Annotated in this window: 61 protein-coding genes, 1 tRNA gene and 1 pseudogene (1 of these 63 cut by a window edge); 39 read left to right on the top strand and 24 right to left on the bottom strand. The window is 52.2% G+C overall.

From position 1 onward, the window contains the following. Positions 1–199, bottom strand: the beginning of a protein-coding gene (locus E5987_RS00315) for a PAS domain-containing sensor histidine kinase (protein WP_160334091.1). 2,186 nt of this gene lie to the left of the window's left edge; the window shows 199 of its 2,385 coding nt (coding positions 1–199); its start codon is at positions 197–199; its stop codon lies beyond the left edge, outside the window. 196 nt (positions 200–395) lie between these two features. On the opposite strand from E5987_RS00315, the gene rpiA reads away from it, so the two are divergent. Next, entirely contained in the window at positions 396–1,088 is a 693-nt protein-coding gene (rpiA, locus tag E5987_RS00310; protein ID WP_160334090.1) for a ribose-5-phosphate isomerase RpiA, read from the top strand. Between the two features lie 98 nt (positions 1,089–1,186). Here rpiA and E5987_RS00305 read toward each other — a convergent pair whose 3' ends face one another. Further along, positions 1,187–1,897: an SIMPL domain-containing protein gene (locus E5987_RS00305; protein ID WP_160334089.1), complete on the bottom strand. Its 711-nt coding sequence runs from the start codon at positions 1,895–1,897 to the stop codon at positions 1,187–1,189. Positions 1,898–1,914: 17 nt separating this feature from the next. Beyond that, entirely contained in the window at positions 1,915–2,655 is a 741-nt protein-coding gene (locus E5987_RS00300; RefSeq protein WP_288319288.1) for a type 1 glutamine amidotransferase domain-containing protein, read from the bottom strand. Positions 2,656–3,133: 478 nt separating this feature from the next. Between E5987_RS00300 and E5987_RS00295 the strand changes: the two genes are divergently transcribed. Together E5987_RS00295 and E5987_RS00290 are read left to right on the top strand one after the other, a co-directional pair. Continuing rightward, positions 3,134–3,412 (top strand): hypothetical protein, encoded by a 279-nt coding sequence (locus E5987_RS00295; protein WP_160334087.1) that lies wholly within the window; start codon positions 3,134–3,136, stop codon positions 3,410–3,412. A gap of 378 nt (positions 3,413–3,790) precedes the next feature. Beyond that, the gene (locus E5987_RS00290; protein WP_160334086.1) at positions 3,791–4,978 is read left to right on the top strand and encodes a tyrosine-type recombinase/integrase; all 1,188 of its coding nucleotides are present in this window, start codon (positions 3,791–3,793) and stop codon (positions 4,976–4,978) included. Here E5987_RS00290 and E5987_RS00285 read toward each other — a convergent pair. From E5987_RS00285 to E5987_RS00260, 6 genes are read right to left on the bottom strand one after another with little or no spacing between them, the layout of a single operon-like run. After that, entirely contained in the window at positions 4,904–5,134 is a 231-nt protein-coding gene (locus tag E5987_RS00285) for a helix-turn-helix transcriptional regulator (RefSeq protein ID WP_160334085.1), read from the bottom strand. The two genes, E5987_RS00290 and E5987_RS00285, sit on opposite strands and share 75 nt — an antisense overlap. Then, positions 5,131–5,505: a DUF3310 domain-containing protein gene (locus E5987_RS00280; RefSeq protein WP_160334084.1), complete on the bottom strand. Its 375-nt coding sequence runs from the start codon at positions 5,503–5,505 to the stop codon at positions 5,131–5,133. Before E5987_RS00280 ends, E5987_RS00285 begins: the two co-directional genes overlap by 4 nt. Continuing rightward, positions 5,495–6,088, bottom strand: coding sequence for a hypothetical protein (locus E5987_RS00275; protein WP_160334083.1), 594 nt, complete (start codon positions 6,086–6,088; stop codon positions 5,495–5,497). Before E5987_RS00275 ends, E5987_RS00280 begins: the two co-directional genes overlap by 11 nt. After that, a complete protein-coding gene (locus E5987_RS00270; protein ID WP_160334082.1) occupies positions 6,085–7,476 on the bottom strand; it encodes a DEAD/DEAH box helicase in 1,392 nt (463 codons plus the stop codon). Before E5987_RS00270 ends, E5987_RS00275 begins: the two co-directional genes overlap by 4 nt. Next, positions 7,473–7,784, bottom strand: coding sequence for a VRR-NUC domain-containing protein (locus E5987_RS00265; protein WP_160334081.1), 312 nt, complete (start codon positions 7,782–7,784; stop codon positions 7,473–7,475). The genes E5987_RS00270 and E5987_RS00265 overlap by 4 nt, the downstream gene beginning before the upstream one ends. Further along, positions 7,781–8,026, bottom strand: coding sequence for a hypothetical protein (locus E5987_RS00260; RefSeq protein WP_160334080.1), 246 nt, complete (start codon positions 8,024–8,026; stop codon positions 7,781–7,783). The genes E5987_RS00265 and E5987_RS00260 overlap by 4 nt, the downstream gene beginning before the upstream one ends. Here E5987_RS00260 and E5987_RS00255 point away from each other — a divergent pair. Continuing rightward, positions 8,025–8,621 (top strand): DUF4145 domain-containing protein, encoded by a 597-nt coding sequence (locus tag E5987_RS00255; RefSeq protein WP_160334079.1) that lies wholly within the window; start codon positions 8,025–8,027, stop codon positions 8,619–8,621. The two genes, E5987_RS00260 and E5987_RS00255, sit on opposite strands and share 2 nt — an antisense overlap. A gap of 2 nt (positions 8,622–8,623) precedes the next feature. Here the strand turns inward: E5987_RS00255 and E5987_RS00250 are convergent, their stop codons facing one another. The 12 genes from E5987_RS00250 to E5987_RS00195 form a co-directional block, all read right to left on the bottom strand. Further along, positions 8,624–8,839 carry a hypothetical protein gene (locus E5987_RS00250; protein WP_160334078.1) on the bottom strand — a complete coding sequence of 72 codons (216 nt, stop codon included), beginning with the start codon at positions 8,837–8,839 and terminating at the stop codon, positions 8,624–8,626. An 11-nt stretch (positions 8,840–8,850) separates the two neighbouring features. Further along, positions 8,851–9,153: a hypothetical protein gene (locus E5987_RS00245; protein WP_160334077.1), complete on the bottom strand. Its 303-nt coding sequence runs from the start codon at positions 9,151–9,153 to the stop codon at positions 8,851–8,853. A 2-nt stretch (positions 9,154–9,155) separates the two neighbouring features. Continuing rightward, positions 9,156–11,240 (bottom strand): DNA polymerase, encoded by a 2,085-nt coding sequence (locus tag E5987_RS00240; RefSeq protein ID WP_160334076.1) that lies wholly within the window; start codon positions 11,238–11,240, stop codon positions 9,156–9,158. A gap of 193 nt (positions 11,241–11,433) precedes the next feature. Next, entirely contained in the window at positions 11,434–12,027 is a 594-nt protein-coding gene (locus E5987_RS00235; RefSeq protein ID WP_160334075.1) for an ssDNA-binding protein, read from the bottom strand. A 157-nt stretch (positions 12,028–12,184) separates the two neighbouring features. After that, complete coding sequence (locus E5987_RS00230) at positions 12,185–13,480, bottom strand: DUF2800 domain-containing protein (protein WP_160334074.1); 1,296 nt, start codon at positions 13,478–13,480, stop codon at positions 12,185–12,187. Beyond that, a complete protein-coding gene (locus tag E5987_RS00225; RefSeq protein WP_160334073.1) occupies positions 13,473–14,117 on the bottom strand; it encodes a hypothetical protein in 645 nt (214 codons plus the stop codon). The genes E5987_RS00230 and E5987_RS00225 overlap by 8 nt, the downstream gene beginning before the upstream one ends. A 55-nt stretch (positions 14,118–14,172) precedes the next feature. Next, positions 14,173–14,529, bottom strand: a complete 357-nt coding sequence (locus E5987_RS00220) for a hypothetical protein (protein WP_160334072.1) — start codon at positions 14,527–14,529, stop codon at positions 14,173–14,175. A 163-nt stretch (positions 14,530–14,692) separates the two neighbouring features. Next, positions 14,693–15,232, bottom strand: coding sequence for a hypothetical protein (locus tag E5987_RS00215; RefSeq protein WP_160334071.1), 540 nt, complete (start codon positions 15,230–15,232; stop codon positions 14,693–14,695). Positions 15,233–16,041: 809 nt separating this feature from the next. Next, the gene (locus tag E5987_RS00210; protein ID WP_160334070.1) at positions 16,042–16,224 is read right to left on the bottom strand and encodes a hypothetical protein; all 183 of its coding nucleotides are present in this window, start codon (positions 16,222–16,224) and stop codon (positions 16,042–16,044) included. Beyond that, on the bottom strand, positions 16,221–16,907 hold the full coding sequence (locus E5987_RS00205; protein ID WP_160334069.1) for a hypothetical protein: 687 nt from the start codon (positions 16,905–16,907) through the stop codon (positions 16,221–16,223). Before E5987_RS00205 ends, E5987_RS00210 begins: the two co-directional genes overlap by 4 nt. A gap of 2 nt (positions 16,908–16,909) precedes the next feature. Beyond that, positions 16,910–17,674, bottom strand: coding sequence for a hypothetical protein (locus E5987_RS00200; protein WP_160334068.1), 765 nt, complete (start codon positions 17,672–17,674; stop codon positions 16,910–16,912). Positions 17,675–17,686: 12 nt separating this feature from the next. Then, a complete protein-coding gene (locus tag E5987_RS00195) occupies positions 17,687–17,839 on the bottom strand; it encodes a hypothetical protein (protein WP_160334067.1) in 153 nt (50 codons plus the stop codon). Positions 17,840–18,904: 1,065 nt separating this feature from the next. Here E5987_RS00195 and E5987_RS00190 point away from each other — a divergent pair. Both E5987_RS00190 and E5987_RS00185 read left to right on the top strand, forming a co-directional pair. Continuing rightward, the gene (locus tag E5987_RS00190; protein WP_160334066.1) at positions 18,905–19,168 is read left to right on the top strand and encodes a helix-turn-helix domain-containing protein; all 264 of its coding nucleotides are present in this window, start codon (positions 18,905–18,907) and stop codon (positions 19,166–19,168) included. Continuing rightward, complete coding sequence (locus E5987_RS00185; RefSeq protein WP_160334065.1) at positions 19,137–19,802, top strand: terminase small subunit-like protein; 666 nt, start codon at positions 19,137–19,139, stop codon at positions 19,800–19,802. The genes E5987_RS00190 and E5987_RS00185 overlap by 32 nt, the downstream gene beginning before the upstream one ends. A 3-nt stretch (positions 19,803–19,805) precedes the next feature. Here E5987_RS00185 and E5987_RS00180 read toward each other — a convergent pair whose 3' ends face one another. Beyond that, positions 19,806–20,528, bottom strand: a complete 723-nt coding sequence (locus tag E5987_RS00180) for a helix-turn-helix domain-containing protein (RefSeq protein WP_160334064.1) — start codon at positions 20,526–20,528, stop codon at positions 19,806–19,808. A 21-nt stretch (positions 20,529–20,549) separates the two neighbouring features. Beyond that, entirely contained in the window at positions 20,550–21,245 is a 696-nt protein-coding gene (locus tag E5987_RS00175; RefSeq protein WP_160334063.1) for a helix-turn-helix domain-containing protein, read from the bottom strand. Between the two features lie 203 nt (positions 21,246–21,448). Between E5987_RS00175 and E5987_RS00170 the strand changes: the two genes are divergently transcribed. The 32 genes from E5987_RS00170 (at position 21,449) to E5987_RS00015 (ending at position 54,088) form a co-directional block, all read left to right on the top strand. Next, the gene (locus E5987_RS00170) at positions 21,449–21,703 is read left to right on the top strand and encodes a helix-turn-helix domain-containing protein (protein WP_160334062.1); all 255 of its coding nucleotides are present in this window, start codon (positions 21,449–21,451) and stop codon (positions 21,701–21,703) included. Positions 21,704–21,705: 2 nt separating this feature from the next. Beyond that, positions 21,706–24,036 (top strand): phage/plasmid primase, P4 family, encoded by a 2,331-nt coding sequence (locus E5987_RS00165; protein WP_160334061.1) that lies wholly within the window; start codon positions 21,706–21,708, stop codon positions 24,034–24,036. Beyond that, the gene (locus E5987_RS00160) at positions 24,030–24,338 is read left to right on the top strand and encodes a hypothetical protein (protein WP_160334060.1); all 309 of its coding nucleotides are present in this window, start codon (positions 24,030–24,032) and stop codon (positions 24,336–24,338) included. The genes E5987_RS00165 and E5987_RS00160 overlap by 7 nt, the downstream gene beginning before the upstream one ends. 94 nt (positions 24,339–24,432) lie before the next feature. Then, positions 24,433–24,762 carry a hypothetical protein gene (locus E5987_RS00155; protein ID WP_160334059.1) on the top strand — a complete coding sequence of 110 codons (330 nt, stop codon included), beginning with the start codon at positions 24,433–24,435 and terminating at the stop codon, positions 24,760–24,762. Then, positions 24,755–25,093: a hypothetical protein gene (locus E5987_RS00150; protein WP_160334058.1), complete on the top strand. Its 339-nt coding sequence runs from the start codon at positions 24,755–24,757 to the stop codon at positions 25,091–25,093. The genes E5987_RS00155 and E5987_RS00150 overlap by 8 nt, the downstream gene beginning before the upstream one ends. Next, positions 25,080–25,478 (top strand): hypothetical protein, encoded by a 399-nt coding sequence (locus E5987_RS00145; protein ID WP_160334057.1) that lies wholly within the window; start codon positions 25,080–25,082, stop codon positions 25,476–25,478. The genes E5987_RS00150 and E5987_RS00145 overlap by 14 nt, the downstream gene beginning before the upstream one ends. Before the next feature lie 216 nt (positions 25,479–25,694). Continuing rightward, positions 25,695–27,245: a terminase gene (locus E5987_RS00140; RefSeq protein WP_160334056.1), complete on the top strand. Its 1,551-nt coding sequence runs from the start codon at positions 25,695–25,697 to the stop codon at positions 27,243–27,245. Further along, the gene (locus tag E5987_RS00135) at positions 27,245–27,706 is read left to right on the top strand and encodes a GNAT family N-acetyltransferase (protein ID WP_160334055.1); all 462 of its coding nucleotides are present in this window, start codon (positions 27,245–27,247) and stop codon (positions 27,704–27,706) included. Before E5987_RS00140 ends, E5987_RS00135 begins: the two co-directional genes overlap by 1 nt. Next, positions 27,693–28,145: a hypothetical protein gene (locus E5987_RS00130; RefSeq protein WP_160334054.1), complete on the top strand. Its 453-nt coding sequence runs from the start codon at positions 27,693–27,695 to the stop codon at positions 28,143–28,145. The genes E5987_RS00135 and E5987_RS00130 overlap by 14 nt, the downstream gene beginning before the upstream one ends. Further along, positions 28,115–28,420 (top strand): hypothetical protein, encoded by a 306-nt coding sequence (locus E5987_RS00125; RefSeq protein WP_160334053.1) that lies wholly within the window; start codon positions 28,115–28,117, stop codon positions 28,418–28,420. The genes E5987_RS00130 and E5987_RS00125 overlap by 31 nt, the downstream gene beginning before the upstream one ends. Before the next feature lie 2 nt (positions 28,421–28,422). After that, positions 28,423–30,117, top strand: a complete 1,695-nt coding sequence (locus E5987_RS00120) for a portal protein (RefSeq protein ID WP_160334052.1) — start codon at positions 28,423–28,425, stop codon at positions 30,115–30,117. Between the two features lie 242 nt (positions 30,118–30,359). Next, positions 30,360–30,656 (top strand): Bbp19 family protein, encoded by a 297-nt coding sequence (locus tag E5987_RS00115; protein WP_160334051.1) that lies wholly within the window; start codon positions 30,360–30,362, stop codon positions 30,654–30,656. Beyond that, a complete protein-coding gene (locus E5987_RS00110) occupies positions 30,649–31,347 on the top strand; it encodes a hypothetical protein (protein WP_160334050.1) in 699 nt (232 codons plus the stop codon). Before E5987_RS00115 ends, E5987_RS00110 begins: the two co-directional genes overlap by 8 nt. Positions 31,348–31,364: 17 nt before the next feature. Continuing rightward, positions 31,365–32,414, top strand: a complete 1,050-nt coding sequence (locus E5987_RS00105; protein ID WP_237178658.1) for a major capsid protein — start codon at positions 31,365–31,367, stop codon at positions 32,412–32,414. 10 nt (positions 32,415–32,424) lie between these two features. Next, a complete protein-coding gene (locus E5987_RS00100; protein ID WP_160334049.1) occupies positions 32,425–32,838 on the top strand; it encodes a Bbp16 family capsid cement protein in 414 nt (137 codons plus the stop codon). 68 nt (positions 32,839–32,906) lie between these two features. Then, a complete protein-coding gene (locus E5987_RS00095; RefSeq protein ID WP_160334048.1) occupies positions 32,907–33,539 on the top strand; it encodes a phage connector family protein in 633 nt (210 codons plus the stop codon). 3 nt (positions 33,540–33,542) lie between these two features. Beyond that, positions 33,543–35,624, top strand: coding sequence for a phage tail protein (locus E5987_RS00090; RefSeq protein ID WP_160334047.1), 2,082 nt, complete (start codon positions 33,543–33,545; stop codon positions 35,622–35,624). 7 nt (positions 35,625–35,631) lie between these two features. Beyond that, the gene (locus E5987_RS00085) at positions 35,632–36,402 is read left to right on the top strand and encodes a hypothetical protein (protein WP_160334046.1); all 771 of its coding nucleotides are present in this window, start codon (positions 35,632–35,634) and stop codon (positions 36,400–36,402) included. After that, complete coding sequence (locus tag E5987_RS00080) at positions 36,402–38,960, top strand: hypothetical protein (RefSeq protein ID WP_160334045.1); 2,559 nt, start codon at positions 36,402–36,404, stop codon at positions 38,958–38,960. Before E5987_RS00085 ends, E5987_RS00080 begins: the two co-directional genes overlap by 1 nt. A gap of 1 nt (position 38,961) precedes the next feature. Beyond that, complete coding sequence (locus tag E5987_RS00075; RefSeq protein WP_160334044.1) at positions 38,962–45,390, top strand: hypothetical protein; 6,429 nt, start codon at positions 38,962–38,964, stop codon at positions 45,388–45,390. Positions 45,391–45,453: 63 nt separating this feature from the next. Continuing rightward, a complete protein-coding gene (locus E5987_RS00070; protein WP_160334043.1) occupies positions 45,454–47,691 on the top strand; it encodes a hypothetical protein in 2,238 nt (745 codons plus the stop codon). Continuing rightward, on the top strand, positions 47,691–48,053 hold the full coding sequence (locus E5987_RS00065) for a hyaluronate lyase N-terminal domain-containing protein (protein ID WP_160334042.1): 363 nt from the start codon (positions 47,691–47,693) through the stop codon (positions 48,051–48,053). The genes E5987_RS00070 and E5987_RS00065 overlap by 1 nt, the downstream gene beginning before the upstream one ends. Positions 48,054–48,061: 8 nt before the next feature. Further along, on the top strand, positions 48,062–48,544 hold the full coding sequence (locus tag E5987_RS00060; protein ID WP_160334041.1) for a hyaluronate lyase N-terminal domain-containing protein: 483 nt from the start codon (positions 48,062–48,064) through the stop codon (positions 48,542–48,544). Between the two features lie 12 nt (positions 48,545–48,556). Next, the gene (locus tag E5987_RS00055; protein ID WP_160334040.1) at positions 48,557–49,087 is read left to right on the top strand and encodes a hyaluronate lyase N-terminal domain-containing protein; all 531 of its coding nucleotides are present in this window, start codon (positions 48,557–48,559) and stop codon (positions 49,085–49,087) included. A 49-nt stretch (positions 49,088–49,136) separates the two neighbouring features. Then, positions 49,137–50,015, top strand: coding sequence for a hypothetical protein (locus tag E5987_RS00050; RefSeq protein ID WP_160334039.1), 879 nt, complete (start codon positions 49,137–49,139; stop codon positions 50,013–50,015). Further along, positions 50,008–50,988, top strand: a complete 981-nt coding sequence (locus tag E5987_RS00045) for an SPASM domain-containing protein (RefSeq protein WP_160334038.1) — start codon at positions 50,008–50,010, stop codon at positions 50,986–50,988. Before E5987_RS00050 ends, E5987_RS00045 begins: the two co-directional genes overlap by 8 nt. Then, positions 50,985–52,238 (top strand): radical SAM/SPASM domain-containing protein, encoded by a 1,254-nt coding sequence (locus tag E5987_RS00040; protein WP_160334037.1) that lies wholly within the window; start codon positions 50,985–50,987, stop codon positions 52,236–52,238. Before E5987_RS00045 ends, E5987_RS00040 begins: the two co-directional genes overlap by 4 nt. Then, positions 52,231–52,551 carry a phage holin family protein gene (locus E5987_RS00035; protein ID WP_160334036.1) on the top strand — a complete coding sequence of 107 codons (321 nt, stop codon included), beginning with the start codon at positions 52,231–52,233 and terminating at the stop codon, positions 52,549–52,551. Before E5987_RS00040 ends, E5987_RS00035 begins: the two co-directional genes overlap by 8 nt. Beyond that, positions 52,548–52,763: a hypothetical protein gene (locus tag E5987_RS00030; protein WP_160334035.1), complete on the top strand. Its 216-nt coding sequence runs from the start codon at positions 52,548–52,550 to the stop codon at positions 52,761–52,763. The genes E5987_RS00035 and E5987_RS00030 overlap by 4 nt, the downstream gene beginning before the upstream one ends. Beyond that, positions 52,760–53,206 (top strand): lysozyme, encoded by a 447-nt coding sequence (locus E5987_RS00025; RefSeq protein WP_160334034.1) that lies wholly within the window; start codon positions 52,760–52,762, stop codon positions 53,204–53,206. Before E5987_RS00030 ends, E5987_RS00025 begins: the two co-directional genes overlap by 4 nt. Positions 53,207–53,270: 64 nt before the next feature. Beyond that, on the top strand, positions 53,271–53,726 hold the full coding sequence (locus tag E5987_RS00020; RefSeq protein ID WP_160334033.1) for a hypothetical protein: 456 nt from the start codon (positions 53,271–53,273) through the stop codon (positions 53,724–53,726). Further along, complete coding sequence (locus tag E5987_RS00015) at positions 53,720–54,088, top strand: hypothetical protein (protein ID WP_160334032.1); 369 nt, start codon at positions 53,720–53,722, stop codon at positions 54,086–54,088. Before E5987_RS00020 ends, E5987_RS00015 begins: the two co-directional genes overlap by 7 nt. A gap of 105 nt (positions 54,089–54,193) precedes the next feature. Here E5987_RS00015 and E5987_RS00010 read toward each other — a convergent pair. Beyond that, a tRNA-Arg gene (locus E5987_RS00010) sits at positions 54,194–54,270 on the bottom strand. 1,163 nt (positions 54,271–55,433) lie between these two features. Between E5987_RS00010 and E5987_RS00005 the strand changes: the two are divergent. Beyond that, positions 55,434–55,654: pseudogene (locus E5987_RS00005) on the top strand (IS1634 family transposase); the annotation flags it as partial.

The raw sequence follows: 55,654 nt of genomic DNA, 5'->3' as shown, positions 1-55,654 counted from the left end.
TGGTTCTGAGGATGGCTTCGTTATTGGAGCGGACATTGAGATAAAAAGCCGCGAAGATAACGATCAGAAGAACCGCGATCGCCCAAATAAAAGGGGTAGTTCCGTTCGGTAAGTTTGAATGGCTGCGCAACCCTGCAAAGGAAGCGGTAAAACGCTCTAATAGATCATTGTTCTGAGACAAGTTTTTTTGCTGAGCCATAGTTAGTTAAAACGAACCGTTGGGAAAAGAAAACAGACAAATTATCAATGTCTATTATGACACTGTTCGATGTGCGCAAAGATTGTCCGGTGAATTTGCGTACTCAAACAAAAATAATCTGAGTACAGAATAAGTTGAGTTTGGACCGATACAATAATCAAGTCGAGATGATTGTTAGGTTTTTTAGGATAAGGATATGGACCTGCAGAACGAATTAAAGCAAAAAGCGGCCGCAGCTGCCTTGGAATATGTGAAAGAGGGCGAATACCTCGGAGTGGGCACGGGATCAACGGTTAGCTTTTTCATTACCGAGCTGGCGACTTCCGGTAAACGAGTCAAAGGCTGTGTTTCGAGTTCGGAAGCAACTACCCGACAGCTTTTAGCTTATGGAATTCCGGTTTGTGATTTAAATGACATTGTCGGAACAATTCCTGTCTATGTTGACGGCTGTGATGAAATTGACGGTAATTTCTGCATGATCAAGGGCGGCGGCGGAGCGCTTACCCGCGAAAAGATTTTGGCGGAGGCCTCCGATATGTATGTCTGCATTGCAGACGCTTCGAAAGAGGTTAAACAGCTTGGCAAGTTCCCGCTTCCGCTGGAAGTCATTCCGATGGCAGTGTCTTCTGTCTGCCGTGCGATGGAAGAGCTTGGCGGTCATCCGACGGTTCGCGATATGGTTACCGACAACGGCAATAATATTGTTGATGTTCACGGTCTGCAGATTAAGGAGCCGACTCGTTTGGAGGCTGCGATTAACCAGATTCCGGGCGTTGTGACCTGCGGTATTTTCGGAAAACGCGGTGCGGATGTGCTGCTCATCGGTACACCTGAGGGTGTCCGTACACTGAAACCGAAAAAAGGATTTTTTTCAGGCCGTCAGAAGTAATTTCTGAAAGAAAAAAGCCCGGAATAGTACTGTTTTCGGGCTTTTTCCGTTTTTGAGACCATATAAACGGTCCCGGTTATTCTCTTAGAACTGCCGGATTAATCGTTTAAGAAATATTCGACGGTTGTGACTACGCGGACATTTTTGATAAAGGGCGTGTTTTCGTCTCTGTCCGTGATGGTGAAGACGCCCTGATTCGCCCTGCGGATTTTTCCGAGTTTAGAGCCCGAATCGTCTGCAAACTTTTGGGCTGCCGCCTTAGCGTTCTTCGTCGCTGATTCGATCATTTCCGGTTTAATTTCATTCAGACCGGTAAAACTATAGGCGGTCATGTAGCTGTAATCACTGCTGAGGGCGACGCCTTTTTTCAGCAGTTCGCGCTGCGTCACGGAAAGTTTGCGGATGGTATCTACCTTATCGGTAGAAACCGTGACGACCTGAGTCAGGATATAGCGGTAAGGGCGTGTTCTGCCGTCGTAAGAGTTTGCCAGGGTGTCCTGAACTTTAGGAGACGCGAGTGTGATTTCGCTTTCGTCGATACCGTTGTCCTTAAGAAACTTTAGAACCAGATTTTGTTTTTCTTCAAGCGCATCATAAGCGGCGGCGAGTTCATTTCCCATTTCTGTGAAACTGAGGGGCCAAATAACATGCGTGGCCTTCACTTCTTTTTCGCTCAGGCCTTTGACTGTAACGATTCGATCTTTATTCAGGAAGGCGGTCGCTGCGTCTCCGAGCTGGTTCCCGAGGAGTGCGACACCGCCGATGAAGCCGGCGGCCAAAATAATTGAGGGGATGAATCTGTTGTTCATAAATGAGTTTTCCTCTTTTAGCTGTCTAAAGCGTTTTTGATAGCAGAACCGACAGCGGCTGCAGACATCGGATTCTGACCTGTAATGACTCTGTCATTGACGACGCAGTGGGTTTGGAAATTATCGGATTTTTCAAAATGCGCATGTTGAGCTTTCAGTTTTGTTTCCAAAGAGAAAGGCACGACATTTTTCAGGTTAACAGCTTCCTCTTCGGAATCGGTGAAGCTATTAATCTTTTTGCCATTAATTAAATAGGTACCGTTTGGAAGTTTGATATTGATCAGTCCGGCCGCTCCGTGGCAAACGGAAGCAACCACGCCGCCGTTGGTATAAATTTTTGAAGCGATAGCCGCAAGTTCTTTATTGTCCAGGAAGTCCCACATTGCGCCGTGCCCGCCGGCGTAATAAATCGCAGCATATTCATCGGGTTTAATATCAGAAGGCTTCAAAGTGAAATTAATCTTCTTTTGATAGACCATATCCTGAGAAAACTCCTTGTTCACCGGATCGGACGGGTCGTCGCCCTCAAAAGCGCAAGCGCCGCCCTTCGGACTGACAAAGTCGATTTCATAGCCGACATCTTTAAGAATTTTCCAAGGGTGCGTTACTTCTGAAAGCCAATATCCTGTTTTCTTACCGGTTTTACCCAAATCCGAATGACTTGTAATCACGAAAAGGATTTTCTTATCTCTTTTCGGAGGTTCCTCTGCAGGGGCTAGCGCACCTTTATTTTCCGCCGCAAAGACCGGGCTAGCCACTGCGCCTGCTGCAATTACCGTTAATAGATTTCGTCTCTGCATCATTAGAGCCTGAAAATTAATTGATTTTCCGATTATAGGAATCTCTCAAGCTTTGGGACTTTTAAGGTCCGAAATTGGGACAACACATAGAAGAAAGTTTCATGATTTTGTAACGAATATCTCTAGTTAAAGGCCAAAGTGAGGTTTTAGAGTCTTATCTTCCTTACTTCTTCGTTATTCGCGGGAAGAGTTAGAGTGCATCCTGAATACCCAAAATTCTAGGAGTTATTTTCACAAATAGTCTCATCTTTAATTTAACTAATTGATTTTATGACTATTTTTGGTAATGTAAGGATAGACTTTTTTAACTTCATAGACGATAACTTATTACCTATGAAAGAAACCAATCGCCCTACAAATGTAGATAGTAAAACTCAGGAAAAGCCTTTCAAGAAAACTTGTTAACCCCTATAATTAAAGAAAGGGAGTTCCCGAAATGTCACTTATTGATGATTTTATGAATTCGATTATCGGGAAGATTTGGTGTGCCGGGATGCTCATTGTCGGCGTACCCCTTCTCGGACTGGTCGGGTATGGAACTATTTTGATTGGCTACGAGCTTATACAAGAAATTGAAGATCCTCTGTGGCGCGATTTAACTTATGCCTTGATTTTCGAAAGTTGCGTGATCGTATTTGTTGTCAAAACAACCTATATCAATTGGTTCAGGAAGCATCTTTGGAGGCTTCCTGAATTGAAGGACAAGAACCAATAACTCCTTGTTTAAGTATCTAAAGCCGCCTTTGAGCGGCTTTTTCTTTGGCTAAAACCATGCCGATACCTAAGACCAGAATTTTATCCACATATGACAAAAAACCTCATGCAAGACCGAATGTCCGATGAGGTGTTTCTGTTTTAACTTCACTGAAGCAATTAACTTCAGGAGAGGTTGGCGCGCCAGGCAGGAGTCGAACATATGCAGGAATAAGCCCAGTTCAAAGATAGAGCGTTTTGGATTTATTTTAATAAAAATACTTTAAAAACAAATAGAAATTTACAAAATAAGTGCGTAAAAATTTTCTGATTCGGAGCGTTAAGGAACGCAGAAGGAAGATTTTTGCTATGCTTTATGTGGTGTTTTTGAGGTGTTTTTATGAAAGCGAAAGTCACACTGAAAAATTATCTGACTCTTCCAGACGGTTTCTACACGGCGGCGCCTAATCTGCTTTACGTTGTCAGGGGCAACACGCGACGCTTCGTGTTCCGCTACATGGTGGACGGTAAGAGGCGGGATAAATCCATCGGACCTGTAAGCAAGGTCGATCTCACACAGGCAAAGAGTACCGCCAAAGAGTTTCTTGGGCGACTAGCTAGCGGTCTGCCGCTCACCCAAAGTACGAAGGAGAGACTCGCTGAGGAGTACTCAAGGGCAGAGGTTCCGAGCTTCAAGAGTTTTGCAGAACAAACGATAGAGAAGATCAAAGAGGTGAAACGCTGGAGAAGCAATAAGACGTACGCCAACACGGTCCAGTACTTTAATAGCTACGTGTACCCCGTCATCGGAAATAAACGAATAGATGAAATCAAACGAGCAGATGTCGTGGCGGTTCTCGAGCCGATATGGTCTGCCAAAAATCAGACGGCTTTGAAAATCAGAACTAGGCTTGAAAGCATTCTGGCCTACGCGGTAAACGAGGGGTATCTAGAATTTAATTGCGCGTTGTGGAAAGGGAACCTTGACCAGTATCTTCCGCCGCCGTCAAAAGTCAGAACGGTTAAGCACCACATATCTATGCCTTTGGAGGAACTACAGGAAAAGCTCAAGTGCTTTCTTCCTGCCAACAATCGGACGCGTCAGCTTATTCTCTTCACGATTCTGACGGCATGTAGGGTAGGAGAGACGGCAGGCGCAAAGTGGTCGGAGTTTAATTTTGAAGAGAGAGTGTGGAGTATTCCGCCTGAGCGCCGTAAGGATAGCAAGCCGTACCCTCATAGAGTTCCTTTGAGTGATCAGGTGGTCGAGCTTTTAAATTCTATTGAGCGCAAGGGTGAGTACGTGTTTGCGGTGCGGGATACGCTAGGCAGCAAGTACTCTTTGAGCGTACTTCTTAAACGAATGACGGGGACAACTGCCACAATGCACGGGTTCAGATCAACGTTCCGCGACTGGGCGGCGGAGAATGAGATAAACGACAGCGTTGCAGAGAAGTGTCTGATGCACTCTGTGGGCAACGCTGTCTTTCAGGCATACCAGCGGAGCGACTTATTAGAGTTGAGACGCCCCGTCATGCAGGCGTGGGCTGACACTGTTTTTGCTTTGCAGCCTTTCCGGAAGTTTTGAAAACCAATCGGAAAACTCTTTTTCCGTCCATACCTGGCGCCCCTTCATGTACCGGCCGCCGGGGAAGAACCCTTCACGAATCCAGCGCTCGATTGTCTTAACGTGGCGGCCTGTAAGTTCGGCAATATCGCTCTTCTGTAAAATTTGCTTGTTCATTTCTCATCCTCCAATTCCTTGATTCGGTTGTTCACGTGCGCGGCGAGCTTGACCCAAAACGCCGCATAGTCGCCGCGGGTTGTTGCCATTGCCGATTCACCGATGACTCCCTCGGCTCGACGGAGCCACACGAGAAGCTCGAAAAATCGCTCGCTCACTGTCGCGGCGCCGGGCGACTTTCTGCGGTTCAGATACCACTGAGCCTTTTTCAGGTCCTGCAATTCAGAGGAGCCCTCCTTGTGGCCCGCACGGAAACAATATTTGAGAGCGTTCCCCTCGCAGAACGGCAGGCGCTCGCAGAAATCGATCGGCTCCAGCTTGATTGCCTGCCCCTCATAGTGCTCGGGGTGGTTGATAAGGTCAGTTGTCATTTCGTTTCTCCTTTTTATTGAAATGCTTCTGTCTCATGAGTCTTCCGACTCGGTCTTTGTCTGTTTCTTGGACGCCGTGCGGAATTCCTAGGGCCTCGCGTCTTGCGTGGTCTTCTTCCACGATCTGCTTAGCGGCAAGGAACTCCTTCAGGGTGCGCAGCGGGCTGTGCTCCATGCCCTCTCGCAGTAGCTCAGCGATCTGCCAACAGACATCACGCAGGACGTTGAGCTCCTCAGCGGTGCCCGTATAGCCGTGCGTCTTTCCCTCGCGCTTGCGCTTTACGATACGGCTATAGGCGTGGAGGGCGCAGTAGTGGTCGGCTTGGAACTCTCTCACCTCGGACTCCTGACCAGGCCAACGGCGATCGACCAGCATGAGGCCGCCCCAATTCAGCAAATCTTGGATTTGGTGCATGTGATCGTCCGTTGCGAGTCCTCTTGGCAGAGTGATCTCGACCACGAGCATGATGTCGGTGATGATTTCTTTCACACGGTCGATGTTCTTGCGGGAATAGAACACGCCCGGGTTTTTGACGGTGCGCGGCTTGTATGCCTTTCTTGGCTTCTTGTTCGACGGCATCATTCGTCCCCTAAAATCGCAGTCTTTTTATCGAGCAGAACATCCAGTACTTCACGCTTGGAGGCAAGGCGCTCTTTCACCACCTCGTCCAGTGTCCCCTTGGCCACGATGTAGTGCACGAAGGAGGGGCGCGCGTGTCCTGCCTGAGCCTGACGGACCGCGCCTATGCGCTCGATGATCTGATCGTGAAGCTCAAGGGACCAGCCGCAGGAGAAGAACACCAGAATGTTTCCTCCGTCCTGAAGGTTGAGCCCGTGGCCGCATGATGCGGGGTGCGCAAGCAGTAGCGGGATGCGTCCTGCGTTCCAGTTGCGGATGGTCTGTGGGTCCTTGTCAAGAAGCTTTGCCTGAGGGAACGCTTGCTTGATGCGCTCCACCTCGTGCCTGAAACTATAGGAGCACAGCACAGGCATGCCGTTTGCCTCCTCGATGACGGACCTCAGAGCGTCGATCTTCGCGGAGTGGAATAACTCGAAGCCTTCACCTTCTTCGGAGTACACGGCCCCACTTGCCATCTGAAGCAAGCGCCCCGTTTTAACTGCGGCGTTCGCTGCTGTGATCTCCTCTCCGTTCTCAAGCTCAAGGTACAGCTCGCGAGCGAAGCGGCGGTACTGCTTCATAACAAGAGGAGGGAGCTCAACCACCACGTCATTAGAGATGTTCTGTGCGACATCGAAGTAGTCCTCGGGGTTGACAGTAACTGTGATGTCCTTCAGCTTCTCCTTGATCTTCTCGTCCGACCCTTCAAACGGCCTCCACTCGCACCAATGCTGAGCGGCCCCGCCGTGTGTGACGGGGTAGAAGTACTGCTTTTGGTAGGCAGTGAAGGACTTGCCGAGGCGCGCGCCTTTGTCGAGAAACCACATCTGCCCCCACAAGTCAAGGAGCCCGTTCGGCGCCGGTGTTCCTGTCAGCTCTATGAACCCCTCTGACTGATGGGCGACTCGAGCTAGGAACTTGGCCCTCTGCGTGCCTTGCTTAGAGCGCAGGCCTTTGAGCCGCGTGCTCTCGTCGGCAACAATGAGGTCGAACTTCCAATCGTCTCCGCACCAGTTGACGAGCCAGGGGATGTTCTCATAGTTGATGGTGTAAATGTCCGCGTCTGTCTCGAGAGTCTGGATGCGCTCACGCTGATTGCCGCAAACGACAGAGACCTTGAGGTGCTTGAAATCGTCCCACTTGAGGAGCTCATCGGGCCACGTGCTTTGCGCAACACGGAGCGGCGCAACGATAAGCGCTTTGAGCTTGGGTCTCTTTTCCCTGATGCGGCGAATTGCCTCGAGCGTGGAGGATGTTTTCCCCATACCCATCCCTGCGAACAGCGCAATGCGCTTGCGCTGAAGAATCGCCTGAATCATCCGCTCTTGATAGGGTCTCGGTGTGAATTTCATAAATCCCTCGTCACGTTCACGCCGCCGAAGAGGCCCCAGCAGATGGCTGTCTTGATGCTATCGGTATCGTGGCAGACGAAAACCTCAAACGCTCCTTCGTCCTCGAGGGTGCGAATCATCCTCTGCTGCTGAGGAGACAGGCGCCCCTTTTTGGCCTTGAGTTCGATAAGGATGTGACGCCCGTCACGCATCAGCAACCAGTCGGGGGCTCCAACAGTGCCCTCGAAGCCGAGCTTGAATGCCGTGATGCCGAGCTTCTTGCAGGCTTGTTTTAGAAACAGTGTGTTCTGTCCTTCAGGTGTGGTCATTGGTTCTTCTCCAGCAGAGACTCGATGGTGAAAACAAGAGCTTCATCCAGATGCTTTTTGGCAGAAATAACTAGGGTCGTGATCTCCTTGATATCCACCGAATCGCCGGAGCCTCTTCTAATTGCTAGTTTTTTGATCTTGTTCAAGTCGCCTTCAGCGCATTCGATCGCGTTAAAAAGCGAGGAGAGGTTTAAAGAACGTTCCTTTAGAATTTCAAATAAATCCCTTTTGGAGTCTTTCATGTTTATTCCTTCATCATACGTGTGCCCGCATTGCGGGACTAAAACATTTAGTGATATCCATCCAGTTAAAAGTCAAGAAACCTATGAGACCCATTTTTACGGGGACGACTATCTCTGTATTACAGAGTGTCTGAGCTGTAAGAAGCCTGTGCTTTGGTACAAAGAAGCGATTGTTTGGCCGCTTAAACAAGGAATACTTCCGGTCGAAGAAATGCCGGAGGATGCAAAAGAAATATTCCAAGAGGCTCAAAGCATCCTCAGCCTTTCTCCTCGCGCTGCTTGCGCCCTTCTTAGAATCTCTCTGGAGCTCCTTGTTAATTACGCGGGGAGACTTGAAAATCCGGAAGGGTTCAAAGAAAAGGCTCGTCTTATTGATCGCATTGAGTCCCTTGGTGCCAGCGCCCACATCAAAGAACTTCTTCACGTTTGTAGAGTGATTGGCAATGAATATGCGCATCCGGGTGTTATTAACATGGAAGGATCGGATAACCTTGAAATGGCTCAGATTCTTTCCAGGTTGATAAACCAACTCGTTGAGATTTGGGTGAAGCCCTATCTGGATGCTCAGCGTGCCAAAGAATTGTTGGGTAAGTAGACTCATTTGTTCTCCTCAAGTAGCTTCAGGAAGGCGGAAAACCCTCGCTCTTTGTGCATAACAATCCGTCCCGTTGTGACGTAGTAGATAAAAACCTGCCCGCTCAGATAGACGTTGATCTGTCCGGACTTCTCGAAGGTCTTAACGAGGTAGCCTTTTGCTTCGAGCTCCGCAGTGAGCTTGGGGAGCTCGTGTTTGATAACCTCAGATGCTTTCATCGGTCCTCCAATCAGTGGCGGGTCTCGTTATCAAACGCGTCCAGATATTCTTGGATTGACGCATGCAATTCCTTCAGCCCATGAATCGGGAGCAGGCAGCAGTACCTCTTGCCGTCGGAGTCAACAAACTTCAAGAACGGGGCTTCTGCGTCGCCATTGAATCGACCGAGGCCGAGAGGAAGGATGAGCCTGCCTCTGCCTTGCCCGTCACAGAGGGGTTCAACCTCGCGGAGGGTTTCCGCGGCCTCTTTCGCGGCGTCCTCTGCTTTCTGTTCCAGTTCTTCCGTGGTGTAGTTTTTGAATGTGCTGTACATAATTACTCCTTTCTATATCTGTAAGTTTCAAACCCCGCCGCTACAAGCGGCAGGCCTTCAGCCCATGAGGGCAGTGACGACATGAGTTCCTCCATGTGTCGATGATTTCGGGTTTTGTCATCAGGTATTTCGCATATGTACTCGTCGTGTACAGACAGGACGATCTCGTAGCCCGCCTTCTCAAGTCTCAAGCCTGCTTCAAACAACAAGTCGCATGCGACAGCCTGAGTAATGTTCTCGACAATCTTTCCGCCCCACGTCTTGAGGCGCTCGAATTTTCTGGTCCGCTGGTTGTTTCCCATGTAGGTGGCGTCGCCTCCGTCGGACGCTCTCGGCGCCGGGTAAACAAGGAAGCGACCTGACGGGAGATGCAGCAGAAGCCAGTTTCCATAACGTCGAGCGTATAGGCCGGGGCGAATCGGAAAAGACTTGTTCGGAATCTCAATAGCTGAGCGGACGGCGGTCTCGCACGCTGACCAGAACGCAACGATCTGAGCGTTGGCGTTGCGCCACGATTGTTTCACTGCGTTGCATGCGACCCATACGTCATGTGGCAATTTTGCGGTGATCTTCTTCTCGAGCGCCCATTCCCACATGTTTTCTGAGTCCGCATAGACCTCAGGGTCTGCCGTTTTTCTGACGAGCTCTGACATGTGGGTGAAGTCGATGCCGAATTTGTCTGCGAACTGAGCAAAGGCGCCAGCTCCTCCGCCGTAACCGAGGGCAAGCTCCTCAACTTTGCCGATCTGACGGAGCTCTTTCGTCACCTTCTCAGGGTCCACGCCGAACGTGCGGCCGTACGTCAGCTTGTAGAGGTCGTGACCTTGGCCCGCATCGAACTCTCGGAAGGCTTGCAGTTTCCACTCTTCGCCTGCGAGCCATGCGAGCACTCGGCCCTCCACATTGGAGTAGTCAGCCACGCAGAGGCGCTTGCCGGGTGATGCGACGATAACACCCCTCAGGCACTCAGACAGGAACTCGGACGGGTGCTCGTACGCAAGGTCAAGCGCGTCGGCTTTCATCAGCTCGATAGCGGCCTCGATCTCCTGAGCTCCTTTGGTAGGACGGGGTAGGTTTTGCGGCTGGAACTTAACCCCTGAAACTCGCCCTGTTCTGGAGGCGCCTCGGAATTGGAGGCACCCTTTGAGGCGGCCTTCAACATTGCAGTTTTCAACCACCTTGTATTTAGCTTTACTGGTCTTTGCGCCTCTGAGTCGATCGCGCAGTATGTCCTTGACCGGCTCAGGTATCTCAGGGTCGTCGAGATACCGCTCAATGTCTGTTGATCTGAGGGACTCAAGCTCGATACCATAGGCCTCACGGATATGATCGAGAATGGCCTGTCTTTGGTTGACGGAGGAGACAGCGCCGCCTGTTTTCTCGGCGATCGCATCGTCCATCTCGTCCTTACTTTTATCAGCCAGCTTAATCGCTGCACGCACGAGGTCGAGATCGACACACATGCCTCGGCGGTTGATTGTGACGTCCAGGAGTTGGAATTCTTTTTCCTGAACCGTGTTGTTGAACCCTGGAAAGCGCTTGTAGATTTCACGCATGGAGGAGACGTCACGGCGGCAGTACTCGACGAATCGCTCCCAATCTGCGGGGGTGTCCTCTCGCTTCATGCGGTAGTTCTTAATCCCGTTCTTAAATTTAGGGACGCAGAATTTCTGAATCAGTCGTGAGCCGTCCTTATCCTTAGCGATGTCGGTCGGCAGTTTGAAGATTTTGCACAGCTCTCCGAGGCCGCCCGGCAGCGCATGCTGATAGGCGATGACCCTCACGTCGTCGCACTGGATAAGCGGCAGGTCGATGTCCCGATACTGGAGGAAGACCGTGTCGAACATCACGCCGTTTACCCACACGTGCCGAGCGCCGTACGACTGGATGTCGTGAATGGCGGCCCTGAGATCGTCAGGCATGTTAGGTTCCTGGTCAACGTCCCAAACTTTCACGGGCCCGTCGTTGAGGGCGTATGCCCACAGGAGAATGCGGGCGGATTTGTCGGCCGCATAGGCATGCGTACCGTATTGGATAGGAACCTCGGAGTAGGTCTCGAGGTCCATAAAATAGGTTTTGATTTTCATATGAGCTCCAAAATTTGGAGGCTTGGCGCGCAGGTCCTTCTACGGAAGGCCTTTGGTATCCCGCGGTTAAGGCCATGACAGCCTCAGACGGGGCCGAACATTTCGGTTTTGACGCGCCTTTGCCTTAAAACTGAGCTCGTTTGAAAACAAGCTCAAGTTTAAGGCACCTCCTCATAAAGAGGAGGAGTAGTGCTTACCAAGAAACGTCTTCGTCAGAGTCCTGGTCTAACTCTTCTGTGGCGGTCAGATCATCAAGGTCATCTGTTTCTACAGAGCTTCCACCGAGGCGCGGCCCTTCTTCCACGAACTGGACAGCTCGGATGTAAAACTTGATTCCGGTGCTGCCTTGGTCGTACGCCGCGGGAGCGAGGTAGAGGTTCACGTAACAGCCGGCATAAATTTCGTCAGGTCCGCCGAGTTTTGACGGCTTCTTGTCGTGCGTAAACAGCTGAGGGGGTGGAATGGGGTTGCCGCGACGATCTTCAGTGTTGTTCGATGCAGTGACACGCAAATACGAGGGGCCACCGTTTTTCGGGGTGTGTTCCTTGGCCGCTTTGTTCAGTGTCGGCCATAGGGCTTTGGCTCGGTCCTTCCATTTCTCTTCGGCGACTTTCTTCATCTCGCCTTCGAGGAACTTGAGCTGATCTTCGTTGATTTCACAAGTAATACTGTATTTATCTTTTCCAGAGAAGTCAGGCGCCGGTCGGTAGAGCGCGAAGAATCGAACTCTTACGTGTCGGAGAACAATGACTCCGTGCTTTGTAAACCCATAACTTTGTTGATTCATTTTTCAGTTCCTAAAATATTGAGGAAAGCGTCTTCTGATAATGTCCCGCGCGTCGTCCAGCGCTTTCCGTCGGGCCGCTGACTCTCCTCTAGGGAGCCAGGGCTCAATAGACGCGGCGGTTTTGAGCACCTCCTGCGCCACCCGCGGCAGGGGGTTCTCAAATAGGTACGCTGCCGGGATTTGCTTCAGATGTCGTCTCTTTTGTTCCATCTGCAATTTCCTCGAGGTCGTCCTCAGTCACGAGAGCAAGTGAGATGCTCGGACGTTTGTCGCTCGCAGGCACGAGCTGAGGTTTGCCCGGGTTGCGAGTGATGAGCTCCTGAAGAGTTGCCCACTGGCGCTCACCGATGACGGGCTTGCCGTCCTCACGCTTGACCTTCTTGTGAAGCTCCTCTGCTCGTGTCGGCCCGATGACCTCTTTCTTGTAGGCGAAGTCCTTGGGGATGCGCATGGACTTGAGCACCTCCTCGGCTTCAGCCTTGTTCTTCCAGCGGCGAATGCCTTTGTTGCCTTCCACGATCTTGAAGCCCGGTACCTCGTTTCCGAGGCTGATGCGGTTGAAAACTTCGGCCTCAACGTCGGAGAACCAATCGTTCACCTGTTTTTTAAATTGCAGGAGGGCTCCAAGCTGATCGTCTGTGGCGTCCTTCGGTGTCGGAAGACGCTTCGGGATGCTGAGTGCCTTTGAGACAACCGTTACGAACGCGGGGCAGGAGCTTCTTGCGGGGCAGTAGCGGCAGGCTTGCTCTGTCGGTGTGAAGTCGCCCTCCACGGCGCCTCTTGCCATGATCTCGTTTGCCGCGCCGACTGCTAAAGCGACATCCACGCCAAAGGCCCTTAAGTCCTCTCGTGAGCATGTCCATGTGTTGACGGGGTTCTGGCCGGGCGCTCTCGGCTGCACGATGTGAAGCGTGATAGTGTCAATGTCCTGAGCACCGTCGGCCTGTAATGCGGCCCATGCGTAAATCATGAGCTGTTTGTTCCTTTCAGCCGGAACGGGGATGCCAACGCCGTGCTTGTAGTCAAAGACGTGAAGCTCGTTGCCGCTTGAGAGGATGCAATCTGCGTACCCGTACTGATCGGGCACCCCGTAAATCGGGCTTAGAGGGATGCGGCCTTCGACAATCCATGAGTCGGGCGTGTCAAAATACGAGTCACGAATCTCCTCTAAATATATGCGGGCGCATTCTCTGAGCTCTTGGTCCTCGACCCGCTTGAGGATGGTTTCGATCTCCTCACCGTCACGGAGCATGGCGATCGCGCACTGCTCCATCACGGAATGGGCTCGTGTGCCTTCCTCCGCATCAGGGTTTGTGGTGAATACACCATAGTCGCGGACCATCAGGGGAGAGGCCGTGCAGACCATCCAACGGGAGGCGGCTGACGGAGGGAAAAGCGAGTGGCCGCGGCTTGCGGACTCGTCAGCGACGGGAATGATAGGGGTCTCAGGCATTTTTCTCACCATTTGCATCGTCGATCGCCTTCTGCATATGAGCTATGAAAGCGGCGTGCTGATCGTGCGTGATGTCGTCCACGGTTGTGGGTTTGCCCAGGAATGCGTCACGGACCTCTTCAGTCTTCGAGCGGGCGGCTTTACCATCCATCTGACCCTTAAGCACCCGGAATAGGGTTCCGCAAATGCGAGTTCTCTCGGCTTTTTCAGCGTCCTCGTCCACAACCTCAGGTGCCTGTTTTACTTCAGGTGCCTTTTTCTTGGGCGCAGTCTTAGCGGGTTTTTCCTCGCTCGCAGGCGCGGGCGCGACAGGTTCAGATTTTTCGCCTAGTCCAGCCTCGGTGCCGGCCGACTCGACCGCAGCTCCGGTTTCCCCGCCTTGGTCACAAGTTTCAACCTGCTTTTTCAATTTAATAACCCCTTCTGTTTCGGGGTTTTCGAGGCCCTCTATCCTGCACTCGATAGAAACGATTTGGCTATACGCTTCTGCGATATCGCGATTCAGCCAGGAGAGCGAGCAGGGGGCGGGCTCCGCGTAAGCATTGTTGTTAAACAACTGTTTAATTGTCTCCTCCAGAGCCACGCGGGCGGCCCTGATCGAGTTATGAGCTATACCTAAATTCAGTTTTTTCTGCATTCATTCACTCCATTATTTGAGCACCGATCAGCCCCGGCGCCGGAGGGCTTAAAACCTATACGGCCGGCGCCGGAAGAGCATCAATAGCGCGGGGCGGTCGTCTCCTATCGAGATCGATAAGCCCGGAGAATTTAATTTTTTCGGTCGCTCCGCTATCCAGGCGCCTGGCTGCCACTCTCAACATCTCGCGAATTGAACCGGCTACCAATGCACGGAAAACGAGACCGCGGGCGCTGTCGGTTTCCTGCGCTGTCAGGGGCGCCCCTTGATATCCAGTCTCGAAATAAATGAACGTGACCACAGGCGCCGGCAGCGCCTCAATAGAGAGGCGAGCGACATACCGAGCGGGCGGGGCGGCGCCGTCGATTTCAGCCGCTTTAACGGCCCTTATTTCTATCCTCGTTTTATGCATGTTCACAGGTCCTAAAAACGCAAAAAAGGACGCTCCGGAGTTCGTTCCGGGGCGTCCTTATTTCTGTCTGGCGAGCGTGCCAGAGATCTAACAATTCGATTTGTCTAACTAAAAGCGCCGGGGTTTAATCCGGCGCCTGATCTTTAAAAACTTGTGAATACTTTTATTGGAGGGCTGCTAGCGTAGATTTAACTGATTTAATTGCATAGTCCATTAAATCCGCCTGTTCCTTAAACCACCTCCGGTATGTCTCAAATTGGTTTAACGCAGCCTCCAGCTCATAGCGCGCGTTAATCCAGTCTTCAGAGATAACAGGAGCGGGCGTCGGGGCTTGAGAGTAGGAGGGATAAACCGGCTGCGGCTGAAACATTGAATCAACGTAGGCTATTGCCTGGCTGATCTGACTACTGGGAATCTCCCAATAGTGATTAACTCCCATAGCGTTATTAACCTCTCCAATATAACCAGTCCAGAAATGAAACCGCGGAAGATGCGCAGCGATTGCATCCCGCAGCGCCTTTCTTTCCTCCGGTGTGTTTTGGACAATAGAGGCCGCGCCCGGGTTGCGATACCAACCGGCTGTAACAACATCGCCGGGCATCGCCTTAGCAGTGTTGAATTTAACCGGTGTTACCGGAGCGACTGGAGAGGATAAGCGGGCGGCGTTAACGCCGTTGATTGACGCGTTTAAGTTGATATTCATGATAAATAATCCTGTGTAAATATGTTTATTTATCGCCCCTGTTTAGAGGGCGCCCGGGTGCTAAACACCTATACACAGTTAGGCGAGATTATTTCCCTTACGGGTCTTTTATTCTCTGCACGCCCGGGCATAAAAATAGCCGCTTATCTGTCGGGGCGGTGTTTTCCGCTGTGTACCAGGTTTGTTTAGAACCTGATCGCAGAATACAACCGCCGTTTTACGCTGTCAATATGTGCACTCTTGAGGGCTGTATACTTGCATTAATAAGTCTATGCAACTATATCCCTCGTTATGAAAAATATATTTCTCGTTTTAGCCTGTCTTATCCCTTTAATTAGCGCGGCTGCTCCAAAGGTGACTCCTGATAAATCTTCAATTGACTATGAGACAGAATATCAAATAAATCGAACCCTACTAAATTATTGTATTCATACCTTTGTAGCCACCACTGACGACGGTATATCTGATGTCCAGACCATCGCGAAAGCTGCTAGAGTGAACTGTAAAGAGGATTTTAAAAAAACGTTGATTTATTTTTGTAAATCCACTAAAGGGGTTTACTGTGAGTCTAATAGTTTTCTCAATAACCTTCTTAACAGTGACGAACTTCTATATAGCACTTTCGTTATACCTGTTTTAAAAGAAAGACGAGATAAAAACAAAACAGATAAGCCGTAAAGTATTCACAAGTTTTTAAAGAGCGGGCGGCGGGTTAACGCCGCTTTTAGTTTTATAAACCGACTCTAATAAATCGGCTTATAGAACCCCCGGCCCGGATTTAAGGAGGCGGCCGGAGTCCTCCAGGTGCGTTATTTTCTGAACGCTGCCACAACGTCGCGGCGGCGGGCCGTGACCGGTAATAAACGCGTATCGATCGGGGCGCCGGGTCGGTCGGTTTCACGTGTCCAATAAACACGGTTGCCAACGATTAAACCAGGTGAATAAACCTCACGGCCGCCCGCGGGCGTCTGAATTCTGAAACTAGTAATCATTTCGCGGCCCTCCGTTCCATATAATCCCAGATCGCTATCTGGCTGGATTCATTCAGGTATTCCGTAAAACTCAGATCAGCCGGATAAACGTCCTCGGTACGTTCTAAATAAGATTGCAGCGCGTCTAAAACTAAACTCAACTGGACACCACTCCAGGCGCTGCAATCCTCCCAACGATCGATATCGTTGTCATAGCGCGGGATGAAACCGGAGCGAGGTTTTAGCACTCCATAAACATAGTCAGCAAAATAGTTTTTATCGCGTGATTCCAGCCAGGCGCCACAGCGCAGAACATCGCGGCGGCTGATCTTGCAATACAGATAATCAGTGCGATAGTTGTAATAGGCCGGTGAGTCGAGATGATCGAACGATACGGCGATATCAACGCTGGCGCCGTCGTCAATTTCCGAGGTGTGTTCCTTCAGCCAATCGGGATAAAAACCAGCGTATTTATTTGCGAGATTGATACGGATAGAGGGCCTGAGGTTGAAATCATCTGAATCGAGATTAGCGCCCGTTTCGGTATTTTCATACTCGATAGCTGAGTCGATTTCATCGTCGATAAAACCAGATAAAGCACTCTCGTAGAAACCGCAAAACGGAATCGGTATAGCTACAGTTTCAGCAAGCGCGGCGGCGTCCATAGCTGCAAGCGCGGCGAGGAATGAGAATTTAGCAGTCATGATTATTCCTCCTTCTCAGTGTTACGGGCGGCGGCCGTAATGTTCATAATCTCAGCTAAAACGGTGCTAGCTGCACGCGATTCCTCCCACGGGGTCAATTGATCTAAAACATTCCTCCCCGGAAGTCCGTAGGAGCGCAGCAGAGCGGCAATCTCGGAATATGTCCAGCACTGGCAGAAGCAGACGCATTTAATTAGTGCCAGCTCCAACCAATAGGGGTCAATCACTGAATCTATCGCGCGATTGAGCTCCTCGATAGTTTCGAAACTGTCATAGTCGATATCACCGAGCGCCTCAATCGTTTCACGAGTTAAACCCTTATACAGGGGCGCTAGTCTCAACAGTGCATAGTGGAACAGCGCGGCCGGTCGGTTGTCTCTAATTTCAGTGTCACACTGGCAGTATTGAGCCGCGCGGATGTGGTCATAGAAACTATAAGCGTCAACAGGATATAAACCCTCATTAACAACGCGTTCCATCCATCTGGGGGCGCTGTTGGATTTATACAGCCAAGTGGTGAGATTGTAGTTATAGATATCAACCGCGTTATCTGCAAACTGACTAATTGCGTCGCTGATATACGTATCGGGGGTTGCGTCGCCTAATTCAGCCGCGAAATCGGACAGAGATGTTTCAACACTGCGCGGCTGGAGATTAGCCACCACCTCGAGGGCGTGGGTCAGGTCCAAAACAGTAGCATCGCCGTTATTTTCAGCGGCGGCAATGATAGCGGTTGCGAGAGCGGAGGGGTTTAATTTGTTTGTCATTTTCGGCCCCCCTTAGATGATTGTTGACAGGATGACCGCGAGCGCTGCCACTGTGATAACGAACGGGGCGGCGATTGTGATCGGGGCGGCGATCAATGCCAGAGCAGAGAACGGGACCACCAGAGCGAAGATGATCGCGCGGGAGATTGATTTAGAAAGTGTCATATTTAAACCTTTATAAACTAAATGTAAGTATCGTGATTAACTATCACGATTGCAAATATAACACTTACTTAGTTTTAATGCAATAGATGTAAGTATGAAAAATCAAGTATCTTTGATTTTTTAGGGAAAATACTTAGACGTTTTGTTAGGCGGTGGCCTCGGTAGTGGGTCTATTTATATAGGCGTTGATTTTTGCGGGTTGGATACCCGTTAATTTTTGCGGGTTGGATATCCGTAAATTTATGCAGGTTCAGGCCTGAATACGTTAATTCTTGCGAGTGTGTAAATTTATGCGGGTTCGCTCAGGTGAATATACGAATTATTTTTATATTTTCTCTAAAGTTCGCGTATGTAGAAAAATAAATAGAACAGAGGATAAAGAAACATACATATATAGGAAAAGTTTTTAAAAACCGCCGTTATTTTTCGTATTTTCACCGGCTGCAAAAATACACACCTGGGAGATAGGGCGGCGCCAGTAGATTGGTAGGTCGGTAGGTTGACAGGCTGCACAGGTTGATAGGTTGCACAGGTTGATAGGTTGATAGGTTGCACAGGTTGGCAGGTTGCACAGGTTGATAGGTTGCAAGCGTTTCAGGCTCCCTAACTCCAGCCGAGAAAACGAGAAAAGTAGCGCGCCTGTGAACCCTAAACCCCCGCGGGTGATCGTAATTAACTAATTGAATTTACTCAACATAATAGCGGTTATATTGAATAGCACGGGTTTTTGGCGGGGTGATTCGCGATTCCCGCTTGGATGGGTGATCGGCCGCGCTTTCCGTCAGGTAGGGGTGGGGCCCAATTTGGCTGCCAGTCCGCGGGGAACCTCCTGTGAACTCCGCGGGCTTAGAAAAACCATTTTCAAAAAAAAATTGAAAAATTTCAAAAATCGATTTTGAGACGCTTTTTAAGCTCATCACTGCATTTAAATTTTCAGATAAGGAATTTATCGACCAAAGAATAAAAGTCTCTTAAATCGACGATTTGATGCTTTCCTGTCGATTTTAGAAGTCAATCGTGCTAGACTTCTGTAAAAGGATAAAAAACCTCTCGGAGACCAAGATCATGAAGCTGCACCGCTGGATAGCGTTCAACTCTGCGGGCCGACGAATCGGTCAGGAGCATCCGCGTGCAAAATTCACCGATCGGGATGTTGAGATGGCAATCCAGCTCAGTTACGAGGGTTTTTCTCTATCAGAAATTTCTCGTAAACTCGAGATACCGAAATCAACTATTTGCCGCTGGTTAAGCGGAGAAAGCAGGGGTCAGGCAGTGGCCCGATGGATGCGAGGGGAATATGGCACGAAAAACTGCGCAGGAAACGCTTGAGAGGCTTTACCCAAAGAAGCCCGACCCGAGGTACACGCCGAAGACGGTGAAGCAGGCGGTAAACCACATTGCCGGCGCCAAGAAGCCGCCCAAAGCAAAACGCGCAACCTGGGAGCAGAAAGTCCATATGAGCGAAGCAATCGCCCCCTTATACACAAAACCGATCACAGAGGTGCCGCCCGCCATTGTCGGAGAGAAGTGGTCGCCCGAGCGTGAGGAGCATCTTTTTGCCTTTCTCATGCAGGGTGGAATCATCCGCGTCTGGCTGAACATGGCAGGCCTCAGCTATAACGACATCTACCATCGCAGGAAAAAGGACCCGAGCTTTGCCGCAAGATACGACGAGGCCAGAGCTGTAGGAATGGACGCGTTGGCCGATGAAGCACTTCTGATCGCTTCGAGTCCGATAACGTGTGAAGAGGTTGCGGAGACGGAGCTTGCCGATGGAAAGCGAGTGGTTGTCCGCAAAAGAGGCGACAACACTTACGCCCGCAAACTGGCGTTTTACGCTCGCGTGGAGCTTCTGAAGAAGTGGGCTCCCGAGCGCTACGGGGACAAGATTTCCGTTGACGTCACAGACAAAAGAGCCGCCGGTATTTTGGCGGCTCGCAGACGGCTGCAAGGACTGGATTAGCCTTTATCGTTGAACGGAGAGTCTTGCGACTAGAGCTCCTACTACTTTGACGTCCTGCTTGCCGTTCTCTGAGGAAGAAAGGATTATTTCTTTGTAGTAGGGCCTCATCTGTTCGGACGGTAGAAGAAGTTCTTCATCGCCTTGCAGGAAAAATAACTTTCTTATGCTGAGCGAATAGCCCCCGTCGATATTGCGCTTCAAAGCGGCGACAATATCTTCGCTTCTCACATGATCTTTTGAAGAGGTTTTTCTGAAGTACAGATAGTCTCCCTTGCGGATTTTCGGGCTAAGAGCGTCGTCGGGGGCGACAATGCAGAAGTCAACTAAACCGCTCACCTCCGGATCGGGAAGCCCGGGGAGCCACACAACGTTTGCGCCGGACTGCTTCTCGGCTTCGTCGTCTCGAGAGTCGTCAATCCAGTACGCCGTCTCTGCGGTGATAAGCGGAATACGCTTGTTCGGGATCGCTTTTAGTACGGGGTTCTGAGACATAAGAGCTTTTGCCTTTTTCTCGCCGATAAGGTTGACAATCCTTGTCTCGAGTGTGGCCGCAATCAAGGCCAGAGTAGAAGGTCTCGGGTGAGCCTGGCCGGAAAGGATGCGAGAGATTGTGGACGGCGGCATGTTGCAGGCCTTAGCTAAAGCGTAAGCGGTTAGATTTTTCCTTTCCATTTCTGCTTTGATGCGCTCGGCCACAGACTCTTGAGCTGTTGTTCTTGTAATCACGGATGCCTCCGAATGAAAGCGTTATCGAATGGACCGAGGCTTACCGATAAAACCTACGATAGTACCTATGGTTAAGGGATTCTGATAAACCGTCTGATCTGGATAGTCAGGGTTTATAGGTCTTGCCCAAAAGTCGTTCAGACTGCTCTCGTCAGCGGAGATTCTTCGGATGGCTGCGTACTCGTTCTCTTTGTCTCCTAATAGACACACTGCGACCCTTTCCTCCCCGTTTACCGGGATGTCATCCAGTTCGCTGTACTTTATGAAAACTAAGTCTCCGTCTTCATAAAGCGGGGAAGCGGACAGCCCGCACACCCGAAGGCAAAGCAGTTCTGAGTTCACAATTCCCGCAAAGTCGGAAAGAAGAACGTCGTCGGCGTCTTCGGTGTCTGTAAACGGGTAGGTTATCAGTCTTGTAGGTTCCTGCTGTTTGTCGCCTCGGACGAAGCGAGCAAGTTCTCGGGGAGAGTAGACGGGCACAACCGGACCTCTTTCGACTTTAGTGCCTTCAAGGTTGGTATCTAAGCCGAGTTCGCGTGGAGAAACTCCAAGAAAATCTGCAATCGCGATTAAGGTTTTATCTCTCGGTTTTTCGATCTTGCAGTTAACGATTCTGCTGAGTGTTGCTTGCGTAAGGCCTGTTCCTTTGGCTAACGCGTACATAGAGATGCCTTTCTTGTCGGCGAACTCTTTAATTTTTGCGCCGTTGAATTCCATTTTGACGACCTTTTAGTTAATTGAGTTAGAGGGATTTTTTATAAGTATAAGTAAAGTATAACTAAAATTGCACTAATTTCTCCATAAATATATTGCAAACTTGGAAAATCAATTTTTAAATTTCAGATATACTAAGTAAGTAAAAGTTAAGTACTGTTATTTTTAATATTCAAGTAATGCCGTCGGAGTAAAGGAGTAAAGGAGTGAGACGAGCGGATGCAGGTATCGAGACAAGAAACGAAAGGTCGGTCATCTTAGTTGAGAAGTTGTCAAAACTAGGACGGTCTCCGGCAGAGATTGCTGAGGCGGCAGGAGTTTCTCCTCAGCAGGTGTACAACGTTATGCGGCGCGACAGTGCCTTCAGTTTTAGGACCATAGGGAAACTTCAGTCGTACTATGAAAGCGAGTTGAAACGCGCGGTCAGTCTTGCCGAGATGGAGAGAAAACTAGAGGGCTAGACATGACAACTTCTAATATCAGAGAAATTGGCCCTCAGCTGATCGATCTCGGCTATCACATCTGTGCTATACCTCTCGGAAGTAAAGGTCCACGTAAAAAGGATTGGAACAAACGCTCCCGTACCAAGGAGGAGTGCAGGGCGGCACCAGCCAGTTTTGGAGTCGGTATTTTGTGCGGCGTCGGCTCGGTGCCGGTCCATGCTTTAGACGTGGACTCCTACGACGAAGAGGTAAGTAAAGAGTTTGAATCGTGGGTTGAGGAGCACTTCGGTTTCGAGTACACGCTCTATAAGCGCATCGGCGAGGCGCCAAAGTACGCGCTTCTCTTCCGAATGGAAGAAGCGGGTGCGAAAAAAGAGACTACTCCTAGGTTTATAAAAGACGGCGTCAAGGCTCAGCTTGAGGTTATCGGTGCCGGGGGGCAGTTATGTGCATACCACATCCACCGCGACACTCACAAGCCGTACATTTGGCCGGAGATACCGCTTATCGAGACGCAAGCTGAGGAGCTTCCGCTTTTAACAAGCGAGCAAATACAACAGGCCCTGACCGCCTTCGTGGAAATCGTTGAGCGACGAGGCTTTGAAATTGATACGAAAGAGAAGAGCTTTGACATAAACACGTTCGATGCAGACGATTGGGAACCCGCCCCGCTTGTACTGAGAAAACTTACGATTGAAGAGGCTGAAGAGTACTTGATGGGTTCAGGCCTCAGTAATGTCGACCGCGACAGCTGGTACAAAGCAGGCATGGCACTGCACCACCACTTTGAAGGTTCGGACGAAGCACTCAGACTGTGGGATAAGTGGAGCGCCAGCGCCCCGAACTATAAGGGACTCGATGACTGCGCGAAGACCTGGAACTCTTTTCACGACGACAAGAGTAAACCGGTTACTATCGGCTCGATCATTGCTGCGTATCAGAAGAACAACAAGGGCAACGAGAGGCAGATGTACGTCCTCAACATTGCCAAGCGGCTGATACGCTCTCTCGGCTCGTACCTTAAAAGACGCCGAGGAGACAAAGCAGTCTGCTACTTTTTTGAGAGCCCCCACTGGGTTAAGGCCCCCATTGATGTTGCCGAGTCGGTACTCTCGGAAAGGATTGAGGACGAGTATAAGCGCTTTGTTCAAGACGCCCCGACCCCCGAACAGCTGAAGTCAAGAGCTAAGTTTTACGCGGCATTTGAAAAGAACCCTGTGCGTTATGTGAGAGAGATCACGCAGTCGTTCTTCCTTTTTGGAGGCGAGGGCGCCTTTGTAAGGGACGAGGATTTTGACACAAACACCCGCTACTTTGGCGTGGCAAACGGAGACATTGACCTTGAGACTGGCGAGCTCCTTGCTCCCGACGCATCCCGAATGGTCTCCAAATTCTCCCCTGTAGTGTTTGACCAAAAAGCCAAGTGCCCCCTATGGGAGAAGACACTGCTTGAATGCCTTGTAGATGAAAATGTCGTTGACTATCTCCAGAGGTTTATGGGGTACATAGCGTTAGGGGACCCGAAAGAAAACAAGCTTGCTTTTTTCCACGGGTACGGCAGTAACGGGAAATCAACCCTCACGTCGGTTCTGCTTGAAGTTTTCGGGCCGTACGGTGTTGCCATGCAGCCTGAAACGTTGGTGTCTCTTGGAGACAAAAGATCATCCTCTTCAACAGGTCTTTCGCCTGAGGTGGTGAAGCTTAAGGGCGCCCGCCTCGCCCTAGCCGAGGAGCTGACCGAAGGCGCCAAGGTTAAAAGCGAGATGCTGAAGCGCCTTGCGGGGACTGAGCGAATTGCCGCTCGTGAGATGTACCAATCGCCGATTGAGTTTAATCCTACGCACACCGTCATTGTCTGTACGAACCACCTGCCCGAGATTGCCGATGACAGCGACGGGGCCTGGAGGCGCATTGTTCTGATTGAATTCCCTCGAAGCTTCGACAAGGACCCAAACTATACGAAGGATGAGAATCTCAAGGATAAGCTCCTCAAGGAGGCCCCTGGGATTTTGAATTGGATTTTGGAGGGTGTGCGAAAGTACAAGAAGTATGGCTTGGCCACTCCGGCAGCCCTGAAACAAGCCGTTAATAAGTGGCGCGGCGAGGAGGATGTTGTCGGTACTTGGATTGAAGATTGCCTGGAATCTGCGGAAAAAGACTACAAGGTGCCTATGCGTGAGGTTTATGCCTCGTTCAAGATTTGGGCGGCGGAAAGCGGGCAGACAAAGCAAAGTTCTCAATGGTTAACGAGAAGACTGAAAGAACGAGGGTACACGATAAAAGCTGGGGCGCATCGGTATAGCTATTTGTATGGAGCCAAGTTGATAGAAGATAAGGAGGATTTATGGTAGTTATTTCAACAGAAGATCTTGTCGAGCTGATGGCGTCCCAGCCGCTCGCACTCAGGAAGAAAATTACAGGCACGCTCGGTTACTCGTTCATAGGTGACTACGATGCAGCCAATTGGGTTGACGGAACTGCCGCGTCCCGCAAGGAGGCGGTGCGTAAGCTGATGAAGGAGGCGCTCGCTTCAGAGGCTACAGAGGAGGATGTCTGGCTCAGAATCGAAGGGGTGAGACTTTTGCTCATGTGTCTTGCGGATTTCCTCAAAGACTCCGAGGATGCCTTCCTAGAACTCACCAACGAGCAGTAGCATGAAGCCCCGACCTCGGGGCCTCTAAGTATCCAATGGAGGGACAAAAATAAAATATAATTTATGCAAGCGAATTGATTTTTAGAGACAAGTAATGCAAGTTGAGTACGCAACCGTTTATCTTGAACAATTGTGTACCGACCAAAGAAGAGCTCAAGCTGAACTTGGTCAGCACTGTGCCAGGAAACTCTATACGTATTTGGATTCTCTAAAGGACGCCCCAAGTATGGAAGATGTTCCGCCTCTCGGTCATCTACACGTACTAACAGGAGACAGAGCTGGACAAATGGCGTTTAAATTGGATAAGAAAATGAGATTGGTTTTTTCTGTTCGCCTACCGGAAACGGGCGTTTGTGGACTAAAAGAGCGCGAAAAATTAGTCACTATTATTTGTGTTGAATACATTGGGAACTACCATGATTAATATGGCAACCGGCAAATGGATTACATCCCCTGGTGATGTTGCCAGAGACGCGATAGAAGATGGGATTGTAAAGCGCGAAGAGCTTCGTGATGCGTTAGGCCTCGGCGAGGTGGACTTTACTTCTTTCCTGTCGGGAGAGCTTGCGCTGTCTGATTCTCTTGCTAAAAGATTAGCTGAATCTATCGGAGGCACCCAGATTTTTTGGGAAAATTCGGAGAGGCGGTATCGGAAAGAGAGAAACGAGGAGGCTGAATGTCTTCTTTGTATGCCGGCTAAGGTAAGAAAGATTCCGAGAGTTTATGGGAGTGTAGGTTGCTATGCGTATTCTTAAAGAAGACCCTTTGGTTATCACTTCGCTGTCGTTTAACATTAATCCGACCTTTACGAATTTCGATGGAGTGGAAGGGCGCTCTCTGATCTCGTTTCCTGTTACTACAAAATTTCGAGAAGATGGAAAACAGCTGGTAGTTGAAGGGACCTTAATGGTTAGAGGTGTGAGTTCTGACGATAAGGAAATTTACTCAGCTTCCTGCACTGGACGGGCTGCTTTCTGGTTTATGGAGCCTCTAACAGAAAAGGAAAAAGCAGAGGACTTTGTTTACGGCAATTTTATTAAACCGGTCTACCATATGCTTAGTTTCTACTTGCAGCACAACATCCTGTCTTCGGGGTTAGTGACAAGTTTCCCTATTGTTGAGCCACCGTTCAGAGCTTAGCTTTGGGTGAGGCCAGGAGCGATCGCTGTCTACATAACGCTGTTTTTTACATCAAGATATGCCCATCGTAATCGGTGGGCTTTTCTACGTCCGTAATCCAAGATGATGTGTATCTCGAACTAGCTAAGTGCTATGACGATCCGCCCCGCTCTCGGGGCTTTGTTGCATTGAGAGAAAGCCAATCCGACATACTTCTTCGCAAAAGTCGGAGAAGGCATGAACAAAAGGATTGAAGAAATTTTCAATGAGGAGCTCGCCCGCTGCTATGCGGACCCGCTCCGTTTTGTCCTTTGGGCCTTTCCTTGGGGCGAGACGCCTGAGACGTCGGTGGTTCGGTTGAAAGAGCCGTGGCTCTCTAAGTATCCGAAGTTTCAGTACGGTCCCGACGCATGGGCCTGTCAGCTCTTAGAGGATATCGGCCAAGAGGTTAAGCAAAGAAACTTCGACGGCTCGCATGCCGTGGAGCCTCTGCGCTACGCGATCGCATCCGGACACGGCATCGGAAAGAGCTGTGTCACGGCTTGGCTCGTGTGCTGGATTCTTGCAACGCGTCCCGGTTGTAAGGGCGTCGTGACCGCAAACACGGCAAGCCAGCTTGAGACCAAGACATGGGCGGAAATCAAAAAGTGGCTGAAGCGTTCACTAGTTGCTGACATGTTCGAAGTTAAGGCGGGCTCAATTGAATCCAAAGAGTCACCTGAGTCTTGGCGCGTGGACGCGCTCACCTGCAAAGAAGAGAACGCCGAGTCCTTCGCAGGTCTGCATGCCGCATCCTCTACACCGTTCTACATTTTCGACGAAGCATCCGCTATCCCTGAGGCGGTCTACGAGGTGGCTGAAGGCGGCCTCACCGACGGAGAACCCATGATGTTTCTTTTCGGGAACCCGACCCGATCTTCAGGGACCTTTCACGCCTGCTTCAATAACTACAAGAAGCAGCAGTACTGGAACCTGAGAAATATCGATTCTCGAACAGTTGAGATTACAAACAAAGAGCAGATCGCTAAATGGGCCGACGAGTACGGGGAGGACTCGGACTTCTTCCGAGTGCGTGTCCGAGGAGAGTTCCCGTCCGTTTCCTCAATGCAGTTTATTCCTACGGATGTTGCAGAGCAGGCGGCAAAAACCAGCATCAGTCACAACACTGCGACTTCAGCAATTATCGGAGTGGACGTTGCTCGTTTTGGCGACGACGACTCCGTGATCTACACCCGCATTGGCCGAGGCTATCTTCCGATCAAGCGCTATCACGGACTCTCCACAACTCAGCTCGTGGCAAAGGTGAAGGCGCATTTTGACTCCGTTAAAAAGCTCGGTTTTCCCGCTGACCGCATCTTCATCTTCGTGGATGAGGGCGGCGTGGGCGGCGGCCCGAAAGACATGCTGCGCGATGATGGCTACCCCGTCAGGGGCGTGCAGTTCGGCGAGAAGGCGGACGACCCTCAGACGTACTCCCGTAAACGAGAGGAAATGTGGGGTCGCATGAAGCAGTGGCTCTCTGACGGAGGGACGATACCGGACGATCGCGAGTTGGTTGAGGATTTGATCGCACCCGAGTACGACATTCTTCCGGGCGGTCAGGTAAAGCTTGAAACTAAGAAGGAAATGAAAAAGCGGGGTCTTCGATCACCTGACGCGGCGGACGCTTTGGCGCTCACATTCGCCTTTAAGGTCGAGGAGTACACCCCATTGGGTGAACTCAAGATGCGCTCGCAGGCCAACGGTCGGCGGGGCTTTGACCCGTTCGATTGTCTGAGGAGACGGTAATGGTACAAATTCAGCACACAACCTTTGAGGAGCTTTTTCATGCGGAAGGCTTTTCTGATTTGGTTAACGAGTACACGCAGGAGACAGCGAACAAGGCGATCGGGGACCCGATGGTTCAGTATGAGCGCTATCGCAAGCTCGAGTACACAGGGAATCTCTTTTGCATAGCGGCTTACGACGAAGGAAAGGTTGTAGGGGTTGTCGGGCTCTTGCTTGCGGAGTCTCAGCACTATCCGTTCCCAATCGTTGCGGTGGAGTCGTTCTACCTGCGCAAGGCCTGGCGCAAAGGCGTGACGGGTCTTCGGCTTTTAAAAGAAATCAAGAAGACAGCTTGGACGCTTGGCGCTCCCGGGTGCTCCTTCATGGCGCCTCCGGGCTCCTCGCTTGACAAGCTGTGCGAGCACCTCGGGATGGTGCACACCCACAACGCTTTTTGGTGCAAGTGTGATGACGTCGATTGAACCCATGGGGCCGGTGACGCCTGCTGTGAACGAGTACTTCGAGACGCTCTGCGAGGAGGTCGCTAAGTACCCGGCGCCCCCTCAGGTGCGAACCGAGCACCACCTGCACGCGGGCGTGTACACGAGAACCTTATACGTGCCCGCAGGATGCGTGGCTGTCGGGCTCAAGCTGAAGATTGAGACTCAGCTGATTTGTGCGGGCCATTTTCAGATCACCGACGGAACAACCACCCGCGAGTTCAAGGGGTATCACGTGCTCGAAGGACTCGCGGGGCGAAGGGCCGCCGCATACGCCATAACCGATTCGGCGTTCTCAATGTGTTTTCCCACAAAGGCGAAAACCGTTGAGGAGGCGGAGGCTGAATTTACAGACGAGCCCGAAAGGCTTTTAACAAGGAAGGAGAAGAAATGTCAGGAGCAGCTATCGTTGGAGCTGTAACTGCGGCGGTGGCCGCGGGAGCGTCCATTTACTCCAGCAAAAAACAGAGTAAAGCGACAAAGCGGGCGGCTGACCAGCAGGCGAAGTCCAGCGCTCAGCAGTTGAACCAGCAACAGCAGGAGTTCAACCGAGCCAACCAGAACGAGGTGGACGTGAGCTCCATTCTTGACTCGGCTCAGGAAGGAGACTCCTCAGCGACAATGCTGACCGGCGCCGGCGGCATTGAACGGGACAAGCTCAGCCTTGGCGGGGTTAGCTCCCTCTTAGGAGGCTGATGATGGAAACGAGTCTGCGCAAGCAATGCGCTCGCCGCTGGGAAGCTCTGAAAGAGGAGCGCTCAACCTGGATGCCGCATTGGCAGGAGATATCAGAGGTTCTCATTCCTCGAGCGGGGCGCTTCCTTGTCTCAGACAATAACAAGGGCGACAAGCGCCACAGAGCCATTCTCGACAACTCGGGCACCCGAGCGCTTCGCACGCTATCGGGCGGCATGATGGCAGGGATGACAAGTCCTGCCCGCCCGTGGTTTCGACTGACGACCAAGGACCCGAAGCTGGACGAGAGCTACGCCGTTAAGGAATGGTCGAGCAAAGTCACAACGCTAATGCAGATGGTGTTCAATCAGTCGAACACCTACCGCGCATTACAGATGGCCTACGAGGAGCTCGGAGCTTTCGGCACCACAGCAGTTGTTCTGCTTGATGACTTTGAGTCCGTGATTCACTGCATGCCGCTGACGATCGGGGAGTTCGCGCTCGCAACAGACGCTCGTGGAAACGTCAACACTTTGTACCGAGAGTTCCGACTGACAGTCTCTGCGCTTGTTGCGGAGTTCGGCTATGCGAACGTCTCGCCTGAAGTGCGCAAGCTGTACGACCGAGGTGACTACGACAAATGGGTTGACGTGGTTAACGCCATTGAGCCAAGAGACTATCGAGACCCTTCGCGCAGAGACGCAAAAAACATGCCGTACCGCTCGGTGTATTTCGAGAGCTCCAAAGCCGATAGGACCTACGGCGGTGTGCTTCGTGAGACAGGCTTCTATCAGTTCCCTGTTCTTGCGGCTCGCTGGAACGTCACAGGAGGCGACATATACGGGACAGGCCCGGGCATGGAGGCGTTAGGAGACTTGCGTCAGCTTCAGCAGGAGCAGTTTTATAAGTCCAAGGCAATCGCGTTGCAGGCTGACCCCGCAGTAGTTGCGAGCGCCGACATGCGCAACCAGGAAGCGAATCTGGTACCGGGCGGCGTCGTGTACGCGGACAACATCGCTCAGGTCCAAGCTATACGCTCTGCCTACGAGGTGAACCTGCGGCTTGACTACTTGGTTCAGGACATTCAGGACACTCGGCGCCGAATCGACGAGGCTTTCTACAAGGACATCTTTTTAATGATTACGGGGATGCCCGCTTCTCAGAGAGCGACCGCAACAGAGATTGCCGAGCGCCACGAGGAGAAGATGCTGATGCTGGGGCCTGTTCTTGAGCGCCTGAACGCTGAGCTGAACGATCGTCTGATCTCAATGACGTTTGACCGACTGCTTCGAGTGGGTCTCATCCCACCCGTTCCGCAGGAGCTGGAAGGTGTTGACCTGAACGTTGAGTTTGTGTCGGTTCTTGCTCAGGCGCAAAAGGCCGTGACAACGAACTCGGTGGACCGATTCACTCAGAACCTAGGCGTGTTGGCGAACATGAAGCCCGAGATGCTGGACAAATTCGACGGCGACTATTGGGTTGACTATTACTCGGACGTTCTGGGTATCGACCCGAAACTGATTCTTCCAGGTGAACGAGTTGCGCTTATCCGTCAGCAGAGGGCAGAGGCTCAGGCGCAGGCGCAACAGCTCGCAAACGCCGAGCAGGCTTCGGCAATCATGAAGAACTTAGGAGGGGCGCAAGCAGGCCAACCACTGGATGACAGTCTGAGGTCTGCGGATTCGGGAGAAATCTACTCAGCGTTCAGCGGCTACTAAGTGTTGCATTGAGAGGAAACCGCTTAGGTAGAGTTTCTTCAGGAAATAAAAACGCCGCTGATTGGACCTCAGCGGCGGTGTCGAGAAAAGACTTTAGGAAATTCTCAACATATACCAGAGCGAGTGCTAAGCATTATGGAAAAACTACTGTTCAACGAGAAAGGACAAATGCGCATGTGGACGAGATGCGCACTTTGGATGGTGGTTGTTATCGAAGCTGCATTTGTCTGGAGTCTGATTCGATGAGTACACGAGACGAGCGAATCAAAGCTCAAGCCGGAAGGGACGAGCTCTTCAAGGACGACTTCAGAAAGCTCATGAGTGCACCCTCAGGCAGACGTATCGTCCATTGGCTTCTCGCAAACTCAGGTGTTCTGCGCACGACCTTCGTGGAGGTTAAGGAGCGTGAGCACTACATGGCGCTTGCGATGGCGCACGCTGAAGGGAAAAAGGACATGGGCTACAGGCTCATGGCAAAGATCAGCGAGATTTGTCCCGAAAACTACACACTGATGATGAAGGAGAACGAGCATGGCTGACGAGAGTCAGGAAGTTCAGAACCAAGAAACCGCGCAGACTGCGGCTCCAGATGCGGCAGAACAGGCCGCGCAGGCAACAGAGAACCAGGCTCAGGCTGAGACTCAGGCCGCACCTTCTGGAAGCGAGCAGACAGCTGAGAGCCTGATGGGGGACACCCTGCTTGGAAGCGGAGATCAGGCCGCTGAAGAGGCCGAGCCTCAGACGCAGGAGCAGGAGACAGCTCAGAGTGCTCCTGAGACCTACGAGGCTTTCAGAGATGTGAACGGCAACGAGTACACACCTGAGTCCGTACAGCAGTTTGCAGACGCCGCTAAGTCTGTAGGCCTTTCTCAGGAGAACGCCCAAAAGCTTTTTGAGGCGATGGTGCCGACAGCAAGAGCGCACATGATGAACGATTTACGGTCCAAGGCCGAGCAATGGGCGTTGGATTGTGAAAAGGACCCCGAGATCGGCGGTGCGAATTTCGGGGCGAACAAGGCGGTTGCAATCTCGGGCTATCGAGAATTCGCGACCCCTGAGCTTCGCACCATCCTGAACGCTTCCGGGCTGGGCAACCACCCTGAAGTCGTTCGACACTTTTTCAGACTCGGGAAGACCTTGCAGCAGGACTCGGGTGTTCACGGAAACGCCTCGGCAAACCCGCCGAAGCGCCGTCGCTACCCGAACTCGAACATGGTCGTTGACGATTAATTTAAAGGAGAACGATGATGGCTGAAATTAAGCCGATGCCTCGCAATCCGAACCTTACCGATCTGCTTGACCGCCAGGATAAAAACGGCGATCTGATCGAGATCAAAGAGGTTCTGGACCTCACAAATGAAATGATTCCGGACGCCACATGGGTGGAGTGCAACAACAAGTTTTCTCACAAGACGACAGTCCGTTCCGGTTTGCCGACAGTCGCCTGGAGAATGCTGAACTACGGTGTTCAGCCGTCCAAGTCTCAAGTTAAGTCTGTGTTCGATACATGCGGCATGCTTGAAGCGTTCGCCGTGGTGGACAAGAAGCTTGCCGAGATGAATGGCATGAAGGAGTCGTGGCGCGTTAGCGAAGAGCACCCCTTCATTGAATCCATGAGCCGCGAGTTCCAGCGCACTTTACTGTACGGCGACACATCCAAGAATCCTGAACGGTTCCTCGGTCTGGCTCCGCGTTACTCCACACTGAACCCGAAGAAGGCCGCCAACGCCGTGAACGTGATTGATGCGGGCGGAACGGGTGACGATCTGACCTCCATCTGGCTGATCGGCTGGGGTCCTGACACTGCGCACTGCATCTATCCAGAAGGCTCCCCCGCGGGGCTTCAGAAGAATGACATCGGTGAGGAAGCCGCATACGACGAAGCCGGCGGCGAGTACCGTGTGTTCAAGACTCACTTCTCGTGGGACGTGGGTTTCACATTGCGCGACTGGCGTTACGTCGTCCGTATCGCAAATATCAGCAAGTCGATGCTTCTGTCTCAGCCGCCGATCAACAACGGCGACTCCGTAACAGTAGGCGGTAAGGAAGTGCCGGGCCATAACCTCTACGAGCTTTTAGTTAAAGCCGTGGTTCAGGTCCCGTCTCTCTCCGGAGCTCGCTTCGCGTTCTACTGCAACCGAACGGTCGAGACATACCTCAGACTTCAGCGCACGAACATTCACAACGTCCAGCTTACGCAGGAAGAGGTCGGCGGCCGCACCGTTACCAAATTTGACGGTATCCCGTTCCGCAGAGTGGACGCCTTGGAATTCGGCGAGGCTCAGGTCACAAATTGAGGAGAGAGCGATGATTATTGATTTTCTTGAACTGTTCACAGACAAGGACGGAGATGAGCTCACAGGCGATCAGGCCTCCAAGTTCGCAATCGATTTCGAGCAGGAGTCTCCGACAACAGGCTATGACGAAGGCAGACCGGTTGCGGTTGCGGCGCTTCTTGAAGCCGCCGGAGCTGATGTCACATTCAAACTCCAGGACTCCGACACACTGGACGGTCCTTTCACGGACTGCTCGGGAGCGGTGACGTTGGTTGACGGAGAGGCGGGTGCGCAAGTCGCCATCCCGCTTCCTCTGAGACACAAGCGTTACATGCAGGCTCACTTCAGCGGGGCGAGTGCAGGGAAGGTTAAGGCGTTCATCACCTCGGGCTTCCAGGACAACCCCGCCTTCGAGCAGGCGCCGGAGCTAGGACGCAACTCGTAATTTTTCAGAGATACTCCTTGGGACCTTTGGGGCGCTTTTTGTGCGCCCCTCTTTTTAGGAAGCATTGAATGGCTGATGTCGTTTCTATCTGCAATTTAGCGCTGTCGTACTTGGGTGATGCCGCGAACGTCGTCTCAATTGATGCGCCTGAAAAAAGCACGCAGGCTGAACTCTGCCGACGGCTGTACCCCATGGCGGTACGCGCTTTGCTTGACATGCACGACTGGAGCTTTGCCACAAAGCGCAAGGCGGTTCCCGAGCTTGTTGACGAAGGGGGCTTTGGCTGGAGGAAAGTATTTCAACTGCCGTCTGACTCGCTAAGGGTTATCAGCGTGAAGGAGTACCGCTATCAAAGCGTGCTCCGGCACCCTTTTGCACATGTCTTCCCTGACCACGACCCGACACAGGCGGAGTTCGAGGTGAAGGACGGAAAGATATATTCCAACGTTGAAAACGCCGTCGTGCAGTACGTTTCTTCGAACACAGACGTGAGCCGCTTCACTCCTGATTTCGTCGTGGCCTTAGCGTACTTTTTGGCCCATCAGCTTGTAGGCGCACGGGTGAAGGGCAAAGAGGGTCAGACGCTTGCTCAGGCGTTGTTCAAACAATTCCAAGTGTCTCTGTCGATCGCAAAAACCAAGGATGCGAGCCAAGAGCAGAAGCGCATCCACTTTGTCCCTTCATGGATAAAGGCGAGGTAAGCAATGGGCATTAAAAAGGTTCAGGTTGGTTTTTCGTCGGGCGAGTTTTCTCCCTCGATGTACGGAAGATTTGACGACCCGAAGTATGCGCAGGGATTAGCCCGATGCAGGAATTTCATTGTCCGACCGCAGGGCCCCGTGGAGCTTCGCCCGGGCACTCAGTTTGTGCGTGCTGCAAAGTTCGCAGATCGGCCCTGCCGTCTGATTCCGTTCACGTTCACGGTCGATCAGACGATGGTTCTGGAGTTCGGCGACGGCTATATCCGATTTCATACCATCGGCCAAACTCTAATGGGCTCTAACGGTCAGCCCTATGAGGTAGCAACCCCTTACCGAGCGGCGGACTTGTTCGAACTCCATTACGTCCAAAGCATGGACGTGATGACGATCGTTCATGCGAACTACCCACCGAAGGAGCTGAGGCGCTACGGCGCGACGGATTGGCGGCTTACTGATGTTCAGTTCAGAGCCCCGCTGACACCGCCCACGATCACGTCGGTGGTGTTCACCGTTGAGCCAAGCGACGGGGTGACGCTTACTGAGGGAGAGAAAACCCGCTACACGCTGAAGTACAAAGTGACTGCCGTCCAGGACACGGGAGACGGCATTCAGGAGAGCGAAGCGAGCGCGATAGGCTCCTGCAAAGGCAACCTCTATTTGAATAGTTCGGGTGTGACGATCACATGGTCGGCGGTGGCCGGCGCAAGTCGATACCGCGTGTACAAGAACAAGGGCGGTCTTTACAGTTTCATTGGCGAGACTGAGGAGCTCTCGCTTAACGACGACAACCTGGACGCCGACAGCGGAATTACACCGCCCCGATATGACCAGGTTCTCGGCAACGGACGCAACCCTAGTGCTGTCGCATATTTCGAGCAGAGAAGATGCTTTGCAGGGACGCCGCAAAACCCGCAGACGGTGTGGATGACTCGAAGCGGCACGGAGTCTGACCTCAGCTACACCATCCCGAGCCAATCCGACAATCGCATCCGGTTCACAATCGCGGCTCAGGAGGCGTCTAAGATCATCCACTTGATTCCGCTTTCACAACTAGTAGCCCTTACGAACTCGACGGAGTATCGAATTTCTGCGGGGAGCGGTTCTGGCCTGGCTCCTGATTCGATCGACGCCAAGGTTCAGGCAAACATTGGCTCCTCCATGGTTCAGCCCGTGATCGTGAATTCGACCATGGTTTACGCGGCGGCTCGAGGCAACCACGTACGGGAGCTCGGTTACAACTGGCAGGCCTCGGGCTTCTCGACGGGCGACATCTCCATTCGTTCCGAACATTTCTTCGAGAACAACCCCGTCAAGGACATGGCGCTCTCGAAAGCGCCTGACTCGATCATTTGGTGCGCAATGTCTGACGGCTCCCTGATCGGCTGTACTTATCTGCCCGAGCAAAATATCTGCGGCTGGCACCGTCACGACTTCACGAACGGAGCGGTCGAGTCGGTGACGACGGTAGTAGAGGGCGAAGAGGACGTCGTTTATTTGAGCATGAGACGCACGATCAACGGGGCCGTTGTGCGTTACGTCGAGCGCATGCACGAGCGCTTTTGCGCCCGGCTTGAGGACGCGTTCCACGTGGACTGCGGCGGCATTTATCAAGGCGCCGCAACCAAGACGATCTCGGGCCTTACCTGGCTTGAAGGACAGAAAGTATCGATCTTCGCCAATGGCTGTGTTCTTCCACAGCAGACCGTGGTGAACGGCACAATCACGCTGAGCCAGCCCTCAACAAAGGTGTTCGTGGGCCTTCCGATCACAGCGGATTTCCAGACGCTGCCAGCCTCGGTCCAGCTTCAGGATGGCTCCTACGGTATCGGGCACTCTAAAAACATCAACGACGTGTATCTGCGGGTCGTCAAATCTTCGGGCGTTTTCATCGGCCCCGATTTCGAGAACTTAGTGGAGGCTAAGCAGAGAACGAGCGAGCCTTACGGGTCTCCTCCCGATTGGATGGAGAAAGAGATTTCAATCATGCCGTACTGCGCCTGGAACGATGCGGGGCAGATTTGTGTGCGTCAGGTGGACCCGCTCCCCTTGACGATCGTTTCAGTCGCAGTTGATTTAGCACAATGAGGATAACATGGCACTTAGTCTTTCACTGAGGACGGGGCCGAAATTAGGCTTCAGTCACACAGGGTTCACAACGAGAACGGAACCCTTTGCTGAGGTGACGCAGAAATTTGGCATGCCAAGTCTGTTGGAGACAGCCCCGGTAGGGCCGTCAGGAAGCAGTTTCATTGGCGAAGCGTACGTGGTTCCGGAGTCTCCGAAGATCGATACGGCTCCGAAGACCGATACGGCTTCGAAGAGCGGTTGGTCCGAGGGGCTGAGCAACGGAATGCAGGGCGCCAGCATCGGTCTGGCAATCGGTCAAATGATCGGCTCGGTTTATTCCGCGTACTCGACAGGGAAAACTCTGAAGTACGTCAGCAAGAAGCAGGAAGAGATTGCCGAGAACAACAGACAGATGGCGCAGATGTCAGCCGAGTCGGCGTACCGTCAGGGCGAGAGCCAGATGGCTCAGCTGACCTACAAGGCCGGCCAGGTCAAAGCTCAGCAAAGAGTCGCTATGGGCGCCAACGGCGTGAAGATCGGCTCGGGCTCAACTGCTGAAGTTCTTGCCTCCACTGAGGTCATGAAGCGACTCGATATGAATTCGGTCAAGCTGAATGCGATCAGCTCTGCTTGGGGCTATAAGGCTCAAGGGCTTCAGGCAAGCAACGCGGGTTCAATCGCCCGCATCATGGGTGACTACCGAGCGAGCGAAGGGGTGTCGCAGGCGGCAGGCAGTTTGTTGGAAAAAGGCTCCGTTGTTGCCGATAGGTGGAGCCGCTACTTTGGAGGCTCCTAATGGCTAAGGAAATTTCAGATGTATCCGCGGGCGGCTACGCGCCGAGAAGAGGTTCGGTCAGTGTTCCCAAATATGACGGATTCCACGTCAGAGAGAACCAATGGGGATACAACCCCGTATCGCTTAACATTCCGATCGCTGAGGAGTCAAAGTTTCATGGCCTGTTGGACAAAGCATCCGCTCGGTTCGACCACATGGTAGCAAAGGTGCAGGCCGAGCAGGATGACGCTCGAGTCACCGCGGCGATCACAGATTTAAGGCGTCACGCTACAGACCTTGAAGCAGGCGAGAACGGCTGGAGAAAGCTTTTGCAGGCGAACGCTCTGGAGCCTGACGATCAGGGAAGGGGGCTTGTTGAGCGAGTGGACGCAGATATGCGCTCCTACGGAGACAAGATCGGAGAGAAGCTCACGGGTCGGCAAAGAGCTGCCTTTAACCGCCATGCGATGAACGTCTACCAGTCGGTCTACGGCGGCGTCTCGAGTCACGTCGCAAATCAGGGCATGGAGTATCAGAAGGGCGTCTACACCTCTGCAATCGACTACGAGGTCGAAGCCGCCTCAGTCAACGGCTATAAGCCCGATCTTCTGGCCGATGGGGAAAGCCGCCTCACTGAGAACGTGGACAAGTTGGCATCTCTTCTTGGTATTCCGCAGGACCAGAGGGAAAACTTTAGGCGCAAATACACGTCGAATCTGTACGCCAATGCGATCGACGGTGTGATGTCCAATGCGGGGCCAAACCCGTCAGTCGGTTTTCAGGCGCTTGGCCTTTTGCAAAAACACTCGAGCAAAATGCTGGGCTCGGACGTCAACCGTCTGAGAAGAACCATTGACGTTGCGGTGAAAGAGGCTAAGGCGCAGATCACAGAGGACAAATTCAAAGCGGAGCACAGCGGCTACACCCTGATGCAAAACGGAGGAGAGGTCCGCCGCATCCTCAGCGAGCAGGGCGTCAGCATCCCCGCAAACACAGGAGACGCTGCGGCGCTTGAGGACTTCACCGTGGGCGTCATTCACGGCTTGGGGAAACTTCAGACGGACACGAGCGAAGTTACGCACGACGGCAAGAAATTCTCTGCCCGGTCTCGTTACGGCGCCTCCAACGTTTCGCTCGAGAATGCGTATGAGCTCGACAAAAACGTTGACCCGAAGCGCCTCCTAGACGACAAGGCCTACAACATTGGGATGGGCGTGAAGGTGTACAAGGACCATCTGAGACAATTCGCGGGCGACAAGCAGGCGGCGTTTGCGGCGTATTATTCCAGCCCTCGAGAAGTTAAAGCCGCTCAGAAAGAAGCAGAAGAGGATACCGAGGGCGCAAGCTGGTTTGACCGTCTGCCGAAGAACGTACAGGAAAAAGTCGCACAAAGTATGCACGCCTTAGAGGCTTACTCCTCGACGGGTGCTAAGGGTGCTGACGGCAAGAGCGTGAACTCTTTCACTCCTGCCGCGTTCAGGGCTCAGCCCACGTGGATGACACCGAATCAGATTGAACAATGGCTTTTAGAAAAGGACCCGAGGGCTCGTACGGACCCAAGCTACAGGCATTTCGTGTTTGGTCGCCTCGTTGCCGAGCAGAACCGAGAGCAAGCCGAATTTAAGCAGCGCCAAGAAAATCTTCTTGCGTACGTGACCGACACAATGTATGCGAACGGCGGCGACCCGTCGTCGGTTGACCCGAGAGCGTGGGCGCAGTTAACACGCAAACAGCAAACAGACGCCCTGGCGATCGCTGAAAAACTGCAACGAGGCGAGGACACGACAGACCCCGCGGTCGCATCTCTCTATGCGAACGACGACCAGCTCAGAGCCGTTTCTCTTGACGGGCTGAAAATGTTGCGCCCGCATTACTCGGAGCGTGATTTCGCAGTGCTTCAAACCCGTTGGTTCAAGGTCCAGTCCGAAGGGCGAACCGCTCAGGAAAAACAGGAGCTGGCACGCCGCGCAGGCATCCAGGGGCAGGTCCTGCCTGAATTCGTGCCGGCTTCTTCCAAGGTCAAACAGGCCATGCTGGCGGTTCCCACCCTGGCAAAACTCAAGGATAAAGACAAGGACGGTACGTCTTTCAACAATGCGGCTCAAACGTTTATGAGCGCAATCGCAATTGAGGGGCAGATTTCAGGCACGGCCATCACTGACGAGCTGGGCGTTATGAAGGCAGTCGGTCGAATGACGAACGGCTTGGGGGGCGCAGACCCGGGGAAACTCGTGATGCTCTTCGGTACCAAGGCAAGCACGCTCCCTGACGAAGGGCTTACTGACGTGAGAGACATCAGCAAAACAATCGCTAAGGACAGGTACGGCCACGAGCCTTCAGACCTGGAGATCATGAACGTCGCTCGCGAGATCGTGATGAACCGCTCTCCGAACGTGGACGTAAGCAAAATCGTTTTTGATGAGGCGTTCGCTCAGAAGGTGCGCAAGGACTTCAGAGAGATCAAGGGGAGAGACCCCGTGGGCGCCGAGTTTCTCAGAGCCTATTTCTTGGCTCGTTGTTCGAGCGAAACAGCAGACAGGCAGGAGGGGTTCTCCGTAATTCGAGACGAGGGATATTAATATGGGACTCAAAGAACAGCTTCAATGGGAAGACAAGGTTAAGGCTGAGCAGGGCCTGATGTCGTCGTACCTTATCCAGAAGACACCCGAGCAGTCGGCTATGCTTCTGAACAAGGCAAAAGAGCTTCGCATGACGCCGGAGCAGGCCGCGCTCGTTACGCCCGAAGAGGACGCCGAGCGCCTCACGAACAAGGCGAACATAGCGGGCATTCAGGCCATGGCGCCTGTGCTGGTTGAAAAGATGAGAGAGCCGAACTTTGCGAACGTCGTACGTGAAGACCTCGGCAATATGAGTCTCATGGAGTCCGCAATCTGGAAGCTCTCCACAGCCGCAGGTATTAAGCCGAAAGGGGTAGGGCGATCTGCCGCCAACTCCTGGACGAGAGCGATTCAGGGCCTATTCAGAAACGAGACTGAGGCGATTGATCTGAAAGAGCGGATTGACGAGATCAAAGCCAAGCAGGCGCTCATTGCCAACGGGGCAACTCCTGATGAAGTCTTCGCAGGCAAAAACGAGGAAGAGACGATTATTAATGCCGCGCGCTTTAAAAATGAGCTCGACTCCCTTCCCGAACTGGAAAAGCAGTACGAGACAGCGCTCGAGAAAAAGCGCTACCAAGAGTGGAGCAAAGCTCAATATCCGGTTTCAGACGCGACGCAGAAATTCTTCGCAAACAAAGACGATTGGAAGAAAGCGGCGGACGCTTTTTTCGAGGACCCTGTGCAGATCGCGGCCGATCTTTTTCCTGAATCGGTCGTGCAGTATGCGCCAGCGCTTGCGGGCGCGGCTATCGCTACAGCAGTCGGCGCCCCCGTTGCCGTTTCAGCCGCTTTGGCCGGTATCTATTCAGCCGCTCTGGATTACAAGTCTCAGGTTGACGAGGGCGTCAAAGAAGCGGGCGTGAACTACATGGAGCCGAAGAAGGCCGGTCAGGCGCTGACCTCTGACGTTATCGACGAGGCAAGACGCAAGGCGGGAGCGCACGCGCTCTCCGTCGGTGCGTTCGATGCTCTGTCCTTGGGTGTCGCCTCCAAGGTTCTTCTTCCGAAGGCGCTTGTTGCCCGCTGGGCTGAGGCGCCCGCAAAGAAGCACTTCGCAAATATGGCCGTCCAGGTTCCTCTCGGCGGGGCGCTTGGAGGTGCGGGCGAAGCAGGCGGCCAGCTTCTCGCTGAGGGGAGGATTACCTCGTGGGCGGACATCTACGCCGAGATCGCAGGCGAAGGCTTCATGGCTCCGATTGAGGTGGCGTCCACGTCACTGGAAGCCCGTTCAGAAACTCTGCAAAACAAGGCGCGCGCGGAGCTCAAGGCTCAGGCCGCTCAGAAACTGAATGAAGCGCTAAAGGCATCGTCAGCTGTGAAGATCGACCCGTCAACGGTCGAGTCCCACATGGAGGAGGTTGCGCAAAGATCAGGTTTGACTTCAGTCTCTATCGACGGTACCGCACTGGAAGTTTTGTCTGAGGCCGACTCCAAGGCCCTGTCGCCTGAAGTAAAGGAGCGCATCAAACAGGCTAAGCAGAATGGGACTTCGGTTGAGCTTCCCCTTCCGCAGGCCTTAGCTTTGATGAACGAGAATCCCGAGGTTGCGGGCTACCTATCCTTCAACGGAGAGCCGTCGGTCAATGAGGCGGCTATTCAGGATGAAGAGGTTAAAGCGGCTGCGGCCAGACAGCTTGCGGCCGCACGTTCCGCAACGGCTGAGCTTTTCAACGCTGAGGTTGCCGATGTTGGAAGACTTGTCGGCGAGCAGGTTCTCAAGGCGACAGGAAGCGAGGAGGAAACGCAGGCTCTTCAAGCGATTGTCCAGTCCTTCGTCGCCGCAAACGCCCTTGACCTTGATATGTCTCCGAAGCAGTTCTGGCAGGAGTACGGAGCAAGCATTCTCGGAGAGCCCGACGTCAAGCGAGACGCGAAAGGTAATCTCGTTGAGGTAGAAGGAAAGAATCCGAGCCTGTGGAAGGCTGATGCGTTTAGCCAGTCGTGGGGTAGGCTTGAGAGATTCAAGATTTCCATCATTGATATTAAGGATAAGTTTGTAGGCAACTATAAGGACCTAGCCAAGCATCTGAAGAGCTTATCCGGGAAGGAGCTGAAATTGGGGGTTTCCGGTACCGCCACTTTGAATGGTAGGGGAATCAGGGAGATCGTCAGCCGTCCGGACCCGACCCGTGTAGTTGACGAAAACGTGTTTAAAACTGCGGTATCTAATCTTGAGCAGCTTCTTGCTAATTCGTTTTACGGCTGGTCAGCTCCCGACAGAAAGAACCGTCCTGCAATCGACCACGTGGAGAAACACTTTTCCGGCTTTATCCATAGAGGCAAACCGTACGCTGCAAGAATTACGGTTCGTGTTATTTCCGAACCTAAGGTAGGAAAGAAAGTCTACGAGGTAGATGCTATCGAGATTGAAAGTCTCGATAGTGGTTTAAATTGGGTAAACCAAGCGTACGCGAAAGACAAGGCCTTGACGAAAAACTCCTCTGTAACCGAAGCTACAGAGGAGGGCACACGTAGGCGGGCGAACCCCCTACACGATGTCCAAAGTATAACCCCGATGTCCCCCGATGTTCAAGAGCTTATCGAAGCGCTGTCTCATTTGCGCAACGGTTCTTTCTCCCAAGCTTCTAGGGGCGACTTCTATCCCGAGCTGAAACTTATCGCTCGTTGGAAGAGTGCGGACCGCTCGACGCTTCTGCACGAGACTGGGCACATGTTCCTTGAAGCAAGGATGCAGGCGTACGCGGATATGCTCAAGAGGGGAGGCCCAAAGACGGAAGGAGAGAAGCACTTTGCGGAAAACATGCAGAAGGTGCTCAAGTTTGTCGGCGTGAAAAGCCCTGAGCAGTGGCAGTCCATGTCAACGGACCAAAAGAGAAAGGGGCACGAGAAGTTCGCCCGCTCCTTCGAGGCTTGGCTTATGCTCGGCAAAGCTCCGAGCGAAAACCTTCAGGGCGTGTTCGCTCAGTTTGCTTCCTGGCTTAAAAAGCTATACATGTGTCTCTCGGGAATTCCCGGCGCTCAGTTCGACGAGTCAGTTCAGAATATGTTCTCCAACATGTTCTTAGCTGAAGCTCAGATTAGAGAAGCCACTATCCGCCAGAACGTGGAGGCACTTTTTGCTACTGCTGAGGAAGCGGGTATGACGCCTGAAGAGTTCGAGAGCTACCACCAGAGTGTTAACGACATGATCGCAGAGGCCGAGGCTGAGCAGACTGAACGCAACACACGGCTTTCTGAGAGAGTGAACGCTATGCGCCGCAAAGCGCTCAGAGAACTCCAAGGCGAGGTGAAGGGAGAACTCAAGCGCATCAGGGACGAAGAGCAGAAAGCGTTTGAAGCAACCGACACCTATAAAGCTTGGGACAAAATCCACAACGGCGCAGCGGTTGGCGGCAAGAAAGTTTTCTTCAAGCTCTCGATGGGAGAGCTTCTCGCTCTTGGTTTTACCAAGCGGCAGGTTGAAGAGCTTCACAAGGCTGGGCTTGCGGTGAAGCAGCCGAGAAAGGGCGGACTTCCGATTGATGACCTTGCGGCAGCCCTGAACTATCCTGACGCAAAAACCATGGTTGAAGACTTGCTCAACAATCTCAAGCCGAAGGATGTCATCAACCAGCGGGCCGCCGATCGCTTCGTTCGCGAGAACCCTGAGCTTGCGACGCCTCAGCAGGTTCAGGACGCGGCAGTGGCCGCCATGTTCAATGACGCCAAGATCAAGGTGCTGACCGCTGAACTGAAAGCCTTCCTGCGCATGGCAAGAAAGCAAAACGTCGCAATCAACAACGAACAAATGGCGGTCCTTGCTGAAGAGGCTGTCTCCAAAATGAAGTACTCGGATATCAAACCGTCCAAGTACATCACCGAGGCTAATCGAGCAAAGAGAGAAGCCCGTCAGCTGTGGGCGAAAGGAGACATCGACGGAGCAATCCGAACAAAGCGTAAGGAGCTTGGGTTCGCACTTATGGCAAAGGCGGCAAAACAGGCGCTGACTTACCGCTCAAAGACTCGTCGCTCTTTCGATAAGTTCAAAGCGAAAGTCAAAAAGAGCGTGGACCAGAGACACTGGGAGCTCATCCAGAGAGCGCTTGCCAACATGGGGCTTTTCACGGAAAAACAGCTGTCGCTTAATCCCGAGAGCCAAAGCTTTGAACGAGCCCTTCACAAGCTGGAAGCGGAAACAGGAGCAAACCTCGACCAGTTCCAAGTCATAACTGATGCGATTACTCGAGCGGATACTGCGTTTCTGGAGACGCCTGAGGGGTTCACGCAGTTCAAGGAGTTCACGGCCGCGCTTGAAAAACTCGGGCGAGACGAGAAGCACTTCACGCTTGAAGATAAAAAGATCGAACTCGATCAACTCGAGCAGGACGGAGCAGACAGCATCCGAGCGGTTGCAGACCAGCACGGCCGAGGAGCGAAGCGTCTTCGTGAGCGAAGCGGAAAGTCAGAGCGCTTCAAGAATTGGCTTATTAAGTTCGGCTTATCTCAGGCCCGAGCCTCCGCGCTCATAGCCGTGTTGGACGGGGCTTACGACGGAATACTTACTAAGCTAATCATCCACCCGTACGGCCACTGCGCCAATAAGCAGGCTGAACTCCAGGCAAAATTCTCAAAAGAAGTTGACCGAGCGCTCTCGCCAATCCTTAAAGACCTGAGAAATAGACGGCCCATCGCAAGCAAAACATTTAACGGAGCTGAATTCAGCATTGAAGAGGCCTTCACAATCCTTCTTAACTACGGCAACGAAGGGAATCGCCAGCGAATAGCCGAGACACTGGCCGTTGATGGCATCCACATTCTTGAGGACCACGACCCTAAAGACCCTGCCGCTGTCGCCCAGGCTTGGGCAAAAGCTGACGCAGTGATGGATGCGTTTTTCCAAGAGATGCTCCCTGATGAGCGTTTCTATAAAGCGGCAGAAGCCGTGTGGGACACATTTGAGAAAAGCCGGCAGGAGGTGGATAAGGTCATCAAACGGATGAACGGCCGCACTCCTCTTTGGGTTCAGCCGATGCCTGTTCAGATTGGAAACAGAACCCTTAAGGGCGGTTACTATCCGATTGTTTATGACCGCAAGGCCTCGTTGTCAGGAGCCCGTTTGGCAAGCGTGGACGGGGTCAACAGCATGCAGTCCATCTTCTCTAACCAAGGTGTGGCGGACGGACACTTGAAGGGTCGCTTGACGAAATACAAGAGGCCTGTTCTTCTCACGACCCGAGCGCTTTTTGACGGGCTGAACGAGCAGACGTACTACTGTGCCTTTGCCGAGTTCATGAACGACATGCGAAAACTTCTCAACCCTGACAGCCCGATCGCAAAAGCGATTCACGAGCGCTACGGCTCCGAGTATTACCAAGCGATCATCGATTGGCTCAAAGACGTTCGAGAGAACGGGCGAGGGAAGACGACGAGCTCTGACGGTGTGGCAACACTCCTACGCCACGGGGTGTCAATTGCAGGCATCGGGTTCAACTTCGGCGTGGCGGCTATTCAGGTCGTCGGTCTTACGCAGTCGGCGGCTCTCCTTGGCCCCCGCTGGCTGAGCCGCGGTATGGCTGAAGCGATGAAACACGGAACGAATGCCAACGCTTGGGTGTGCGGAAAATCCGCCATGATGCGTGATCGCACACGCACTCAGTTCAGAGAGGTTAGCGAGATCAGCTCCCGAATCAACGGGGCTTCCACAGTTATGGCTAAGTTGCAGGAGGCGGCCTACGCCCCGCTCACGATGGTTCAGCTGATGGTCGATATTCCCACGTGGTTTGGTGCGTACGAGAAAGCGCTCCATGAGGGGCACTCTGACGCTGAAGCTGTGGACCTTGCGGACTGGGCAGTGATGAACTCTCAGGGCTCGGGAAGACCTGGAGACCTATCAGCGGTCGAGCGCGGCAACCCGTGGCAGAAACTATTCACTGTTTTCTATACGTTCTTCAACACCGCGCTGAATCTTGCGGTCGTGTCAGGCAAGACGCAGAGCACGATGAAAGCGGCCGCTCAGATTCTCACGATTTGTATCCTCCAGCCCGTGCTTGAGTACGGAATTCGGGAGGCGGCGTCTTTTCTCGGGCAGGAGGACGACGATGACGAGGACGAATTCTGGGTGAAGCACCTGAAAGGCGCGGCCATTGCCTCCTTGCAGTTCGATGCGGGAATGGTGTGGGGTGTACGTGAGTTCGCTTCGGCAATGAGCGACTACGGATATCGCGGCCCGACTGCGATGAGAAAGTACACGGACTCAGCCAAGGCGCTCAAAGACGCTCAGGGTATTCTCTTTGAAGATAAGGAGTTCACGGAAAGAGCGCTGCGGGATTTCATCTCCGCTCTCGGCTCTTGGACGGGTATTCCTGTCTCGCCAATCAACCAGGCGATCAAAGGCTACAACCTGATTGAGGAAGGGGACTCGTACTTCTCCCTGATTACCGGTAAGTAAAGATCGTTGCATTGAGAGGCGGCCTGTCTGCAAGAATCCTTCAAACAAACAAGGATTCTTGCAATGGCCGTACAGAACATTCCCCGCAAAGCGGGTCCGACTATAGGAAACGGGATTCTCAAGGAATTCCCGTTTTCCTTCAAGGCGATTCGTGAAACAGATGTGGTAGTCAAGACCTCATCCGGTACCAGCGTTACGGATGAAGAGGTGACTCTGCGCTACGGCACGGACTACACTGTTACCTTGAACAGCAACCAGGACGAAAGAGCCGGGGGCTCGGTAGTGTTTGTGGATGCGCCCGCTAAAGGTGTGAGGGTTGCGATCACTTCGGACACGGCGATTGACCAACAGCTGGTGCTGACTAACCATGACGGTTTCCTTCCTGAGTCGCTGAACGACGCCTACGACAAACTCACCATCATCTGCCAGGAGCTCAAGGAGACCTTGAGCCGCTGTCTGATCGTTCCTCTCACCAGCGAGAAAACACCACAGGAGGTTATGTCTGATCTTCTGGAGGTCGCGAACAGAGCGGCTGATTACGCTCAGCGGGCGGAGGCAATCTACAACGAGGTTGTCTCCACCGGCCAGAATGTCTCCGCCACGTGGCAGGAGATTCAGGAAACCAAGGCGCTTATCGATATCCACAAGGCGGCGATCGATGCAGCAGTGGCACGAGCCGAGGAGGTACTGGCTAGAGTTGAGGTGATCGGTAAAGCAACAGACGTGCTTGCCCCACATGTTGCAGATCTTCAGACGAACGCGCATCACATTGATGAAATCCACCGAGTCGGCTCCGATCTCAGGGGGTTCGAGACAGATACGCTTGACCTGGGCGCGATCACGGACACAAACATCGACGGTGAGACTCGGGTTACTGAGGGCTACATCAAGAAGGTTGCGGACCATATCGACGACTGCATCCACCCCGTGGGCGACAACATTGAGAAAGTCGAGAACGTCAACAACAACATGGAAGACATTAGGATTGTCTCCTCGGATTTGCAGGGGTTCTCTTCTCCGACGCTCGATCTCGGCCTCGTCACAGAAGCGCCTGAAGACATACCGACTATTGAGGGCGGGTACCTCAAAACGCTATCGGGTATCTCGTCTGATATCGCCGCTCTGGGCCCGAAGGCAGACGACATCACCACGCTGAGAAACAACCTTACAACTCTGGAGACGACCAACCGGAACCTTGCGTCCATCACTACCGTTGCCGAGAGCATTACTGATGTGAATGCTGTCAGCGAGAACTGGCCGACGATCGAAACGGTCTATCGATCACTGGACGATATCGGGACGGTTTCGGACGGCATCAACCATGTGACGGCGGTGTCAGAGAACCTGGAAAAGATCACGGCTGTGCAGGAGAAACTCTCTGCTGTCGATGCAGTGTCTGACAATTTGGCGATCGTTGAGAGTGCCGCGGGTGTTGCGGAAGAGCTGGAGACAATCCGCCAGGAAGTCTTAGAAGCCAACGCTACGGCTGGCTTTTCTTTCCGTTATTTAGCGACAGCTGAGGGCTCGCAGACCGTTGAGATTAGCCCCATCACGCCGGCTGTCAACACCAAGGTCGGCGACCATGTGGTCAGCTCAATCGGAGATTTTTTCTCCGTTGTAGCAGTAGACCCTACCGCGGGAACGGCTACTTTGTCGCCCAAGCTCGGTAGTTTTAAAGGCGAGAAGGGAGACAAGGGCGACGGCCTTCAGGTGGCCGGAACCTATCCCGACTATGAGTCGCTTTCCAAAGTTGAGGGGGAAGAAGGAAAAGTCTATTTAGCAGGACTTAACCTCTATGTTTGGACGACGGAAGAGGTTACGGATGAAGACGGAGTAACTACTACCATTGGGTCTTGGGTTAACGCGGGAGAGCTTGTTGGCCCGAAAGGGGAGACGGGTGCTACCGGGGCGCAAGGTCTTAAAGGCGAGACGGGAGAAAAGGGCGACACCGGGGCGACACCCATTATCGATATTGAATCAACAACCCTTCCGGCCGGTAGTGCAGCGACCGTTACGAAGTCGGGCACCGACGAAGCTCTGCTTTTTACCTTTGGGATCCCGACGGGTGCTACTGGAGCAACGGGCGAAAAAGGGGAGACGGGTGCTACTGGAGCAACGGGTGCCACCCCCGTAATTACGATTTCAGTTGAGATGCTCGACGCAAGTGCGTCTCCCTCGGTGGTTAAGAGTGGCACTGCCGAGGCCCCAAGCTTTGTGTTGAAAATACCGAGAGGACAAACAGGAGCTACGGGTGCCGCAGGGCAAATCCCTGAATTGGTTGATCTAGGAGGTCTTAGCTGATGCCATTGAAAATCATTCAATTCCGAGGCGGAACTTCTGCCGAGCATACGTCGTTCACAGGTCACGACCGAGAGGTGACCGTGGACACGACAGAGAAACGAGTGCGGGTGCATGACGGCTCGACCGCAGGTGGTCACAGAATCGCCAAAGAATCAGAGATTCCGACAGCGACAAATCAATTGACAAACGATGTTTACCGCTCAAGCTCAAATCTGACAAAGCTATCCCAGCTGACGGCAGACGTTGCGTATTGGAAGAAATCGGAGTTGGTGAATGTTTCACAGCTTACCAACGATAAAAAGTACATCGCGGGGCATTGTTCGCATTGCACATATTGCGCCTACTGCACGCACTGCTCTTAGGAGAATAAATGTCAAAGGTCATTCAATGGAAGCACGGGACGACAGCACAGCACGCGTCGTTCAAGGGTCGAGCAAAGGAGATCACGATTGACGATGATCTCCACACAATCCGAGTTCACGACGGCTCAACAGCAGGAGGAACAGTCCTCGCAAAACTTGGTGAGCTTCCGACAAAACTCTCTCAGCTTACGGACGACGTGGGGGTGTGGCGGTCTTCTGAGCTTACAAAACTTTCTCAACTGACAAACGATAAGGGCTTCCGGACAAAGACGAGCCTCACGAAGATCAGTCAGTTAACAAACGATAGGAATTATCTAACGGGTCACTGCTCGTACTGCTCTTACTGCACGTACTGTTCGCAATGCTCGAATTGTCACAACTGTACGACCGTGAACTGCACGACGGTGAACTGTACAACGGTTAACTGCACGACGGTTAAGTGCGCGTACTACGACTACTGCTCCGCATGCCAATGTGGCGATGATAACTAACAGGGCTTCGACATGGTGAAAACAATTCTTTTGCGCGGCGGAACGACCGCTCAGCACGCAAACTTTAAAGGTTACAACCGTGAGATCACGGTAGACACAACGAAGAAAACCCTAGTTGTACATGATGACTCGACCGCGGGCGGCATTCCGTTAGCGAAAAAGTCTGAGATACCGACCAAGTTGTCTCAGCTCACGGAGAACGCGGGCCTTTGGAAAAAGACCTCGTTAACTAAAGTCAGTCAATTGACGGACGACGTGGGCTATTGGACAGGACTCAGCAAGGTCAGCCAGCTAGCCAACAATTTGAATTGGAAAACAGCTCACTGCTCTTATTGCTCTTACTGCACGTACTGTTCTCAATGCTCCCGATGCAGCAATGTGCACTGTTATCAAGTTCAGTGCAACCAAGTTCACTGTGGTCAGGTCCAGTGTGCGGGTGACTGCAACAGATGCGAGCGTTGCAACGGTGACTGTATGGATACGGGGTATTACAACTGTATGAGCAACTGCAGTTCTGCGGACTGTGGCGACGACAGTTCATAACAAACGCTTGTTGATTGTTCGATTGTTTAACTTTTTTAGGGAAATATAAATGCCTCATTTTAGACATGTCATTGCAAAGGAACTGCCGATCGACCACTTCTCTCTTGCCGTGGACGAAACCCGAGCCGCTTTTCGATTGCTGGCCCCGACAGACGGTTTTGACATTGCACCGGACGCCGAATATGTTCCGATCGAGAAGCTGTCAACGACAGAGGAGCTGGGTAGTCGCTATTGCAAGATGAAGCACAGCGAGCTGTATCAGATCAACGACCAAGATTATGTCATTCTTGCAGAAATAATCATCGATAAAACTAAGCCGGAGTTCCAGCGCGTGTGGGTACCAGGGGCACACTTTGTTACTTGGTTTGACGGTCGTGTGTTCCGTTGCGACCTAAAAGGCGGTCTTACATACTTTGATTTTCGAAACACTGCGGAGTACTGCCGGTACATGGGCGGTATGTGGTTGTTTGACTTATGGGTTCGAAACCCGGCAGCGCCAGTGACGGAGTGTGCCCGATCGATAACAACCACGGCTGACGCCACAATAATTACTAACGTTGATGACCTAGGCGACGTTTGGACGGCTGACGACGTGATGACAGGCACTACATCTAAGTGGCTGAATTTGGCTTACGAGCTTACCCCGTCTTCTGAAACCGTTGCACCAGACGGGTGGGTCGATTTCACGCTGACACTAAAGGATGGGAAAACTCACGAAGTCGCATCCGACATCACGTGGGACGGCTACATTGTAGAACCCGTGGATGGCTACGCACCGCACAAACGCCTTGCTGTCACTAATGGCGTCGGCCGCTTTAGAGCACAGGCCCTAGGCTTACAGGACGGTGAGTCAATGCGGATGAAAATCAATCACCGCTTCTTCACGTCTAGGGCTGAGGCGGTGGTTCGGGTGAGCGCCGATGGTTAAACACGTCAACCTCCTGATTGGGAGCGCCTGCAACATGAAATGCGGGTACTGCCTACAGACGAACGAGCAGTCCCCTGCCGACCACAAGGCCGACCCTGTAGCATTTGCGCATAGGCTTGTGAAGTATTTGGAGGGTTGCCGTGTTGAGCGCATCGCATATTGGGGCGGCGAGCCCATGCTGTACTGGGAGCGAATCAAAGCTCTGCACAGCACCCTGAGGGGCCTCGGTATCACGCCTCAGCAGTCCACGATTACAACAAACGGGCGAGCGCTGACGGATGGTTACGTCGAGTATGCCAATGCCAATCCTGACATTTTTACGGTGGTTTCCTGGCACGACGGGGAATTCACGGACGAGCAGCTCGACTTGATTTTCCAGCTCAATCAGTTCTCAATCTCGATGTTGGTCCACCACTATCAGACGGACATGTGGGCGGCGCGGGACCTCTACTATGCACTGGGCGAGCGCTACGGGCGATATCCCAATACAGCTGTACATTTTTTACGGGCCAACGACGGATGCGCTAAGGACTACTACATGACGCAGGAAGACGTGGATGTCTTCTGCTCGCACCTCGAAACGGTGATCGAGATGGCGCGCCTTGGCGACCAGTGGGCGCTTTGGCAGTGCTCTCAGCTTCTCTACCACCGCAACACAGTTAGGTCTCGGGTCGGTCCGATGTGCGTGAGAGACGAGCTTCTGAGTGTTGATCTGCACGGGAACACTTACGCCTGCCATCACAATTACGACGCATCCAACATTACCGGAAACATCTTCAAAAAGATTATCCCGATCAAAGCCGTTGCTCAGCTTTCACCGAGACGGTTCTTCGACAGCGACGAGTGCCGGCAGTGCGAGGCGCTTGAGGAGTGTCGAGGGGGTTGCTACACGTCCAACACTCATGAGATCGATTGCTACTTTGCCCGCAAACGGTACCGTCTTTACCAAACCATGGAGAAACTATTCAAATGAAACTTGCGCTTAACTGTAGAACCCACGACGGTAAAAATGAAACGTGGGTCTACGACAACGTAACAAATGAAATTTTTGACGGGCAGGGTAATCCTGTTGATCTTACCAAAGATGAACGACTCCGGGCCTATGCCATGCTCAGGGAGCAGAAAGGACAGGCGGGTTTCTCAAACTCAAAGTCTAAGGACCTCTGGGACCTGCGCATTCAGCTCGGTCTCAAGTGCAACATGAGCTGTAAGTACTGCGCCCAAAGTGATAGGGAAAATGAACGCTGGGTGTCGTCCCCTAAAGATGTTCCTGCATTCATCGAACGGCTGAAAGCCTCCGGCATTAGGGTTCACGGCGTGATCGAGCTTTGGGGCGGCGAGCCCTTCGTCTATTGGAAGACTCTTCAAAAGCTCGTACCTGCACTGCGGGAGCTGTACCCAGAGGTGCGCTTTGCCATCATCACCAACGGCACCTTGATTGATGAGGAGAAGATAGCGTTCTGCGAGGCCTACGGCATCAGTCTCACATTCTCCCATGACGGTCCGGGCTACCACCTGAGAGGAGCTGACCCGCTGGATGACCCGGCAATGGTAGACATGTGGCGACTAGCGTTTTCCAAACTGCACTGCTCAATCAACTGCGTGCTGTCGCCCGCGAATACCGACGTGGACGCCATCGCCGACTTCTTCAAGGCTAAGTTAGGGAGCATCCATCTGAACTTTGAGGGCATCATGACGCACGTGGGCGTCCAAGACTCCGAGCTGATGTTTACGGCAGAACAGATGCTCACGCTTCAGAAGAATATTTTTAAAGCGCTGACCCGGGAAGGTTGGGACAAGTTCCCCGCGCTTACAGGCGAGAGTGACCGCCTTCTCAAAGCGCTTGTGAAAAGAACGAAGCTCAGCCCTAATGCGGTCAAGTGCATGATGAACCGAGAGGACAACGCGGCGATAAACCTCAAAGGCGACTTCCTTTCCTGCCACGATCACTGCACAGAGGAGGGATGTGTTGGCACGATCGAGGCTCCTGAAGCAGTCGATATCTCGAAGCACTTCAAGCCGTGGAGTGTCAGAGAGAAGTGCAAGAAGTGCCTGGTGCTCACTCTGTGCCGCGGAGCCTGCCCCCAGATCGAGGGGCTTGCGAGAACGCTTACATGCAAGAACGAATTTGGCTACCACTTCGCTGTTTTTCAGGCGGTCTTCTGGCTTCTCTTCGGCCTGAGTCTTGAGAGTTTCGTCCCTCTGGAGGACCCGCATGATTAAGCACACTGATCTAATTAATACTCTCATCGCCTGTGTGGGAGGTCTCGGCTTAATAGCGGGGCTTCTCCGCTACGTTGACGACTGGAGAGAAAAACGAAAAGAAAAGCCAATCGAGTTCTCTGTCCTTGAAGCAATGTGGGAAGCACTATCAGGAGGCGTTACTGCTATCGGGGTCTTCTGGATTCTTCAGGGGAATGGCGTCAACGAGCTTGCCGCCGTCGGGATTTCATTTATGGCCGCATATCTGGGCGTAAGGATTATTGCCTATTACGTCAAAAAATTTCTGGATAACAGATTAGGAGCTAAATCATGAGCATCTTCTTAAACGAGTGGGCTATCCGCTTATGCAGATCAGCGGCCATTGCCATCGCCATCTGTTTCGGTTTCCTACTGGGTTATTACTACTGCGAGAGGTCTGTTGTATTTGACGAGATCAAAAAGGGCATTTGGGCCAACGAGCGAGCCATCCAACACAACACTGAACTGATTCACGAGCTTTATAAGAAGCATGAGGAGGGCAGATGAGAAAACAAAACCTTATGCTGTACCCGCCTGAGATAGCGTCCAGCTTCATTGCCGAGCAGGAGGGTTTTTCTGCGCTCGCTTACCGGTGCCCGGCGGGGCGGTGGACGATCGGATTCGGCCACACAGGAGACGTTCACGAGGGTGACGTCGTTAACAAGGGTGAGGCCTACAAGCTTTTAGATAGAGACCTACAGCGCACTCAGGAGGAGCTGGCAACGCTGATTTATATCGATATCAATGAGAATCAGTTCGTCGCCCTCATGAGTTTTGTCTACAACTTCGGACTTATCAAGTGTCGGACGTATCGGTTGTTCGGGATGATCAACCGAGGCGAGTGGGATAACGTCCGGACATGGTGGCCAAAATATTGCAGTCCCGGTACCAAGTATGAGAAAGGACTGAGAGATCGGCGAATGCGGGAATTAGAACTTTTCTTTTCGTAAAAATTAAAACCGCCCTGTGTTGGTAGCACAGAGCGGTCTTTAACAATCTTTATGGAGCTTACCCATGAGTGAAATTATATCAGTTATTGGAATATTCTTAGCAACATTGATGGGCACATTCGGTATGAACTTTTGGAAGCTGCTTGAAGAGTGGCAGATGGGTCCGACTAGAACAACACTGCGGAAGACATACGGCCTCTGCTTCATTTGTGTGGTGCTTCTTAATCTCGGAATATACCTTTGGCGGCTTTTTAACGTACAGGGAGGAGGGTCTCTCTATCCGACCTATATATCCAGAAGCCCGCAGGAGTGGTTAGCTGGGGGATTAATTTCGTCTTTGGTTTTATGGCTCTTCCTCTGTTTCCTTGTGCGGGATAAATATCTCTTCGACCTGGGGCAACTTAGGCAGGGCTTGTTAAATGCTATCGCCCGCTGGAAGTGGTTTTACATCGTTGATCTGACCACCTTGGCAGTGTCGTATAGCTACCAAGCTTATTTCTACGGGTGGTGGCCGTGGTAGCAAAGGTTATCGGAGCGCTCCTTGTGGTCGTTTCCGCATACTTCTACGGATATCACCAGGGGCAGAACACGGAGGAACTCAAACATGCCCGTACTCAAATATCAGCGCTCGAGAGAGCGATCGAGGAACACAAGGCCAAACAGGCGAACGACGCGCAGGCTTTATCTGATCTGCGGATTGCTGAGTCTCGTGCTCGTGATGAGTATGAGTGGATGCGCGGCCAGTTGTCCGAGCTTGAAAGAAGAGCCAAAACCGCTGCCGATAGACAGCGTAATCGATGTCTACAACTGGCAGTCGAGGGTAGGGAACTACTCGACCAGGCTCAAAGAGCAATTAAATTCTGCGAGCAGAACCACAAATAACGTCCGAAGGACAATAGAGAAATAAAAAACCTCACGACACGCTGTGGTGTTTTGTGAGGTGTTTTCACTGTTTACTCTCTAAAAGCCTTGAGGCTCAGGAGAGGTTGGCGCGCCAGGCAGGAGTCGAACCCACGACCACCTGGTTCGTAGCCAGGTACTCTATCCAGCTGAGCTACTGGCGCAACCGAGGAACGAACTATACCAGTCTTTTTTTATGTGTGCAAGTCGACAAAAACCATTTTGGGTGAATTTCAAAATAAGAAACGAAGCAGCATGAGTCGGAACGATCGGACCGTCCTTTCTGCCTAATACAACAGCCGAAGCCTATGGAATTAGTTCGTTGGGAGGGGGTTCTATCATGGGAAGGATATGTCAGTTCTTGTCTGTACGACAGCCTATTTAAAGGCTATGACGGTAAGCCAAGATCCAGAAAGAGATTCTGAGAGCGCGAGGCGGGACTCCGGGCGCACAACACGTCATATCTCAGACTACCAACCGCAACTCAGACAGCGCGCCGGCTCACGCTGCTCCATCTCAAACCCGCCCCACAGATAACCGGCTGCGAACGGGCCGAAGCAGTCTTGAAACGCTCTCAGAATCTCTGATCGCTTATGATACCGTTTTTGAGGAAGAAAATAAAAGGAACAAGGAAATCACCGAGTTTATTCTGCACAATAAGGAAGGTAACGAACAGAATAAGCTTGATTAAAAGCTTACAGACGACAAGTATTGCTATTTCAGAATGCGGGGGCCATTAAAACAGCATCGCTTTGATTTACCGCTTGTCTATCTTGCGCTTATCCCTGTTCGGTTTATATAGGTCGTGCCGAAAAAAGTCCCGTGCATGTGACTGCTGAGGAAATTTCCACTTGTCTTCGAGAGGCAAACGTTGCCCCACAACTGCTAAGTGAAGACAGCTCAGTCTTTGCAACTATGGAGCGATGGGGCAACCTCAGAAAGGGTCTTGAGCGGCAAAGGACTTCTGAGCTCGTAGAAATGATTAAAAAACATCAAAGGCACCGTCGATCTTAGAGGCTTGCGGATTAACAATGCTAAATAGGTTCTGTTCCTTGCAAGAGCTCGCTAGAAGTCTAAAGACAAAGTTCCAGGACTCTAACAGCGCAGTGCTGACTCTAAAGAGGTTGGATTTATTATGACGCAGAAATAATTCTTAAACTGCCCCCAACCTAAGTAACACAAGGGATAAAGGCTTTTTTATTTACTGAAAAATTGCAGAACTAGAGAACTAAAAATTTAAAAATCACAAAAAATCCATTTATTTCAGTGGAATAAAAGGATTTTTTGTGTTATACTAGATTACCTAATTAGATAATCGATTGTAATTATGAATACACCAAAACTTCCTCCGCTCATTATTAAAAAGAGCCCTTCGGCTTATTACGTTTACACCTATAAAAATAAGTGGGATTCCGAGAAAAAGAGAAGTTATCGAGTTAGCTTCAAGAAGGTCGGTACTGTTACCTCCGGTCAGAAGGAAGGCCGAATCCGCTGGGACGAACACTTTTTAGCTGAGCGCCCTGAATTAAGGGATTTTATTTGCCAACG

This window comes from Parasutterella muris (assembly GCF_009767915.1).
Lineage (GTDB): Bacteria > Pseudomonadota > Gammaproteobacteria > Burkholderiales > Burkholderiaceae_F > Parasutterella > Parasutterella muris.
This window is presented reverse-complemented; position numbering and strand designations above follow the sequence as displayed.

What these genes read in the sequence shown, in the direction of transcription:
- rpiA (WP_160334090.1), top strand. Translation starts at nt 396, where the DNA reads ATGGACCTGCAGAACGAATTAAAGCAAAAAGCGGCCGCAGCTGCCTTG.
- E5987_RS00305 (WP_160334089.1), bottom strand. Translation starts at nt 1,897, where the DNA reads ATGAACAACAGATTCATCCCCTCAATTATTTTGGCCGCCGGCTTCATC.
- E5987_RS00295 (WP_160334087.1), top strand. Translation starts at nt 3,134, where the DNA reads ATGTCACTTATTGATGATTTTATGAATTCGATTATCGGGAAGATTTGG.
- E5987_RS00290 (WP_160334086.1), top strand. Translation starts at nt 3,791, where the DNA reads ATGAAAGCGAAAGTCACACTGAAAAATTATCTGACTCTTCCAGACGGT.
- E5987_RS00285 (WP_160334085.1), bottom strand. Translation starts at nt 5,134, where the DNA reads ATGAACAAGCAAATTTTACAGAAGAGCGATATTGCCGAACTTACAGGC.
- E5987_RS00280 (WP_160334084.1), bottom strand. Translation starts at nt 5,505, where the DNA reads ATGACAACTGACCTTATCAACCACCCCGAGCACTATGAGGGGCAGGCA.
- E5987_RS00275 (WP_160334083.1), bottom strand. Translation starts at nt 6,088, where the DNA reads ATGATGCCGTCGAACAAGAAGCCAAGAAAGGCATACAAGCCGCGCACC.
- E5987_RS00270 (WP_160334082.1), bottom strand. Translation starts at nt 7,476, where the DNA reads ATGAAATTCACACCGAGACCCTATCAAGAGCGGATGATTCAGGCGATT.
- E5987_RS00265 (WP_160334081.1), bottom strand. Translation starts at nt 7,784, where the DNA reads ATGACCACACCTGAAGGACAGAACACACTGTTTCTAAAACAAGCCTGC.
- E5987_RS00255 (WP_160334079.1), top strand. Translation starts at nt 8,025, where the DNA reads ATGTTTATTCCTTCATCATACGTGTGCCCGCATTGCGGGACTAAAACA.
- E5987_RS00260 (WP_160334080.1), bottom strand. Translation starts at nt 8,026, where the DNA reads ATGAAAGACTCCAAAAGGGATTTATTTGAAATTCTAAAGGAACGTTCT.
- E5987_RS00250 (WP_160334078.1), bottom strand. Translation starts at nt 8,839, where the DNA reads ATGAAAGCATCTGAGGTTATCAAACACGAGCTCCCCAAGCTCACTGCG.
- E5987_RS00245 (WP_160334077.1), bottom strand. Translation starts at nt 9,153, where the DNA reads ATGTACAGCACATTCAAAAACTACACCACGGAAGAACTGGAACAGAAA.
- E5987_RS00240 (WP_160334076.1), bottom strand. Translation starts at nt 11,240, where the DNA reads ATGAAAATCAAAACCTATTTTATGGACCTCGAGACCTACTCCGAGGTT.
- E5987_RS00235 (WP_160334075.1), bottom strand. Translation starts at nt 12,027, where the DNA reads ATGAATCAACAAAGTTATGGGTTTACAAAGCACGGAGTCATTGTTCTC.
- E5987_RS00230 (WP_160334074.1), bottom strand. Translation starts at nt 13,480, where the DNA reads ATGCCTGAGACCCCTATCATTCCCGTCGCTGACGAGTCCGCAAGCCGC.
- E5987_RS00225 (WP_160334073.1), bottom strand. Translation starts at nt 14,117, where the DNA reads ATGCAGAAAAAACTGAATTTAGGTATAGCTCATAACTCGATCAGGGCC.
- E5987_RS00220 (WP_160334072.1), bottom strand. Translation starts at nt 14,529, where the DNA reads ATGCATAAAACGAGGATAGAAATAAGGGCCGTTAAAGCGGCTGAAATC.
- E5987_RS00215 (WP_160334071.1), bottom strand. Translation starts at nt 15,232, where the DNA reads ATGAATATCAACTTAAACGCGTCAATCAACGGCGTTAACGCCGCCCGC.
- E5987_RS00210 (WP_160334070.1), bottom strand. Translation starts at nt 16,224, where the DNA reads ATGATTACTAGTTTCAGAATTCAGACGCCCGCGGGCGGCCGTGAGGTT.
- E5987_RS00205 (WP_160334069.1), bottom strand. Translation starts at nt 16,907, where the DNA reads ATGACTGCTAAATTCTCATTCCTCGCCGCGCTTGCAGCTATGGACGCC.
- E5987_RS00200 (WP_160334068.1), bottom strand. Translation starts at nt 17,674, where the DNA reads ATGACAAACAAATTAAACCCCTCCGCTCTCGCAACCGCTATCATTGCC.
- E5987_RS00195 (WP_160334067.1), bottom strand. Translation starts at nt 17,839, where the DNA reads ATGACACTTTCTAAATCAATCTCCCGCGCGATCATCTTCGCTCTGGTG.
- E5987_RS00190 (WP_160334066.1), top strand. Translation starts at nt 18,905, where the DNA reads ATGAAGCTGCACCGCTGGATAGCGTTCAACTCTGCGGGCCGACGAATC.
- E5987_RS00185 (WP_160334065.1), top strand. Translation starts at nt 19,137, where the DNA reads ATGGCACGAAAAACTGCGCAGGAAACGCTTGAGAGGCTTTACCCAAAG.
- E5987_RS00175 (WP_160334063.1), bottom strand. Translation starts at nt 21,245, where the DNA reads ATGGAATTCAACGGCGCAAAAATTAAAGAGTTCGCCGACAAGAAAGGC.
- E5987_RS00165 (WP_160334061.1), top strand. Translation starts at nt 21,706, where the DNA reads ATGACAACTTCTAATATCAGAGAAATTGGCCCTCAGCTGATCGATCTC.
- E5987_RS00160 (WP_160334060.1), top strand. Translation starts at nt 24,030, where the DNA reads ATGGTAGTTATTTCAACAGAAGATCTTGTCGAGCTGATGGCGTCCCAG.
- E5987_RS00155 (WP_160334059.1), top strand. Translation starts at nt 24,433, where the DNA reads ATGCAAGTTGAGTACGCAACCGTTTATCTTGAACAATTGTGTACCGAC.
- E5987_RS00150 (WP_160334058.1), top strand. Translation starts at nt 24,755, where the DNA reads ATGATTAATATGGCAACCGGCAAATGGATTACATCCCCTGGTGATGTT.
- E5987_RS00145 (WP_160334057.1), top strand. Translation starts at nt 25,080, where the DNA reads ATGCGTATTCTTAAAGAAGACCCTTTGGTTATCACTTCGCTGTCGTTT.
- E5987_RS00140 (WP_160334056.1), top strand. Translation starts at nt 25,695, where the DNA reads ATGAACAAAAGGATTGAAGAAATTTTCAATGAGGAGCTCGCCCGCTGC.
- E5987_RS00135 (WP_160334055.1), top strand. Translation starts at nt 27,245, where the DNA reads ATGGTACAAATTCAGCACACAACCTTTGAGGAGCTTTTTCATGCGGAA.
- E5987_RS00130 (WP_160334054.1), top strand. Translation starts at nt 27,693, where the DNA reads ATGACGTCGATTGAACCCATGGGGCCGGTGACGCCTGCTGTGAACGAG.
- E5987_RS00125 (WP_160334053.1), top strand. Translation starts at nt 28,115, where the DNA reads ATGTCAGGAGCAGCTATCGTTGGAGCTGTAACTGCGGCGGTGGCCGCG.
- E5987_RS00120 (WP_160334052.1), top strand. Translation starts at nt 28,423, where the DNA reads ATGGAAACGAGTCTGCGCAAGCAATGCGCTCGCCGCTGGGAAGCTCTG.
- E5987_RS00115 (WP_160334051.1), top strand. Translation starts at nt 30,360, where the DNA reads ATGAGTACACGAGACGAGCGAATCAAAGCTCAAGCCGGAAGGGACGAG.
- E5987_RS00110 (WP_160334050.1), top strand. Translation starts at nt 30,649, where the DNA reads ATGGCTGACGAGAGTCAGGAAGTTCAGAACCAAGAAACCGCGCAGACT.
- E5987_RS00105 (WP_237178658.1), top strand. Translation starts at nt 31,365, where the DNA reads ATGGCTGAAATTAAGCCGATGCCTCGCAATCCGAACCTTACCGATCTG.
- E5987_RS00100 (WP_160334049.1), top strand. Translation starts at nt 32,425, where the DNA reads ATGATTATTGATTTTCTTGAACTGTTCACAGACAAGGACGGAGATGAG.
- E5987_RS00095 (WP_160334048.1), top strand. Translation starts at nt 32,907, where the DNA reads ATGGCTGATGTCGTTTCTATCTGCAATTTAGCGCTGTCGTACTTGGGT.
- E5987_RS00090 (WP_160334047.1), top strand. Translation starts at nt 33,543, where the DNA reads ATGGGCATTAAAAAGGTTCAGGTTGGTTTTTCGTCGGGCGAGTTTTCT.
- E5987_RS00085 (WP_160334046.1), top strand. Translation starts at nt 35,632, where the DNA reads ATGGCACTTAGTCTTTCACTGAGGACGGGGCCGAAATTAGGCTTCAGT.
- E5987_RS00080 (WP_160334045.1), top strand. Translation starts at nt 36,402, where the DNA reads ATGGCTAAGGAAATTTCAGATGTATCCGCGGGCGGCTACGCGCCGAGA.
- E5987_RS00075 (WP_160334044.1), top strand. Translation starts at nt 38,962, where the DNA reads ATGGGACTCAAAGAACAGCTTCAATGGGAAGACAAGGTTAAGGCTGAG.
- E5987_RS00070 (WP_160334043.1), top strand. Translation starts at nt 45,454, where the DNA reads ATGGCCGTACAGAACATTCCCCGCAAAGCGGGTCCGACTATAGGAAAC.
- E5987_RS00065 (WP_160334042.1), top strand. Translation starts at nt 47,691, where the DNA reads ATGCCATTGAAAATCATTCAATTCCGAGGCGGAACTTCTGCCGAGCAT.
- E5987_RS00060 (WP_160334041.1), top strand. Translation starts at nt 48,062, where the DNA reads ATGTCAAAGGTCATTCAATGGAAGCACGGGACGACAGCACAGCACGCG.
- E5987_RS00055 (WP_160334040.1), top strand. Translation starts at nt 48,557, where the DNA reads ATGGTGAAAACAATTCTTTTGCGCGGCGGAACGACCGCTCAGCACGCA.
- E5987_RS00050 (WP_160334039.1), top strand. Translation starts at nt 49,137, where the DNA reads ATGCCTCATTTTAGACATGTCATTGCAAAGGAACTGCCGATCGACCAC.
- E5987_RS00045 (WP_160334038.1), top strand. Translation starts at nt 50,008, where the DNA reads ATGGTTAAACACGTCAACCTCCTGATTGGGAGCGCCTGCAACATGAAA.
- E5987_RS00040 (WP_160334037.1), top strand. Translation starts at nt 50,985, where the DNA reads ATGAAACTTGCGCTTAACTGTAGAACCCACGACGGTAAAAATGAAACG.
- E5987_RS00035 (WP_160334036.1), top strand. Translation starts at nt 52,231, where the DNA reads ATGATTAAGCACACTGATCTAATTAATACTCTCATCGCCTGTGTGGGA.
- E5987_RS00030 (WP_160334035.1), top strand. Translation starts at nt 52,548, where the DNA reads ATGAGCATCTTCTTAAACGAGTGGGCTATCCGCTTATGCAGATCAGCG.
- E5987_RS00025 (WP_160334034.1), top strand. Translation starts at nt 52,760, where the DNA reads ATGAGAAAACAAAACCTTATGCTGTACCCGCCTGAGATAGCGTCCAGC.
- E5987_RS00020 (WP_160334033.1), top strand. Translation starts at nt 53,271, where the DNA reads ATGAGTGAAATTATATCAGTTATTGGAATATTCTTAGCAACATTGATG.